This is a genomic window from Candidatus Viridilinea mediisalina, assembly GCF_002532535.1.
Taxonomy (GTDB): domain Bacteria; phylum Chloroflexota; class Chloroflexia; order Chloroflexales; family Chloroflexaceae; genus Viridilinea; species Viridilinea mediisalina.
In genome coordinates this window covers 1-41,550 of record NZ_NQWI01000038.1, presented here as the reverse complement: position 1 = coordinate 41,550, position 41,550 = coordinate 1, and the positions used below count along the sequence as shown (strand labels likewise).

Here is a 41,550-nt window from a genome sequence, read left to right as displayed (position 1 = left end):
TTGCCATGGGATGCCGACTAAAGTCGGCACTCCAACTGTAAAGCTGAAAGGCCGTTTCTGAAACCATGTCTTAGCGCAAAAAAGTTCTGGGCTGCGACGTTGGCTCGGTGGCTTCGACAAGCTCAGCCAACGTCGCGGTGGCTTCGACAAGCTCAGCCAACGCGACGCCCCTCTACGAGCCCAGAGCTTCTTCGCGCTAACGATTTTTTTGCTGAGGGCTTCCCAAAGCTCTGAAAGACGATACTTCCTCCTTCATGGAAAAACTCTACCGCTACATTTTTGACCGCTTTCCGCTTGAGGTGCGTAAGCAGACGAGTGGCTTGCACACACTTGATCGGCAAGAGCAGGACGAACTGCATTCCTTGCGCCGCGTCGTGATGATCGTTGGCTTCTCTATCTCCATCATCAGCAACTCATTGCTCTTTCTGGTCTACTACATCTTTCCGCAGTTGTTTCCGGTGGTGAGTGTCACCTTGCCCTTCTTTGAGCAACCCATCAGCCTTGAGCCAGTCTTTTGGGCCTGGATTGGCATCATTGTGGTCATCGAGTTGCTGCTGTTGATCATCCTGAACCTCTACAGCGTGCATCGTGTGGCGGTGGTGACCGGCTTTATCCATGCCAACAGCCGTGCAACCCGGCGTGATGCGGTCATGGAGGTGGCGCTTCAGACCCCGGCGCGCGAATTGGCTAACTATGGGATCGATCCCTACCAAGGGGTGAATCGGCTGGGCCTCTGGATCTTCAATAGCATGTTGAAGCTCAAAGGAACGATTACCCACCGCATTGTGCGCATGCTGCTCTTGCGTATCTTGGGCCGTTCGGCTTTGCGCTTAGTACTTGATTTTAGTGGCGTCCCAGTGTATGGCACCATCAACGCCCTTGCGGCCCGCCGTATCCAGCGTGAAGCGCAGGTGCTGATCATGGGCCGGGCCATTCTCAACCAGATCAAGCCACGCCTGCCCGCTGGCCCACTTGATCGCGCCGGCGAAGATCTGCTGTACGACACGCTTCAATACATTGCGATCAGCAAACGCGACTACCATCACAACCATTTGTTGCTGACCCAGATGTTCTTGGAACACTACGGCATCGCTGCACGCGAACGCCACCTGCTCGAACCTGGTTTTGAGCAACGTTTGCAAGCCGCCCCTCACGAATTACGTCAACTCACAACCCTCATCATCCTCTTAGGCTTCATCTTCGACGGCTACATCTCGTGGCGCGAACGCATAAAATTAGCGGCCCTGCAAGGGGCCGCGTTGGTCGAAGAGGAGGCCGCAGAACTTCAGCGCTATACCCGTGATTTCTTAGCCGGTCAAGGCTTAGACGACCTGATCGCTAGATATTTGCCAAGCGATCCATCAGGCTAGGCACATCAGGACAGACCTCGAAGAGATCAAAGTGGGAGGGCTGAATAAACTGGGTGCGGTTCACATGGTGAAAGAAGGCGAAGAGCGGTTCATAGAAGGCGCCCACATTGAGGAAGTAGATCGGCTTGTTGTGGTAACGCAACTGGCGCAAGGTGAGCGTTTCGAGTACCTCTTCAAGCGTGCCAAAGCCACCCGGTAGGGCCACAAAAGCATCGCTACGCTCAAACATGATCGCCTTACGCTCACGCAGTGTTTCGGTAACCACCAACTCGGTGACTGTCGCAAGACCCTGTTCACGCTCCACAAGATTACGGGGAATGACGCCAACCACCTCGCCGCCATGCTCAAGCGCCGCGCGCGCCGCATCCCCCATCAAGCCAATACTCCCCCCGCCATAGACGAGCCGCCAGCCCCGGCTGGCAAGGGCAATCCCGAGTTCCTCGGCTGCCGCAGTGTACATGGGGTCGGCACCGTGGCGCGCCCCGCAATAGAGACAGATGGTACGCATGTTTAGGATATAGGATATAGGATATAGGATATAGGATGTAGCGCAAAAGGGTAGAAGCACGGTACACCGTACTTCTACCCTCTTTTAGCTATCGGCCTTTCGGCTATCGGCCTTTCGGCTATCGGCCTTTCGCCTATCGGCCTTTCGCCTATCGGCCTTTCGCCTATCGGCCTTTCGCCTATCGGCCTTTCGCCTATGCCTTTCGCCTATCGGCCTTTCGCCTATCGGCCTTTCGCCTATCGGCCTTTCGCCTATCGGCCTTTCGCCTATCGGCCTTTCGCCTATCGGCCTTTCGCCTATCGGCCTTTCGCCTATCGGCCTTTCGCCTATCGGCCTTTCGCCTATCGGCCTTTCGCCTATCGGCCTTTCGCCTATCGGCCTTTCGCCTATCGGCCTTTCGCCTATCGCCTATCGCCTTTCGCCTTTCGCCTATCGCCTATCGGCTATCGCCTATCGCCTATCGGCCTTTCGGCTATCGCCTATCGGCCTTTCGCCTATCGCCTATCGGCCTTTCGGCTATCGCCTATCGCCTATCGGCCTTTCGGCTATCGCCTATCGCCTTTCGGCTATCGGCCTTTCGGCTGGGGCGAACCACAAAGAAGCCGATCAGCATCAGCACGAGGCCCGCCATGGTCAAGGGCAGCAACCCAACACCATTGCCACCAGTCTGGGGCAGGGTGATGGGCACAACCACTTCGGGTGGCAGCTCAGGCATGGGCTCAGGCATGGGGATGGGCTCAGGTTCAGGCATGGGCATCGGTTCGGGCATCGGGGCCGGTTCGAGCGCAGGGCCCATGATGTAGAGGTGAACCACAACTACGTCATTGCCCCACACGCGCACGTTCTGCGGCGCGGTTGCCGCTTCACCCTGCTCCGCACGGACGTGCAGTGCCACATTGTAGACTCCCGCACGCACCCAGAGATCGTAGTTGCCATAGGCATCGCTGGCGACCGTTTGGCCCCCAATCACCACCTCAATCCCTGGCTGGGGCGCGCCAGTGCGTAGATCAATCACAGTGCCGGTAATCCGTCCCCAGGCAGCCGGTGCCGGCGCAGGCGCAGGCGCACTCGGCTCAGACGCGGGCGGCGGGGCAGGATCGGGCTCCGGCTGGGGCTCCGGCTGGGGCTCCGGCTGGGGCTCCGGCTGGGGCTCCGGCTGGGGCTCCGGCTGGGGCTGCTCCACCGGGGGCCGATCAGGGGGGGCATCTTGGGCAAAAGCCGCAACCGGAGCAAAGGCGAAGACCATGGCCATTGCGATCATCACACCGACGATCCATGCGAACTTCGTGCGTTGTCGTTGCATAGGTGGCTTCTTTCTTTACAAGAACAGAAGAACGGAAGAACAGGGGAACAGAAGAACAGAGGAACGGAAGAACAGGGGAACAGAAGGAGACTACGCTACCTGCGCCCCCTCTCCCACAACGTGGGAGAGGCGGTGCCCTGAGCTTGCCGAAGGGGGAAGGGGGGTGAGGGCCATCTAGGGCATTCCCAAACCCTCTCTGTGCTCTCTGTGCCTCTGTGGTGAATTCTCTGTACCTCTCCAAAACCTCTGTGCGCTGGCTTCGACAAGCTCAGCCAGCGCACTCTCCGTGCCTAGCGCATCGGGATCGAACTGGGGTCAACCGTGGGCAGATCGGCGGGGGCCGTGCCCGGGATGACGTTGATGTCGCGCTCGAAGCGGTTGTTCTCTTCGTTGCTCTCGCGTACCGCTCCGTTCGGATCAACCTCACCAGTATCCACGTCACGGTTCCAACTATCTACGAAGGCGTAGAGCTTGTTGGCACCGTTGGCGAAGTAGCCAGGCCAGATGCTGACGCTGGGGGCGAAGCCGTTCGGAACGTCTTCGCTACGCGGCTCACTCACCAGCACGCGCTCCTCACCGGGCTGCAGCGGGGTGACAACGTCCCAGGCAATGCCGTAGAAGTGTTCCGGCACCGCTAGGTCGTTCCAGCGCTGGTTGACGTTCGGCGCCGCACTGGGGTTGACGTAGAGGTCTACCCAGAAGCCGCTCGCCGGGGCGTCGCCGTCGTTGCGGATGGTGACTTCCACCCGCGCTGCCGTGTAGCCCTGCGGTTCGCCGGGGATGACGTTAATCGCCGTCACCACCAGGTCGGGCAAGCGCTCCGGCTCCGGCTGTGTTTCCGGTGCCTTAGCAACCAGCGGTAGGTAGACGTAGAAGGTGGGGTCTTCTTCCGTGATCTGGACGAAGCCCTGGTTCACGTCAACCACAGTCTGGCCCGCCGTCAGCGTGATGTTCCGCACGAGACCAGCCGTACCCGTCGCCTCGTAGCCTTCCGGCGTCACGAAGGTCAAGGTCGCCGCGCCCGCAGGCAGGTTGGTGAAGCTGTAGCTTCCATCATCACCAGTGATTGCCTCAGGCGTAAGCCCGCCGATGCTCAACCGCACCACCACACCAGCCAACGGAGCCTCACCTGCGTCACAGGTGCCGTTGCGGTTCGTATCCACACAGGTGCGGCCAGCGATACCCGCAGGCTCTGCAAGCAACTCGGCGAAGCCCTGGTTCACGTCGGTAACCGCCTGGCCCACCGCCAGCGTGATGTTCCGCACAAGCCCTTCAGTCCCCGTCGCCTCGTAGCCTTCCGGCGTCACGAAGGTCAAGGTGGCCGCGCCCGCAGGCAGGTTGGCGAAGCGGTAGCTGCCGTCCTCACCCGTGGTGGCGTTGGCGGTAAAGGCGTCGCCACCTTCCACCGCAATGCTCAACTGTACCTGCACGCCAGCGAGGCCAGCCTCACCCGCGTCACAGACACCGTTGCGGTTCACGTCTACACAGGTCGTACCAGCGATGCTGGCAGTCTGCGGCACCAGGGCGACAAAGCTGCGGTTCACGTTCTCCACAGCCTGACCCACCGCCAAGGCGAAGGGGGCAGGGGCTGTGCCGGTGGGCTCATAGCCCGCCGGCGTGGTGAAGTTCACCGTAGCCGTGCCAGGAGGCAGGTTGACGAAGCTGTAGCGTCCGTCGTTGCCCGTAGCGGTGCTGGCGGTGAAGGTGGTGCCATCCTCAAGCGCAATGCTCAACTGGACAGCCACCCCAGCCAGACCCGCCTCACCTGCGTCACAGGTGCCGTTGTCGTTCGCGTCCACACAGGCCAAACCAGCGATGCTGGCGGTCAACTCAACCGCAAAGCCCTGGTCCACGTCGTCCACTGCTGCACCCGCCGTCAGATCAAAGGCTGCTGGCGCATCGTGCGTGGGCACGTAGCCCGCCGGCGTGGTGAAGCTCACCGTGGCAAGACCCGGAGGCAGGTTGCTAAAGCTGTAGCTGCCATCATCACCCGTGGTCGTGTTGGCAACGAAGGGCTCAGTTGCCCCCACCACCGCGATGCTCAACTGCACCGCCACGCCACCCAGTGCCGCCTCGCCCGCATCGCGGACACCGTCGCGGTTCGCGTCCACCCAGGTCTCACCAGCAATGCTGGCCGTCCCACGCAGGGCCACGTCAACCCGCTGCGGCGGATCCTCAGCACTCAGGATGGTGACAGCAGCACTGGTGAAGCTGTTCGTCCCGTTGCTGATGAAGACATAGCCAGTCGGCGCCGTGAAGCGCAGCGTGTAGGTGCCCGGATCAATGTTGTTGAAGCGGTAGTTAATCGCGTTGGCCGTAGCCGCCGTCGCGGTCGTACTCACTACGGTGCCATTGCGTAGCAACTCAACCGTCACATCAACCACACCGGGCTCACCCGCAAACTCACCATCCTCATTGAGGTCGAGCCAAGCGAAGCCACCAACCGAAGAGACCTGGAAGAAGCCAATGTCAGCGAGCGTAGCCGGAACACTCGTACCCGCTGCGGGCAGCGGCGTCGAGCGCATATAGCCCAAGGGCGGCTCGGCACTCACAACGTGGTAGGCATTGGCAGCCGGCACACCAGTAATGGTGTAGGCGCCCGTCGCATCCGAGGTCGCGCTCATCGTCGCCACCGTCGGGGTGAGCGTGCTGGTCGCAGTGACCATCACCGTCACCACCACACCCTCAAGGCCGGGCTCACCATCATCGCGGATACCATCAGCATTCAAGTCTTCCCAGACCATACCGCTAATGGTGTTGTTACCAACGAAGCCTGCATCGATGTGGAGGATAGCGCGGCTGGGGGCCACGGTGAAGTTATCGGTGCAGAAGTCGGCATTGATGTCGCTATTACCCTCAGCCGACAGCGGGCCAACCCGTTCGGCAGCCACAAAGCCAGTGGGCACGCCCACGAAGCAGATGCGGTACTGCGTGTAGGGCAAGGGGGCCGGGCCGGTCGGCACGAGGCCGGAGAAACTGAAGCCACCCTCAAGGTCAGTTGCGGGCCAGGTCTGCACCAGCTCGTCACTGGCACCATCAATTCCGATCAACTGCACCTCAAGCCCCTGCATCAACGGCTCACCCAACTGATAGAGACCATCACGGTTGCTGTCGAACCAGGCCCGTCCGGCGATGCTACTCGGTCGGTAGAAGCCGAAGTTCAACAGTTCAATGATATCGCCACTGGAAACATTGGCAATCTCACGAATCTCCTCATTGCCCGGTGAGCGGCTGTAGGTGTCTGGCGTGGGTACACGCAGCGTGTAGCTGACAACCGCCGGACGCACGGTGAAGGTCACGTAACCATCGGCATCGCTCAACGGAATGGTACCCACCGCCGCCGGGCTGAGCGTCGCCTGAATCCCTGCCAAGCCCACCTCACCAGCGTCGAAGCTGTTGTTGACCGTTACCTCCTCATCGAAGAGGCGCAGCGTGATCGTGGCGTTCTGGTAGTAGCCCTGGTAGTAGTTTGCACCATCAACGGCTACGAAGGTTGTGTCATCAGCATCCACCAAATTGCTATGCGTCGCGTTGTAGGTCGTCGGATTCCAAGGCGGCGTTGCCGTCGGCGGCGTGAAGGTCAGCGTCGTGATCGTACCATTTGGTAGACCATCGAAACCGTAGTTGCTCGCATCGCTCAACGTGCGCGTGATGGTCGTCGAGGCGAGGTAGGGCGACACAGTGGTCTGGAAGGTCAACTCAAAGGTCATGCCATCCAGCGTAGTTTCACCGCCTGCACGCACGCCATCAGCATTGGGGTCAATCCAGGCGTCACCGCTGATCATCCCCCTACCCTCCATCGCCGCGTTGCGCGTCTCGGGGGTACCCGACTCGACAACGATGTTGGCGGTGCGGCCATTGCCGAAGGCGTCAACAAGCGTTGTATCCACCGCATTGTCGTTTTCTGCCGTTGCCCTGAACTGGAAGTTGGTGGCATCGGGGTTGACGAACTCAACGACGTAGGTGTTGGGTGCGACATTGAACTCGTACAAGCCACTTGCGTTGGTTGTGTCGGTCAGGATGGGCGTATTCACATCACTGGCCAAGCGCAGGGTCACCGTGACACCGGACATCCCTGGGTTGCCAGCCAGCCAATCGTTCTGGTTGCGGTCGAAGAAGACCGTACCAGTAATGCGCGCCTGCTCGTAGTAGCCCTGGTTGATGGGTTGCGGGGTGGCATCGTTCAGGGTACCCGTGACGACCGGGCCATTGCTCGCGGTTGTTGCCGTGCTAGAGATGGTCGGTTGCCAAGTCAGATCAGGCGGCGAGAAAGTCACCGTGAAGGTACCGGTGCCAGAGCCAGGCAGGTTCGGAATGGTGTAGTTTGGATCAGCAGCAGCCGTACCATCACTGGTAACTTCGCGGTTGATCGTGGTCACCAAGGTAATCCCGGAAGTGTTTTCGAAGCGCACATCGTGGATGAGATCAACCGTAGCACCAGACAACGCAGGCTTGGTGCCCACAGTGCCATCACCATCAGTATCCACAAAGACGCGACCAATGATGCTGCGCACCCCAGTGAGGCCCGTCACCACATCCTCAGTACCACCCGAGTTCACAGTGAATGGTTCACTACTCGCCCAGTCCACCACAGTGGTATCACTCAGAATGCTATCGCCAGCAAGGACGAAGGTGAACTCAGAAGGAATCGGGTTCTGCACACGTACCACAAACTCACCGGGCGGCAGCGCTGTGGTCGTCGTGAAGCGGCCCGAGGCGTCGGTGGTCAACGTCTCGTCCTCATTATGAGTAACGTTTCGCACCTCAACCGTGACACCCTCAACCACACCTTCACCAACCTGGCGTTCCGTGTCGTTGTCGTTATCAAACCAGACCACACCCTGAACCGTGACCGACTGGACGTAGCCCTGGTTGATGGGCGGCGTCGTGTCGTCAATGGTAATGTCGGTAGCAAGCGGCCCGGCGCTATTGGTGGCCGTGGCTGGCGTCCCTTGCAGGGTTGGCAGCCAAGCGGGCGTCACAGCAGGCGCGGTGAAGCTCACCACCGCCGTTTCTGTACCCGATGCGGGCAGGTTACCAATGGAGTAAAGGCCAGAGGCATTACTCGTTGCCGTGCGCGTGATCACGGTGTCGAGTACCACCCCACCCGTATTCAGGTTGACGGTATGGGTCAAGTTGACCGTCGTGCCATTCACCCGATCCGTCTCGGTGGCTTCCAAGATGCCATCACCATTGGTATCCACAAAGACCGTACCAGTAAGCGTGCGCACACCGGTCAATCCAGCATTGCGTTCAAGCGTCCCGCCCGAAGGCACTGCCAACTGCGACGTCGAAGCGACATTGGCGCTAACAGCATTCAAATGGCTCTCTGCATTGTTGAGCGTCAAGAAGTTGTAGTCATCCACACTCGGGTTGGGCACACGGATCATGATCTGGCCAGGTGGAATCTGGCCGGTGCTGGTGTAGAAACCATTCACCGTCGTGACCGTATGGCTAATCTCCGGGCTGCTCGATACGTTGACAACGTGTACCGTAGCGTTGTCGAAGAGACCCTCGCCAACCTCGTAGGTGTTGTTGGCGTTGTTATCGAACCAGACGCGACCCGTGACCGTAATCGGGCTGGCGTAGCCCTGGTTGAAGGTGGCGTCGCCAGTTAGCGTGCCGTTCACGACCGGGCCGTTGCTGCGAGCGGGATCGTTGGGCGTCGCCACCGTCGGGACAAGCAGCGTCGTGGTCGGAGGGGCGGTGAAGGTCAGGGTGAAGCCACCTGTGCCAGAGCCAGGCAGGTTGGGGATGGTGTAGTTGGTTAGCGCCGTGGTGGTTGGCGTGAACTCACGGTTGATCGTGGTGGTCAGCGTGACTTGGCCAGCGGCAACGATGTTGACCGTGTGGGTCAGATTGACCGTAGCGTTGTCCAGCCGCTCCTTCGTACCCACCAAGCCATTGCCATTGTCATCAAGGAAGACGGCACCGCTCATGGTGAAGGTACCACGGAGACCCACGTTACGCGTCTCAGCAGCACCCGAAGCGAGCGCGAACTGCGGCGTGAGACCACGATTCAGGCCGTCCGTGCCAGTAATCTGACTCTCAGCATTGCCCAACTCAAGGAAGGCGAAGTCGTCAGTGCTGGGGTTGGGCACGCGCACTTGAAGCTCACCAGGGGCCAAGGTAGCCTCGTACTCTCCGTTGGCATCAGTGCGTACCGTCGTCGTCAGATTGCTCGTCAGGTTGACGACATGCACCTCGGCGTTCTCGAAGAGACCCTCGCCGCCTTGGTAGGTATTGTTGTCGTTGTTATCGAACCAGACCCGCCCGGTCACCGTGACAAGCTGGACGTAGCCCTGATTGTAGGAGATCGGCGTTGTCGCGGCGGTAAAGGGAACCGGAGTGGAAGGCGCATTGCTAGCATTGGGGTCATTAACAAAAACGGTCTCCACCCAACCAGCAGGCGCGGTGAAGATGAGGTCTTCAATGTCGCCACTAGGCAGGCCGGTGAAGGAGTATATCCCCGTCCCACCAACCGGATTTGCCACCCGCGTAACCGTAATCGGCGCATTGTTTGTGCCAATGGTGCCCGTGAGGGTCAGCGCCACCGTCGCACCAGGTAGCGCAGGCTCGCCGCCTTCAATGAGGCCGTTGCCGTTGCTATCCTCCCAGGCAAAGCCAACCACACTGCCGATACCAACCACGGCAGCGTTGAACTGCTCTTCATCACCCGAATTCACGGTGAAGGTAGCGGTACGGCCAGCGGCACCATCCAGCGTGTCAACATCGTTGTTGCCGCTCACGGTATCGCTGTAGGCGAAGGTGGCACCGGGGCTGTAGAACTGCACCGTGTAGGTAAGCGGCAGAACGTTGTTGAAGATGTAGATACCACTCGCATTGGTCGTCGTCGTCACAACAGGCGCGAGCGGAGCGCCAGCCTCGCTGCGTAGCTCGACCGTCACGCCAGCAAAGCCGACCTCTAGCGCATCCAACACATTGTCTTGATCACTATCGAACCAGACGGTGCCGGTAATGATCGCAGCGCGGGCATAGCCAAAGACATTGGTTGTACCTGGCTCAGCGAGCTCAGTCTGGCCATCCGTGCTACCGCTCGCCAGGGTGAAGGTACCGGAGATGATCGGGTTGCCTGGCACGGCGAGGTAGTTGGTGGGGGTCACCACTTCGAGGGTGTAGCCACCGGGGGGCAGGTTGGCGAAGGTCGCAATACCACCCACACCAGCAGAGGTTGTCGTCAGCGGATCGGTGGTGAAGATGCTGGGCCAGTTGGCAGCATTCAATGTGCCACTACCATCATAGCTCAGACGTACTTCAGCAGCCGGGTTCGTCGCTGGTTCAGTATCCTGCCAGACATTATCGGGCGGCATGGACTGGTCTTCAAAAACCCGCGCTGTGATGGTGATCGGCTGGTAGTAGCCGTGGTTGAGGATTGCACCAGTATTCGCAACGAAATTAGTCGTTGTAAGAGGCGCAACACTATTGCCACCAGCGATACCAAGCGCCGTGGGTGTCCATGCACCCGCTGGAGGCGCGGAAGTGTTGCTTAGATTCCCTCCCGGTAGGCCGGTGAAGGTGTAGAAACCCGAAGATGTGATGGGGTAAGAACTAGTCACTGTTGGCGCACCAAGGGGGAAGAGTGAGGAAGAAGGCAAGGTGAGGGTCACCGTCACCTGCGCCCCATCCAAACCAGGCTCACCAGCAGATTCACCATCACCATTCTCATCATGCCAGACTAAGCCGACAACCTCACCCGTGCCCTCCATCGCCGCATTGCGCGTCACCGTGACGCCCGAAGCAACGGGGAAGGGATCGGTACGGCCATAGTCAGCCAAACCAATGGTAGTCGTATCGGTGACGCTGTTTTGCGACAGAGCGCCCTCGCGGAACGCGAAGTTGGTTTCATCCGGGTTGATGAAGTAGACCGTATAGGTGTAGGGCAGCAGGCCAGTGAAGGTGTAGACACCCAAGTTATCGGTCTGTGTAAGCACGTTGGATGGACGGAAGGGATCGCCAAGCGTAAACGCATCGCCATTCTCATCGCGCAACTCAACTGTCACGCCACTCATCCCTGGCTCACCCGGATCAAGGCTGTCATCCTGATCAATGTCGAACCAGATCGTACCGGTGATGGCGGCTGCCTCGACATAGCCAAAGACATTGGTGGTACCAGTCGTCGCCGGGGCAACCTCGGTCAACGAACCTTGGCCACTCTCAATCAGGCCGGTATTCGTAAAGCCTTGATTACCAGGCACCGGCAGGTAGCCCGTCACCGTGTCGGGGTCAACACTGATCCGATACTCGCCCGGAGGCAGGTTGGTAAAGGTAACAAGGCCAGTAGAGACCACGCTGTTTTGGCTGAGCGTCGCACCAGCCAGCACGGAGGCCCAATCGTTCAAGAGGGCACCAGTGTAGGTGAGGTTGACAGTGGCCGCAGGATCAACCCCTGCTTCCCCATCGTCCCACTGGTTGGCGGGCGGCACACTCGCGTCCACAAAGACACGCGCCGTCACCGAGATGGGCTGGTAGTAGCCGTGGTTGAGCGTGCCGGTGTTGGGCGCAGTGAAGGAGATGTTGGTGCGGCTCGGCGCAGCACTGTTCGTTGTACCCAAACTCACCGTCGGTGCCCAACCAGGGGGTGCAACAGAGGTGGTGTCGTAGTTGCCACTGGGCAGGCCGGTGAAGGTGTAGAGGCCCGTGGCATCAACAGTCTCAGTGCGGGTAACCGTTACTGACGAAGCAAGGAACAGCGAATCGACCGTAAGGGTCACCGTCACCGCAGCACCATCCACACCAAGCTCACCAACATCAAGCTGGCCATCGCCATCCAAGTCTTCCCAGACGGTACCAGTAATCGCGCCGGTACCTCGCAGGGCGGCGTTAAGTTCGGCACCGTCACCCGAAGCGACCGTGAAGGCTTCGGTGTAGCCAAGGGCCACCGTGGTGGTGGTTACACTGTTGTCACCAGCGGCACCCAGACGGAAGGCGAAGTTGGTGGTATCCGGGTTCTCGAATTCGATCGTATAGGTGAAGGGCTGGACATTGGTGAAGGTGTAGAGGCCCGAAGAGTTGGTCGTAGTGACGAACGAGGTCGGGCTGAAGGTAGCGCCAGCGACAGCACGCAGCGTCACGGTCACACCCTGCACGCCGGGATCATTGTCCAGCAGATCGTTCTCATCGCGGTCGAAGAAGACCGTACCGGTAATCGTTGCCGGGCGAACGTGGCCAAAGACGTTGGTGGTACCGGGCTCAGTCGTCTCCGTAGCCAAGAAGCTACCACTGGTAATCAACTCGGTCGTAGTAATGCCCGTATTAGCCGGCACGCGCATGTAGCCAGCCGGGACACCTGTTCCTACCTGATAGGTACCAGGCGGGAGGCGCAGGGAGGTTGCAAAGGTTACAATGCCACTCTCAGCAAGCGTGCCATCACCAACCGTGTTGGCTGTCGCCGTGGTGGTCAAAGGCGAACCAGCCCAATTCAGCGAACCGGTGTAGGTAACGAGAACAAGATGACTATCAATCCCCGGATCACCCAACTCCCACTCATTGAGCGGCGGCATGCCGCGATCTTCAAAGACGCGGGCGGTGAGCGTAATAGGCTGCACGTAGCCCTGATTGAGGACGGTGGGCGAGACGGGATCGGTAAGCACCAGCGCCGACCCATTAATGGGGCCATGGCTAGCAGTTATGCTTGTCGTCGCCCCAGGCACCGTGGGGAAGAAATTGGTGGAATCAGACGGCTCAAACTGGAGCGCATAGGTCACACCATCACCAAAGACCAAGTTGGTCAGGGTGTAGTTAGGTGTTCCCCAAGGGCCAGTATCCAGTGCAGTAGTGGTGGTGGTGTAATCGGCAACCAAACTCGGCAAGTTGACGTTGACCGTCACCGTGGCCGTACCCTCATGGAGGAGGTCATTCAGACCAGGCCCTGCTTGGTTGAGTGTCCCGGAGCCATCCACGTCCTCAAAGATGAGGCCAGTGACGCTACCGAGGGCACGGAAGCCGGCGTTAACGCCATGATTAGTTGTCCCCGAACGCAGCGTAAAGGTAGTCTCCCCCGTAGAGGTGAGCACATCACTCACTTCAAGGCTATTGGTCAGGGGCAACGTCGGACTAACCGTATCCTGAGCAACAAACTCAAAGATCGTGTCGTTAGGATTGATCACCGTAACGGTATAGGGGCCGGGAGGTACCTGGGTAAAGGTGTAGAAGCCCGATCCATCAAGTAGCGTTGCCACTTCAGCGTTGAAAGATGTCAAGCCACTCTGCAGCGTCACCGTCACGCCGCGCATACCGGGCTCATTACGACCATCATCACGTGCATTATCATTGGTATCAAAGAAGACCTTACCCCCAACCTCGGTAAGGGCGAAGAAGCCGGCGTCTACGCCATTGTTGGTCGGCAACTGAACGTCAGGAGTAAAGACAGGCGTATACCAAAGGTGAGTTGTATCAGTAAAGGGCGTGGCAAGGACATCGCTATAGTCAACAGTGCCACCTTCCTCTGCCGGATCGACCGGATTGCTAACGGGAAGATCAGGGCGAGTAAGGTCAATCGGACTCGGCCTAAAATCCTGCCAATCACTCGGCAAACCGGTAGCACTACTCAACGCAAAGGTGGCATAGTACTGCACTGCAAGCAACGTCTCGGGCAGGGTATAGACGCCAGAGGCATCAGTGGTCGTCGTATAGACCAGTGAGCCAGTGGCAGCGCGATAGAGGCTGACGGTCACGCTCTGAATGCCCGTTTCGCCAAGAGCTGGAGTGAAAATGCCATTACCATCATCATCAATGAAGACCTGGTTACCGACGCGGGTACGGATGATGGGGAAGTTCGCGTCATCAACAACGGCACTACTACCAGGAGCGTTAAGCACTGCTGTGGAGGTGTAGAACGAATTCGTACCGCTCAACACAACTGTGTCGGTCAATACACCATGACCCTCTAGCCTACCACCGGGAGCAAAATTGTCTTGGTGGAGGGTGATGGTATATGCTTGGCCCAAGGTCAGATTGTCAAAGAGGTAGCGACCAGATGAATTAGAAGCAAAATCGAACCTCGTCGTGGTTGTTATCTCACCTGAATCACAGATACCATTACTATTGGCATCAACACAGAGAATGATATCATCGAGGCCCAAACCTGTCTCTGTGGCGATATCAATGGCATTGTTGCGATTCAGATCGTACCAGATCACGCCACCAACCGAGCCACGGTAGAAGCCAAACCAAGCATCGTCGGCAACATGGGAGCCACCAGCAATATCGGTATTGGTAAGGGAGACACTTGCAGTGACAACACTACCTGGGCTCATCACGCTATTAGCGGGATTGCCCTGACTACCGCTAACCGTAATTGGCGAAGTAGCCGTACCATCAAGTGGAGCATCTCCCGCAAACATCGTGCTCGAAATACGCACGGTATAGTCGCCAAAAGGCACACCGCGGAACTCATAGAAGCCTCCGCGTTCACCTGGACCAACGATGGATCGGGTTTGTGTGACAAGCGTAGTCCCCCCACCTACAGGAACCAACTCAACCCTAACAGATTCATCCCAGTCAGTTTCAGCGGAGTCAAGCAGACCATTGGCATTACTATCACGCCAGACATAGCCACGCACGGCCCCACGCGTGAAGCCGATGCCAATCTCTTCAGTATTTCCACCAGTACCGCCATCAGGAACAGATGCCCTCAGATTACCATCAACGATGGTGCCATTGGAGTTAAGATTTTGCGGCCTTTCGAAGACAACTAAGTCCGGGGGGAAATCGGGATTGGGAATACTGCTAACATTAAGAGGCGAGAGCGCATAGCCTAATGGCAGACCATCATCAACCCGCACAAACAGATTGGGGGTTGTCGGCGCTGCGGGGAAGTGGTAGAACCCATTACCAAGGTAATCAGCTTGGGCAACGCTCGGAACCAAAGTATTATCGCCAGTCACCAAGCGCAGGGTCAAGCCCTCACGTCCCGGCTCGTCCGCATCCTGGATACCATTGCCATTCAAGTCGTCCCAGACGCGCACCACGATGCTGCGGGTATTGGCAGGGGCAGTGGTAGTGTGTCCAGTCTCAACCGGAGGCGAGCCAGTCACATTACGCAGACCCATATCGATCTGCACAGGCGCACCCGATATTTGCACAAAGCGCACCAGCGTATTGCGCTGACCGCCAGCGTCAGGGCCAGGCACAGAGATCACACGACCAGCAGGCGGCACATACTGGAGGCGGTAGAAACCATTAGGAAGGGTAGTCACCGTCTCACTAGTTGAGACCGGACCAAGGCTTACAAGCTGGTTATCGATAGTGCGGATAACCAGAGTACCACCCGTCAAGAGTGTTTCACCACTCTGGTAAGCACCATCGCGATTCTCATCAAGATAGAGGCGGAAGTTAATCCCACCCGCCGACTGCGCATACGCCACACTGGCCGGCCCGAGCAGAGCCATGGGAGTAGCGCCAAGAACAAGGAGCAGAACAGCCATAAACGTCAAGAACGGACGAACGAGGTGGGCAGTTGCGCGGCGGGTGAAGCTGCGCAGTCGTTGAGCAGAACTTCGGCTCGATGACATACTGGACTCCTTAGTACCTAGCGGATACTCGTGGCTTGTGGACGGGGGGAGGCGGGGAGGCGTGAGGCGATGAAGCGATGAAGCGTGAGGAGATGAAGCGTGAGGCGCAGCACCGAAACTTTCTTATGTTACCTTGCGTTCTTTTGCGGCAATGAATCCGTTCTCTGCCAGCCCACGAGGGGCGGGGGCGAAGAGTGTGGGATGACTACCGCCTATTGTAACAGAAAAATCCGCAACACGCACTGACTCTCACTTAGGGAGTAGAGCGGCTGCGTACAACGGTGGTACGCCTATGAACAGCTTGATTTGGGAATGGTTTGGGGGTATGGGGTGTAATTCGGCATACAAATGAAGGCCATGAAAAAAAGTTTGGATTCAAACCTTCTGCCAACCTAACGATAGTCTAATTGAGGCGAAGGCTCAATAGGCCGTTAGTCCTATTGGGTACTAGTACTCTGAGGGGGGGTTGCGGGCTATAGGCATGGTGGTTAGACAGCCGCCCGGCAACTGGCTTTGGGGGGAGGTTTCAAAAACCTCTTGTTGTTGCGTGTTGGCGGCTGCACCGCCAACACGCAACAATGAAGAGGTTTTGTTCGCACGGGCGGTGCGCCTGCATGCGGGCCGGAGGCCCGCGCACCCAGGTTGGGCCCAGGGCTTGTTCGTGCTAACAAAAATTTCTGCTTCCCTTACCAAAACCGTATCTTTTTGCCCTTTTCTGCGGTATTACCCATGAGGGCTATTTTTTTACAGGAGTACGGACACTATGCGCCTTGACCATGACGGCATCTTTAAGCAACTGTTGAGCGCCTTTCTCAGCGAGTTTCTCGAACTCTTTGCGCCCGATCTGCTGGAACTGTTCGACCCTCAAGCGATCAGTCTGTTGCCCACGGAATCCTTTGTCAATCTACTCGATCCTGATCGGCGTAACGCAGACCTCTTGGTACAGATCAAGAGCAAAGCTAGTCCAGGGGCGATCTTGATCCACCTTGAGCATCAAGCGCAACACGATGACATCCTCGATCGGCGTATGTTTCGCTACTTTGCTCGCTTCTATGATCACTACGACTCCCCCATTTGTCCAATGGTTCTCTGCTCCTATCCATCGCCACGACGTGCAGCGGCACAGCGCCACCACTTGAGCATTGGTAAGCGCACCATTCTCAACTTTGAATACCAAGTGGTACAATTGAATCACTTGGATTGGCGCGACTATCTAGGCCATGCCAACCCGCTCGCAACCGCTCTGATGGCACGTATGCGCATCGCCCGCAACGAGCGGTGGTTCGTCAAAGCTGCTGCGCTCAAGCAGTTGATGGGGATGACACTCGATAGCGAAGAACGACGCATGCTCGCTACTTTTATCAGCATCTACCTGCCTCTCAATGCCCGTGAGACCGCACAATTTAATGCGGACGTGGCTACGTGGCAGGATCAAAACAAGGAGCCTGGAGTGGAATTCATTTCTGAATGGGAACAGCAGGGAAGGAAAGAGGGAAGGAAAGAGGGGCGCTGCGATCTGCTCCTCTACCAACTCGAACACCGCTTTGGGCCTGTGCCCGCAGCATTGCGCCAGCAGCTTATGGCTATGCCATCTAAACGATTGCTGGCCTTGAGTACTGCGCTGTTTGAACTGACTAGTCTGGATGCGGTGCAGACGTGGGTCGACCAAGACGGGTGCGTTGATGGTGGGGCGGCGTAGCAACCGATAGGGCTTTGGGATGCCCAGGATGGCCCTCACCCCCTACCCCTCTCCCACGTTGTGGGAGAGGGGCGAAGGCACCGCAGTTTTGTTGCGTTCCTTTGCGCTCTTTTGCGGCAATGAACACGTTTTCTGTCCGCCCTTAAACCCACAAGTGGGAGCGGGGCGAAGGACTCATCATGCATTGAGTTCCGCATTTTGCCTGGCCGACCATCGGCAGACCCAAAGCCCCGCCGTGGCCATGGAGGGGCGTAGCAGCGGCCTGTGCTTCTCGATGCAACGCGATGCCCTGGGGGGCCGCTGCTACGCCCCTACGGGGTGCTGTTCCTCTGTTCTCTGTTCTCCTGTTCTCCTGTTCCCCTACCCCCCTGTTCTCAGATCAGCGCAAAGACCAATAGCACGCATACGATCACCAGCAGAAACAGGATGATACAGGCCATAACTACGCGCTCCCAGTTGAAGAAGCGCCAGTCGGGGGGGATGAGGTTCTCGAAGCCGTAGATGGTGAGGCGGTAGAGGTCGCTGTCGTTGGTTTGGCCGAGGTCGAAGACGATGTCGGTGATGGGGATGAGGCTGATGGAGAGTTCGCTGAGGGTGATGCGGGTGTGGCTGTCGAGGGGGGCTTCGGCTTGTTTGATTAGCTCGGCGATGGCGGGGATGAGTTGCCATTCGGGGCGGGTGCCGCCGACTTGCCGTTCGCGGTAGACCAGTTCGGCGCGGCATGTGCGGGCGAGCCAGTCTTCGTCGAGGAAGGGTAGGTCGTCTTGGGTGTTGAAGGCGTCGCTGTGGCGGTGCCAGCGTACGACTTTGCGCTGTACTAGGCGTCCGATGCCGGTGCAGCGCTTGCAGATGATGCCGCCGCGTCCACTACATTCGGGGCAGGGGATGAGGGAGGAAGGATGAGGGATGAGGGATGAGGGATGAGGGGTGGGGGAAGAGGGATGAGGGATGAGGGATGAGGGATGAGGGGTGGGGGAAGAGGGATGAGGGATGAGGGATGAGGGATGAGGGGATGACGCGGGGGAGGCGGGTGGCGAGGACGCGGGTGGCGAGGCAGGGGGTTGGGTTTGGAGCAGATCTTCCAGTTCGCGGGCGTAGTCGGCGGGGGAGGGGGGAGGCGAAGACGCGGGGATGCGCGAGGCGGGAGGGCGCGAGGCGGATGCGGGGGGGCGCGAGGCGGGGGCGCGAGCGGGCTGAGGCGAGGAGGGGGAGGGGCTGGGGGAGGGCGCGGGGATGCGTTGGCGGCCTTGGCAGCGGGGGCAGATGGCGAAGCCTTTGCCGGCACAGGGTTGACATGCGACGACGCGGGTGGAGCCGGGGAGGTGGACACGTCCGCCGGGGTTGTCGGTGAAGGATTCGGCGCTGGGGAGCGGAACATCCCAGGGGGCGAGTTCGCGTTCGACGGGGAAGACTTCGGCCTCGCGGTCGGGTTCTTCGTCGTCTTCGGGGGGTTCGCGCCGCTCGTAGAGGACGCGCAGGCGGTAGAAGTAGACGTTGCGGCTGACGATTTTGTGCAGACGGGCGAGGCGGCCCAAGAGTGGTGTGCGCCGCCAGCGATCCTCGGCGGCCCATTGGTCGAGGAGGGCGGCCAGCGAAGCGGGATCGCGGAGTTCCTCGGCGCGGCGGTGGGTGCGCTCCATGGTGGCTTGGGCGAGATCGGGCGCGAGGATGCGTTCGATGGGGTTTGGTTCGACGCCGCTGGCCTGTAGTTCTACTGGGCGGGTGATGATTGGCACCGCTCCAATCCGCTGGGTCTTGGTCTGGTGGCGGGCTATGATCTGGCGCAGTTCGGCAGCCGGGAGCGCAGCGGTGGGGTAGCGGTCGTTGGGGTCGAGGGCGAGCATGGTGCGCAGGACGCGATCCACTTCGGGGGGAACGCCTTCAACCCCGCGTTCGGCGAGGGGCACCGGGGGCGAGAACTCGTCCTTGTCGGTGAGGCTGGGTACGTTGTGCCAGGGCAGTTGGCCACTGAGCATGTGGTAGAGTACCACGCCGAGGCTGAAGATGTCGGAGAGGTGGGTAACACTGGCGGCGGATTGGGCATGCTCCGGCGAGTGGTAGCCACTGGTGCCCATAATCGCATCGGCCTGGGTGATCGGCTGCGAAGCGTCACGTGCGATTCCAAAGTCAGAGAGCAAAGCCCGGCGGGTCTGGTCTTCAATCAGGATATTGGCGGGCGACACATCGCGGTGTACAATCCCGTGGGTATGGGCATACTCAAGCGCCTCGGCAATCTGCGTGAAGATCGCCGTAGCATCGGTGAGGCTCAGGTGATCACGGGCGGCCAGGATGTCGCGCAGTGATTGGCCCTCGATCAACTCCATCACGGCATAAAAGAAGGGGTCGCACTGGCCATAATCGAGGAGTTGGACAATGTTGGGATGGTGCAGACGGGCCGCAATCGCCGCCTCACGCTTAAAGCGGCGGACCGCCTCACGCTCCTGGCTCATCAGTACCTTAATGGCGACCGTGTGGTCACCCAAGTAGGAGTGGCGGGCGAGCCAAACCTCACTACTGGCACCGCGGCCAAGTTCGCGTTCGAGGCGGTAGTTGCCAATTTGGGCGGGGAGGGGCATGAGGGTAAGGAGTTATGCCAAATCCGATAGCCGATAGCCGATAGCTGAAAGCCGAGCATGGCATCTCAATACGCTAGATGGTCATTGGGCATGGCGTTGGAGTGCCGGCTTCAGCCGGCTAAAGCCGGCACTCCAACGCCATGCCCCCGGCGCTTCAGACAGCTTCTGAGAGACAGGATGTAGATAGGTATTATAATGCACAAGTTGGAAGCTGGCGGGCTGAGGTTCGGTGCATGGATGATGGGTAGGGCTAGTGCCGCCCAACCCATCAGAAACATATTGAGGAGCAATTATGCAAGCGGCGGAGCCTGGTGTATTAGACGTGCAGGCGCGGCGTGGGGTGATGACGGTTTTGTTTGTGGGTGTCTTTATGGCGGCGTTGGATTCGGCGGTGATTGCACCAGCGGTGCCGGCGTTGAAAGAGACTTTTGAGGTTGGGAATAGTCAGATTGGGATGCTGACGATTATTTTTAGTATCTTTACGCTGATGAGTACGACGCTGATGGCGAGTCTGGGCGATCGCTATGGGCGGCGTCCGGTCTTTTTAGCCAATATTTTGGGCTTTGGCTTGGGTTCGTTGCTGATTGCGCTCGCTCCCAATTATTGGTGGCTTTTGGTGGGGCGGGCGGTGCAGGGGTTTAGTTCGGGTGGGGTGACGCCGATTGCGAGTGCGATGATTGGTGATGCCTTTCCGCCGGAGGAGCGGGGCAAAGCCTTGGGCTTGTTTGGGGCTACTTTTGGGATGGCGTTTTTGTTGGGGCCGTTTGTTGCCGCGCTCATTTTGGTCTTTCTGAGTTGGCATTGGATCTTTTTGTTGAACATCCCGGTGGCGGTGTTGGTCTTTTGGATGGGCTTGAGCCGCTTGCCCGCCAAGCAGCGTGTGGAGAACGTGGCCCCCTTGGATTGGGGCGGGATTATCTTGGTGACGCTGGTGTTGACCGGGTTGGTCTTGGGGATCAATCGGGTGCTGGATGAGGCGTTGGGGCTGCTGCTCTGGCCCTGGTTGCTGCTAGTGGCGGGAGGGGGCTTGGTGGGCCTGATTGCGGTCGAGCGGCAGGCGGTGATGCCGGTGGTGCCGCTGAATCTCTTTGCGGAACGGCAGTTGGCCTTGACCTACACGCTCTGCGCGGGGTCGGGCTTTGGCATGGGGAGCGTGCTCTTTATTGCGACGGTCGCGGTGGAGGGGGTAGGCGCACCGGCGGATCGGGCGGGGCTGCTGCTGATCCCGTTGGTCTTGGCTTCCACGGCGGGTTCGGTGATCTTTGGGCAGTTGTTGAACCGCTTGGGGGCGCGTCTGGTGATGCTGATTGGCTTTGGTACCTTGAGTATTGGCTCGGCCTTGTTGGCGCTGACGGGCATGGGGCCGGGTTTGTGGATCTTTATGCCGGCAAGCATGCTGATTGGCTTGGGCGTGGGCATTGTGGTGGGGGGCACCCTGCGGACGATTGTATTGAATAGGGTTGCACCAGAGCAGCGCGGGACGGCCCAGGGTTTGGTGAATGTGGGGATTAGTGTGGGCAACCTGTTGGTAGTGGCTGTCTTGGGGGCCTTGGCCGATGCCTGGGGCGGGGGCATGCAGGGCCTCATGGTGGCCTATTTGGCCTCGGCGTTGATGATGGCGGGGATGTTTGTGTTGAGTTTAGGCTTGGAGAGGGAGGGAGAGGTACAGAGGGAGAGAGAGGGAGAGGTACAGAGGGTTTGAACCACAGAGGCACAGAGGACACAGAGAGGGAGGGAGAGGTACAGAGGGTTTGAACCACAGAGGACACAGAGAGGGAGGGAGAGGTACAGAGGGTTTGAACCACAGAGGCACAGAGGACACAGAGAGGGAGATGGAGAGGATTTTGTTAGGGGGAATTTGGGGGAATGCAGCACATCCTGTTGCTGGTACCGCAAACCTATTTTCGCAATAGCGCAAAAGCCGTGCCCCTCATCAAAACCCTCTGTGTCCTCTGTGCCTCTGTGGTTCAAATTCTCTGTATCTCTGCAAACCCTCACTCCTTAGGCAGGTCTATATCACTCAACCGCACGGTTTTGCGCCCTTGGAACTTGATGGTCTTTTGGCCTTCGCTGGAGAGTTGGCCGCTCTGTTCGAGGTTGGCGATCTCTTGCTGCATGGTTTCGGCTAACTCTAGTTCGCCTTGGCTGAGGAGCCGGGTGACGGCGCTTTGGAGTTTTTGGGTGGCACCGTGGACGTTGCCTTCGGCGGCATCTTGGAGGGCGCGGGTCTGGAGTTTGAAGGCGCTCACCTTTTCGACGATGTTCATGACGTTGGGGTTGACCTGGCTGAGTTGGGCTGGATCGGCGGTAAAGGTGAGCAATAGGTCTTGCCTGGTCTTCTCTTGGCGTAGGCCCAGGGCGGGAACGTCGTAGACTGCTTCAACTTGACCGACACGGTAGGTACCGGCGGCACGGGGGTCAACGAGCAGCTCAAAGAGGACGGTACGGCCTTGGCCGGTCTCGACTTCGCCGAGGGGGACGCTCACATCGCGGTCGGAGATGGGGCGGTAGCCGAGGTTGTTGATCAGGGGAATGACCTGCCAGACGGCGCGGGGGCTTACGCCTTGAACGAGGCGTAGGTTGAGGGTGGCGTTGTGGATGGCGGTATTCTGGGCCTGTTGGACGGTATTTTGGAAATAGCTCTCAATTGCATCGGGACGGCTGATAAAATCAGCGGTGCCACCGGAGCGATTGGCCATTTCGATCAGCAGGTCTTCGTTCCAATCGCGGCCAACCCCAAGAGCGGTAATGGGCACGCCCAGGCGTCCGGCGTCATCAGCACGCAGGATGCACTCCTTTTCATGCTCCGTCTGGCCATCGGTCAGCAGCACCATGCGGCGAATCGCGCCACTCTGGTCCTTGGCAATCTCGCGCAGGCCGAGGTCAACGGCGGGGGCAATGCGCGTACCACCGGCATCGCGGATGCGACCAATGCGCCGCTTGATCGCCGTAGGGTCATGCACGGGGCCAAAGGGCACAATAACTTCGGTGCGGTGGTCGAAGATCACCACTGCGACAAAATCTTGGGCATTGAGGCGGTCAATGGCCATACTGGTAGCTTGGCGCACGCGTTCCATCTTTTCACCGCGCATGGAGCCGCTACGGTCAAGCACAAAACAGACATTCACCGGCATACGCACCTGGGCCACGACCTGTGAGGGCTGCACCTCGATCAGGGCGTAGATCACCTGGGGAGTGGTGGTAGCAGCAAGAAAGGGGCGGGCCAGGGTAGCCCGAAGGGTAACTTCACCGGACATAGGCAATTCCTTGGAATAGTGGCGGCGCTGCCGCATGAGGAATACGACGATCTATGTATTGGTGACAGTATAGCATGGGGGGATGGGGCGTGCTTTCAGATTGTAGATTGCAGATTGTAGATTGCAGATTGCAGATTGCAGATTGCAGATTGCAGATTGCAGATTGCCGAACATAGTGTCCCAATGAGTTTGAGTGTTCTTGATGATACGGTATGCTCAAGGGTAATTGGGATGACACCACAGAGGCACAGAGAACACAGAGAGGTTTTATGGCATGTTGGCCCGCGCGGCGGGCCCGGCGCTTGCGACGGTGATTAGGGGCGTGCTATACTTGACACAATCCGCTACGCCGTGAAAGCTTCGCGGCCCATGGGCGCGAAGCGTGGAGCAGCCATGAAAGCTGTCGTCATGGCCGGTGGCGAGGGCACCCGCCTCAGACCGCTCACGATTAATCGTCCGAAACCGATGGTCTCCCTCGTAGATCGTCCGGTGATTCAACATATTATTGAGCTCCTGAAGGTTCATGGGATCACCGATATTATTGTTACTGTCCAGTATCTTGCGAATGCAATCCAGGACTATTATGGCGATGGTAGTGCGTATGGTGTGAATATTACCTATTCGCTCGAAGAGGTGCCGTTGGGTACCGCTGGGAGCGTGAAGAATGCTGAACATCTGCTCGATGAACCCTTTTTGGTGATTTCGGGCGATGCGTTGACCGATTTTAATCTGACTGAGATTATCAACCACCACCAAAACTCGGACGCGAAGGCAACCATTACGCTCTATCGGGTGGCGAATCCGCTCGATTATGGCGTGATTATTACCGATGAAGATGGTATGGTGCGCCAGTTCCTTGAGAAACCGAGTTGGGGCGAGGTCTTTTCGGATACGGTCAATACGGGTATCTATGTGCTCGATCCGACCGTCCTTGAGTATGTCGAGCGCGGCAAGCTCACCGATTGGTCGAAGGATGTCTTCCCCTACATGCTTGAAGAGGGCCACCGCATCCAGGGTTTTGTGGCCCAGGGCTACTGGACGGATGTGGGCACGATTGAAGAGTATATGCGCGCCTGTAGTGACTACTTGCAGGGGCGGGTCAATCTGCCGCGTTTGGGCCACCATATCGGCGGAGATATTTGGGTTAATGGTGATGCTGAGATTGCGCCTGATGCCCAACTGCACGGGCCGATTTACCTTGGCCATGGGGCGAAGATCAAGGGTGGGGTGATTGTTCACGGCCCTTCGGTTATCCGCGACTATACGATCATTGATACGCGAGCCAATATTGATCGCTCGGTAATCTGGCGCAACTCCTACATTGGCGAACGGGCCGAGTTGCGCGGGGCGATTGTGCTGCGCCAGTCCAATATTCGCCAGCGCGCCATGCTCTTTGAGGGGGTCGTGATCGGCGACGGCGTTCAGGTCGGAGCCGGGGCGGTGATCCAGCCCAATGTGAAGATCTGGCCGAGCAAAGAGGTTGATGAGGGGGCCACGGTTACCAGTAGTATCATTTGGGGCAGCCAGGGCCGTCGTGTCCTCTTTGGACGCTACGGGGTGAAGGGGATGGTCAATATTGAGATTACTCCCGAGCTTTGTGCTAAACTAGGCGCAGCCTTTGGCGCTACGCTGCCGCGTGGCGCGATGGTTACGATCAACCGCGATGCTCACTATACGCCGCGCATGCTCAAGCGTGCCATTGTGGCGGGGCTGCCCTCGGCGGGCATTAATGTGAGCGATTTGCAGAATGTACCCATTCCGGTGGCACGCTACTACACGCGGGCCACGGCTGCGGCTGGAGGCATTCATGTGCGCCTCTCGCCCTACGATAATCGGGTGGTGGAGGTCAAATTCTTTGACGAACAGGGGCTCGACATCTCGACGCAGGTGGAACGTAAGGTGGAGAATACCTTCTTCCGCGAAGATTTTCGCCGCGCTTACCTAGAAGAGATTGGGCGCATCTTTTATGGGCACAATGTCGAAAAGACCTACACCGAGGCTTTTTTGCGCGCCCTGCGGCCTGATGCGTTCGACCTGATTCGGCGTAACTTTCACCTCGTGATTGACTATGCCAACACCAGTACCAGCGCGATTCTCTCGCCGGTGCTGCGGCGCTACCGGGTTGATGCGGTTGAACTGAATGTGAATCCTGATGAAGAGATGGCCTTTCAGACGCCGATACAATTTGAAGAGGCGGTGCAGCGCCTGACCCAGATCACGCCGGTGGTGGGGGCTAATCTGGGGGTGCGGCTGGATAGCAGTGGGGAACGCATCTACCTTGTGGATGATCGCGGGGTACGGCTGCATCCGCTGCGAGCCATGGCGGCGCTGACAGCCTTGGCCATGCGCGCCCACGGCGGCGGCACCGTCGCGGTGCCGGTTACTGCGCCGCGTGCCTTCGAGCAGATTGCCGAACAGTATGGGGGGCGGATCATTCGTACCCGCGCCACCCTGAGTGCGCTCATGCAGATTGCAGCCCAACAACGCGACCTGCTGATGCTCGGTGATGGTGGGGGAGCCTATATCTTCCCGGCCTTCTGCCCGGTGGCCGATGGCATGTTTACCACCGTCAAGCTCATGGAGTTGCTCACTGTCAACGAGATGAGCCTAAGTGCAACCCTGGCAGAGTTGCCCACCTACTACCTCGCCCAGAGCCGTGTGCCCTGCCGTTGGGAAGCCAAAGGCAAGGTGATGCGCATCCTGAACGAGCAGTACGCCGAACGGCGCGTTGATCAGGTAGATGGGATTAAAATAGACCTGGGCAACGAGTGGGTGCTGATCCTGCCCGACCCTGATAGCCCCTTCTTCCATGTCTTCGCCGAAGGCTACAACGAAGAACAGGCCCGCATCCTCGTGGAGAAGTATAGCGGCCTGGTGATTAGCCTTCAATAAGGCCCGTAACGGACGCTACCAGGATGGCCTGGTGCGCCCTGGGAATATACAGATACAAAGGAGTAGTGACATGTCTCAAGAAACCCCTAAGCCCCCGCGTCAGCAGACTAACCCGCTTATCGGCACTATCGAGTCCGCTGCTGTTGGTGTCGGTCGCTTTGGCTATGGTCTGCTCTCGCTCGGCCTGGGGCTGCTGCCGTTGCCGCAACAGACACGCACGCAGGTAGATAAAGCGGTGCGCGAATTGAGCTACGGCGTTGTTACCCTCCCCCGTGATTTTGCGGACATCGCTGCGGCTGAGGTTGATCGCTGGGATAGCGAGGCAACTACTGCCCCGCAAGCCCATGCAGGTGCCGCGCCAGCGGCCCCCAAGCCCGCTGCGGAGGCCAAGCCTGCGCCGCCGCCCCCGGCGCCCAAGCCCGCCACGCCGCCCCCGGCGCCCAAGCCCGCTGCGGAGGCCAAGCCGGCGCCGCCGCCCCCGGCCCCCAAGCCCGCCGCTGAGGCCAAGCCCACGCCCCCACCTCCGGCTCCGCAGCCCGCTACGCCGCCCCCGGCGCCCAAGCCCGCTGCGGAGGCCAAGCCTACGCCCCCGCCGCCAGCCCCCAAGCCTGCTGCTGAGGCCAAGCCCGCTACGCCGCCCCCGGCGCCCAAGCCCGCTGCGGAGGCCAAGCCTGCTACGCCGCCCCCGGCGCCCAAGCCCGCTGCTGAGACCAAGCCCGCAGCAGCAACGCCAGAGCCAGCCAATATCACCATTGGTCATCTGGAGTACAGCCCCTCGGGACGCCACCGCGACAGCGAGTATGTCCTGATGCGCAACAGTGGGAACGCCCCCGTAGACATGACCGGCTGGACACTCAGTGATGGCACATCACGCAATACCTTCACCTTCCCTCCGCGCTTTACCCTCGCCGCTGGTGCAGAAGTGAAGCTCTGGACCCGTTCGGGTAACGCCAATGCAGGCAACCTCTACTGGGCCAACCGTAGCGCAATCTGGAGCAACTCCGGTGACACCGCAACTCTACGTGATGCTCAGGGTAACGTGATAGCGCGCTACACCTACCAGGGCAAGCCCAAGGGGCGGAGGTAGTTACTGCGGCTAAAGCTTTTGTTAGCGCGAAAAAGTTCTGGGCCGCGACGTTGGCTCGGTGGCTGAGCCTGTCGAAGCCAGCCTGTCGAAGCCAGCGCGACGTTGGCTTCGACAGGCTCAGCCACCGAGCCAACGCGACGCATCCCACGAGCCCAAGGCTTCTTCGCACTAACAAGCTTTTTCGCGCTAAGGGATGGTTTCAGAAACGGCCTTTCAGCTTTACATTCGTAGTGCCGACGTTAGTCGGCATCCAGGGGTTGTCAGCGACCTCAGCCGACTAAAGTCGGCACTACCTAATGGCGCAAACGGTAAAGTGGCCTGAAACCATCCCTAACACCTATTTTCTCGTTTCTATTTTCTCGTTTCTGTATCCTTATGAGCCAACGCAACCTAATCGGAACAACGCTGGGCCGCTTTGAGATTGGGCGTGAATTGGGGCGCGGTGGGATGGCGGTGGTCTATGAGGCACGCCAGACCGACCTCGACCGCACGGTAGCGCTCAAGGTGCTTTCGCCGGCTCTGACCCACGATGCGAGCTATGTGGCGCGCTTTCAGCAGGAGGCGCGGAGTGTGGCCAAGCTTGAGCATCCCCACATTATGCCAATCTATGAGATTGGTGAGGCTGAGGGGGTACACTACATCGCAATGAAGTATATCGCTGGGCGCACGGTGAAGGAACTGATCCAAAGCCGAGGGGTGCTGACGCTCCCCCACGCGGCCCGGATTCTGATCCAGGTTGCTGCGGCCCTTGATCATGCCCATCGCCAAGGGGTGATCCACCGCGATATTAAGCCCTCCAACATGATGATCACCGATGATGGGTGGCTCTACCTGACCGACTTTGGTTTGGCGCGGGGCACTGGGGCTGATGCGCGTAGTGGCCTAACGCTGGCTGGAACGGTGATGGGTACACCGGAATATATGTCGCCCGAACAGGCCCAGGGCTCAAGTAGTGTTGGCCCCTCGACTGACATTTATGCGCTGGGGGTGGTGCTCTATGAGTTGATTACGGGCACATTTCCCTTCACGGGCGATACACCGATGGCGATGTTGTCGGCGCGGCTGATGGAGCAACCGATACCGCTACGTGCGGTGCGTAGTGATATGACGCCCGATGTGGAAGATGTGGTGATGCGGGCCTTGGCGCGCAACCCTGATGCGCGCTACCCTAATGCGATGGCTTTGGTTGAGGCGCTGCGCAGCGCCGCTGGCATCGGTACCGACGAGCTTCCGCGTGGTGCAACCCCAGCAACTGGCTCGGCGATGGTTGACGCGACGATCAAGATACCTGCGCCGACGCCGCCTCCCACGCCCCCCTATGTGCGCCCGAGTCCGCCCCCGCCAGCAGCAGCCCCACAACAAGCAGTGCGGCCAGCACCCTATCCACAGCCGCCAACTCCACCACCTGCCCCGCCCCCCACCACCCGACCCCGCAACCTGGCGGTGATCGTAGGGGTGCTTGGCGTCATCTGTTTGGGCTTGATCGGCATCATTGCGGCATTCTTCTTCTGGCCCGCTGAAGTGGCACCGCCGCAAACTGCGCTGGTGAACGGTGCCGACCCACGCATGCTTGAGGTGTTGAAGAGCGCTGATCAACTGCTCGGCGATCCTAATGATGGGCTCAGTGCGGCCTATCGCAGCTACCAGAATCTTGCGGCTGAATTTGATGATCACCCGCAGATTCTTGAACGCTGGGCGATGGCGGCAGCCGCTCGCGGCGATTGGGCGACGACCCAAGGCTTGAGCGAACGGATCAGCACGATGGCCGAGAGTAGTGATGAACAGGCAGCCCTTGGCTATGCGCTGCTTGCGACCGCTTTCACCAACCAGGGCAACCTGACGCACGCCGAAGAAGAGGCGGAGCAAGCCCTTGCCTATGGCGAAAACCTAGCCCTCACCTATGCGGTCTGGGCCCGGCTGCGTTCGGAACGGGCCCTCATGTTGGGCGATACGGAGATACTGGAGCAGGCCTTGGTGCGCCTCGATCAAGCAGTGGATCTGTTGGGCAATGAACACCCGTTACAGCGTGCGCTCACCCATAGTGCCCTTGCGGCAACCTTCGCCAATGCGTATCGCATCGGTAGCGATGTGAGCTACTTTGAGCAGAGTGCCGAACAGTATGAAGCGGCGATGGATCTTCTGCCTAGTGCGGGCTTCTTCCAGCTTGAACTGGCCCAACTCTATGTTGATGCCAGTGAGCCCGACGAGGCCCGTGCGCTCTATGAGGATGCGCGGCGCCGTGATGCTGAGGTGAGCCATCATGCGCTTGTGGGGCTTGGGTGGCTGGCCTTTTCTGCGGGTGAGGATGACCGTGCAGCAGACTATTTTGCCCAGGCGATTGCGGCCAACCCTGCTTGGTACGAGGGCTATTTTGGCCAAGCGCGTTTACATGTTGTACATAACAACATTGATGCGGCGATTGAACACCTGAACGCAGCACTCGAACGCAACCCCTACTCCAGTTTGGTCTATGCTTGGCGCGGCGAAGCCTACTTCTGGAAGGGTTTCGACAGCGAAGGGGCGCAAGCCAACCAGTATTTTGAACGCTCAGTGGAAGATTTCACCCAAGCCCTTGAGCATGACCCCCTGAACAGCTTTGCCGCCGCAGGCTTAGGTTGGTCGCTACAATCCCTCGAACGCTACGAGGCATCGGTGGCAGCCTTCGATCAGGCATTGGCGCTGGCCTCATGGCGCGACGACGCCCACAGCGGACGCGGCTGGAGCCTCTACAACCTGGGGCGCTACCAAGAGGCCGAAGCAGCCTTCCGTGAGGCTCTTGCGCTCTACGATGGCGAGGCGCAATACCAGATCAATTTGGGCCTCACCCTTGAGCAACTTGGGCGCCGCGATGAGGCGCGGAGTGCCTACGCAGCCGCGCTTGAGCTTGATGCCAACAATGCGGAAGCTCAGGAGTTGTTGGCTGCGCTCGGGGAGTAGAGTTATTTACACCCCCAACGCATCCGCCTCGGCCACAAGCCGCAGCATGGTTGCCTCATCGTTGGGGGCATGGGCCATGCGCGCCAAGAGATCGGCGGCCTGGCGGGCGAGGGCCGGGCGGGTTTCGGCAAGCGCGGCAACGAGGGCGCCGTCGTCCAGATCGGGGCTGAGTCCGTGGGCGCGGGCGAGGCGGCGGCGCATATGGGTGCGGTAGTGTTCGAGGGCATAGCCGCGTTTGCCCCCGCGCCGCAGCAAGCCCGCCATGCTACTCAGATACTCTGCGCTACTGCGGCGATCCGCTTCGGCCCGCAGCGGCACCGCACGGCCAAAGCGACGACTGGTGAGTAGCAGGTAGAGCATGGCGACGATGCTGGCATAGAGGACGGCCCAGCCCCAGGTGGTAGTGAAGAGGAGGGCGCGGAGGTTGGCCTCGTTCTGCCCCACAAAACCGTGGTGTACTTCATCGAAGAGAATCACGCCACCCGCAGGAATGCGGCGCAACAGGTTCAACACAAGCGCCCCGTTGTTGGCATTACGTAAACCTTGGTTGGTGAAGGGTTCTACCGTGGCGCTGGCATAGACATAGCCCTCTCCATGCTGCATGCCGATGATGGTCGGGGCGCGGTTGCTGCCGACAAGTGGCGCGATGCGCCCCGGCTCTTCACTGGTAATGATGGCCCGATGGGGAACGCTGAGGCGCTCGATGGGCGGATCGCCCAAAGCCGGTTGCAGCACCAACCCCTGCACAAAGGGCTGATCCTCTGGTAGCGGTGCAACCCCTAAGCCAAAGGCTTCCAATAGCGGCGTCGCGCCCGCATTGGCCCGCGACTCCGCGATCAGGACGGTGCCCCCCGCCGCGACCCAATCGCGCACCAAGGCGGCATGCTCGGCACTGTAGCGCGCCCGTGGGGCCAAGACTACCAGCAGATCAACGCTGGGGTTGAGGGCAAATTCACGGTAGGCCAAGCGATCCACACGATAGCCAAGTTTCTCCCACCAGCGAAAGAGCGCCAACGCCCCGCCCGGACGGCTGGCAAAGCTACTCGCGCCACCGATACTCTCATCATCCTGCTGGGGCGTCAAGCCCACCACGATGGTGAGGAGCAACAGGGTGAGGATGATCACGATGGTATCGCGTCGCTTCATGGTTGCTTCTCCCTCTCCTGCACATGGCGCAGTGCGGCAACTTGCTGCTCTATGGCGGCGTAGCCGTTGGCATCGAGGGGCATGCCGCCGTACCAGACGCGGTCGGTGGTTTCGACCACGGGCGCAAGCCCGTCGCGCAGGGCCGGACGCTCGCGCAGGCGTTGTAGATGTTCGCGGTTGGTCTGGTGCGGATTGTAGTTGAGCGTGCCCCGTTCATCCAGCCAGAGCAGGGCCGCTAAGGTGAGCATGCGCGTGGCGCTGCGGAAGTCGCCCTTGCGCGCAAAGGTGGTCGCTTGGGCATGGGCATCGGCGGTATCGCGGGCGGCCAACTCAGCCGGGCTGGTGAGGGTCTTTTCGGCACGGGTGGCCCGCCTTAAGCCTTGCAGCCAGGGTAGCAGCACGGCGAGGGCAAGCGCAATAGCGATGCCGGTGAGCAACCATGAAGCGAGGGTGCCGGGCGTGCCGCCCGCTGCATCGGCAACAGGTTGGACCACAGGTTCAATCTGCCGGAAGAACCACTCGAAGAAATTCTGGATCTGCTGCATGATCCAACTTGGCTCTTGGGAACGTTCGCTGAAGGGCGGGCTAGCTATGATCTGCTCACGTTCAGCCTGAGCAGCAGCAGGATTGGGCGGAACGCCTACGGCCAGCGCATCGAGCAAAGCGCCCAGCCGCAGCGCAATGAAGGCCAGATCGGGCTCGTTGGCCGCCATTTCCAAAGCCAACCAGTTGTTATCCACCGGCACCGTGGCCCCATCGGGCATCAGGATGCGCCTAGCGTCAATCAGGCTGCGGGCACTGCTCTCAAGATCCAGGCGGTCGCCACGCAGCGCCGCCGCCCGCGCCGCCCGCAACTGCTGATCATACTCGCCTAAGGTGAGTGTCTGCCCTTGGGCTGCAACTGGGCTAATACCAAATCCGATAGCCGATAGCCGATAGCTGAAAGCCGGACATGGCGTCTCAATGCGCTTGAATGTCATGAGGCATGCGGCCTGTTCAAGGGTAATTGGTATAATACCAAATCCGATAGCCGATAGCCGATAGCTGAAAGCCGGACATGGCGTCTCAATGCGCTTGAATGTCATGAGGCATGCGGCCTGTTCAAGGGTAATTGGTATAAGCCAAAGGCACAGCCCGCAGAGCAAACGTAGGAACAGGGCTCTCCAGTGCAACCTAACCTCCTAACGCTCAAGCTTATAGGGCACACTAATCACCGTTTTGCCCTTGCGGAACATGAGGGCGGTACGCAGCAGAATGCCGGTCTGGTTGTGCAACAGATGTTGCCACCAGCGCGAAGGAATAAATTCGGGCAACACAATCAGCATATGGTCATCGCGGTAGCGCCCTTCGATCTCGTCAACATACTTGAGCAATGGTGTAATCAGTGAGCGATAGGGGGAATCGAGAATCACGAGTGGCACATCGCAGCCCCATTCATGCCAACGGGCCCGCACGCGCTCGCCCTGCTCTGGGTCTAAGTTGACGTAGACAGCGGTAACATTATCGGGGGAGAGCGACTTGGCCAATTCGAGGGCGGGCAGGGTACCTTTATGGATACCGCTGACGAGCACAATGGCGGTGATGCGGCGCACCGGGCGCGGACGGGCGGCGGTGGTGAGCGAAAGCTGCTCGGCGACACGCAGATAGTGGCCCTGGATGGTCTTGAAGCCGAGAACCATCAGCGGAATCAGCACCATCACTGCCCACGCACCATGGACAAACTTGGTGGTAGCGAGTACCAGTACAACGGTCGCAGTAAGCAGCGCCCCGATGCCACTAATCAGCAGCCCCCGCTGCCAGCCTTCGGGCTGAAGGCGCAGGTAGCGACGCACCATGCCCGTCTGCGAGAGCGTGAAGGAGGTAAAGACGCCAATAGCGTAGAGCGGCAGCAAGATAATCGCATTGGCTTGAAAGATTACCACCAAGAGCGCCGAACTGATACCCAAGACAAGGATGCCATTCGAGAAGACCAGCCGGTCGCCCCGCGACGCAAACTGGCGTGGCAAAAAGCGATCACGCGAGAGGAACGAAGCGAGGCGGGGAAAATCGGCGTAGGCGGTATTGGCCGCAATGATCAGGATCAGCGCCGTTGCCACCTGCACAAAGGTATAGGCCGGGCCAACCCCAAAGACCGTGCGCGCCACTTGGGAGATGATCGTCTCTTGGGTATTAGGATTGGGCATTGCTTCATGCAGATAGGCCAGATAGGTAATCCCCAAGAACATCGTCACCAGCAGAATCACCATCGCGGTCATGGTGGTAGCCGCATTCTTGGCTTCGGGCGGCCTAAAGGCTTGCACGCCATCGCTAATGGCTTCAATCCCAGTCAGGGCAATGCAGCCTGCCGCAAAGGCGCGCAGCAGCAGCCAGAGGCCCAAGACCTGCTCTGGGGGCAGATCGGGCGGAATAGCATGCACAACCGGATCGGCTCCCACAATGGAGTCATGGATCAGGGCGTAGCCAATCAACCCCATAATGCCGATAATAAAGGCATAGGTAGGAACCGCAAAAAGGATGCCACTCTCCTTGGTACCCCGCAGGTTAATCAGGGTTACCACGGCAATAAAGAGCAACGCCAGCGGCACCGTAGCGCCACGTATCTCCGGGTAGCCCCAACTACTCATGAGCGACGTAATCGCCGCAACGCCCGCCGAGATACTCACCGCCACCGTAAGCACATAGTCAATCATCAGCGCCCCGGCGGCCACCAGGCCTGGCATCTCACCCAGATTCTCACGCGAGACAATATAAGCCCCGCCGCCCTGCGGATAGGCGCGGATGGTCTGGCGATACGAGAGCCCCACCATAACCAGCAGGAATGCCACCGCAAAGCCAATTGGCAACGAAAAACCGAGTGCCAGGGCACCACCCAAAATCAGCACCGTCAGGATCGCTTCGGTAGCATACGAAACCGACGAGAGCGCATCAGCCGAAAAGACCGCCAACGCGGTTCTGCGCCCCAACCGCTCTTGTTGCTGCCGTTCGGTAGCCAGCGGTTTACCAATTAATAAACGTTTTAGCGACGACGCCATGAAAAGCCTTATACCATCGGCGGGGGTTTGGGGGAGGCTTCGCCTCCCCCAAAAAAACTCTTTGTTAGCGCGAAGAAGCCTTGGGTTCGCAGCCACCGCGACGCTGGCTCGGTGGTTGAGCCTGCCGAAACCAGCCTGTCGAAGCCAAGCGGCGCGGCCCAGAACTTCTTCGCGCTAACAACTCTTGTTGTTCCGTGTTTGGTGGCTTCGCCGCCAATACGGAACAACAAACGGGGTTTGGGGCGTAGCCCCAAGCACCAGCCCTCGCAGGTCTGCTAGACCTGTGAGAGGCTGTCTGAAAAGCTCGTGGGTATACGTTGGAGTGCCGGCTTTAGCCGGCTGAAGCCGGCACTCCAACGCCAGTTCATAGACTTTTCAGAGAGCCTCTGAGGGCTCATCCTTACCATAGCCAAGCCGATAGGCGCGTGACTTGGTGATCTTATAGACCCGATGCTCCCGCGAGAGCGGGACGCGCAGGCTACGCACGAGGCCATACAAAGGCATCACGAACTGCTGCAAGCCAATGGCGGTCTTTTGCCAACTTCTCCATTTGATTAGACCGGAGAGCACTTGCCGTAGCCCTTGGTTCAACACCCATTCAATCAGCAATACGAGGCCGCCCAGATCACCATAGCGCAGATACTTGCCTGCGGTTGCCCCGGTTCCAATCCCATAGTTCCGAAAAGCACGCCAAACGGCGGGCCAATTACGCCACTGATTATGGTAGACCAAGGCATCGGGGGTGTAGACAATCTGGCCCCCCTCGGCCAAAATGCGGTAGCCAATGTCACGATCAGCCCCAGAGCGCAGCACCGCCCCTGGCCCCAGCGCCTCATCGAAACCACCGAGGCGTTGCCAGGCATCGCGGCGCAAGCTCATGTTGGCCCCGTGGCCAAAACCTAGATTGAAGCGATTATCACGATAGACCGCTCGCTCGGTGCTCATTTTGACCGCCAAGCGCAAGCCGGGGGTAACATCGTCGGAGGCGGACTGTTCTGTCGTTTCATCGAGAATACGCCCAAAAGCGCCCCATGTCTGCTGATCCGCCAAGCTTGAGGCGAGCGCTGCCGCCCAGCCGGGATCAACACGACAATCATCATCGGTGAAGAGCAGATAGGGTGCTTGACCCAAACTGGCACCAATGTTATGGGCGGTACTCCACCCTTTGACCTCAATGCGGACATAGTTGATGCGTGGGTCGGCTTGGGCAAGCCGTTGCACTACCTCCGCTGTGGCGTCATTATCACTCTGGTCCATAATCCAGACCCTCAGATCAACCCCGGTAGAGTTACGCAGACTCTCTACAATCGGTGTAATCAATTGGGCACGGTTACAGGTGGCAACCATCACGTCTACTGCGAAGTCAGGCTGTGTCTGCATGGGTATTACTCGATTTCTTGGATAGGTGAGGAACGAAAGCAGTGCAGGTTTTTGTCTTCCCCCCCATTATACATAGACTACCATGTACTGGCTAAACCTGACGCCAGCCAGCCTCGTACCATAGTTTGCACATGGGATGCAACAACTACCCTTTTTCGGGTTTTTACGCTAATATAGTGCGTATCTGACCAAGCAGTTCAGCGTGGGATGAGTTGGGTGCTAGTAGCTCAGAAGCTGTCTGAAAAGCTAGTGGGCACGCGTTGGAGTGCCGGCTTTAGCCGGCTGAAGCCGGCACTCCAACGCCAGTTCATAGATTTTTCAGACAGCCTCTCATAGCACACCAGTTCTCCAACGCTACGACAAGAGTTCTAGGGGGGTGCAATGGCGCGCAAAGTTGAGTTTGTGCTCGTGCTGGGCTTGCAACGCTACAGCCAGGGGCTGTTTAACCAGGCAGAAGCGGAGGTCCGCAAGGATGTGCCCGGTTTTCGCCTCCATATCTTCGAGGATCGTGATCTGCAACAGCGCCCGGCTGAGGTAGAAGCAGCCTTGGGCCGCGCTGCATGTGTGATCATTTCGCTCATTTCGCTGGCCGAGAGTGCCGAGTGGTTGGTGCCTGCGGTTGAACGCACGACCCCGCCCGTCGTCTTTGCCTTCGAGAGTCTGCCGGAGGTGATGCGCCTGACGAAGGTTGGTGGCTATGCCATGGGCGGCAAGGGTGGCGGGGGCGGTATGCCCAAGCCGGTGCAGAATGTGGCGAAGTTGCTCGTCGGTAACCGTGAAGAAGATGCGCTTTATGGGTATGTCAAGCTGCAAAAGATTACCAGTAAGTTGATCAACTTTCTGCCTGGTAAGCGGCTGAACGATTTCCGCAACTGGGTCAATGTGAGTACCTACTGGAGTACGCGCAATGTGGCCAATACGGCTGCGATGTTTAAGCTGATTATGCGCGAGTATTGCGGCATGCCTAAGTTGCAGGTGCCGCCGCCAGTGGTGGTGCCCGATATGGGCTTTGCCCACCCTGAAGCGCCTAAGTATTTTGCCAAGCCCGATGAGTATGTGCGCTGGGAGAAGGATTATCGGAAACAGCGGGCCAAAGCGACCAAACGGGGCATGCCTAAGCCGCCTGAACCACTCGGTACTGTGGCGCTGCTTTCGTTCCGTAGCCATATCTTGGGCGGCACGAGTTACCATAATGATGTTGTCCACGCCCTAGAAGCGGCCAATCTGCGTGTGCTGCCCATCTTTGTGCAGGGCATCGAGAGCCATGTGGTGGTGCGTGAGTGGCTCGGTAAGCTCGGTGTGGATGCGGTGGTCAATACGATGGGCTTTCCGCTCGTCGGTGGCCCCGCTGGCTCTAGTAAGGCTGGCTTGACCGTTGCGGTTGCGCGTGAACTGCTCTCGAAGCTCGATGTGCCCTATGTGGTTGCTTCGCCTCTCTTTGTGCAAGATGAGGAGAATTGGCGCGAGCATGGGGTGGGGCCGCTGCAGGCGACGATGATCTATTCGCTGCCTGAGATGGATGGCGCGATTGCGCCCGTGGTGTTGGGGGGCATGCGCGGCAGTGAGATCCATACCGTGCCCGACCGCCTCGCGCGCCTTGGCAAGCAACTCTATGGCTATACCAAGCTGCGCAAGACCGCCAACCGCGACAAGAAGGTTGCGCTGGTGGTCTATAACTACCCGCCCAACCAGGGCAATACGGCCACTGCGGCGCTGCTCGATGTGCCCGCCAGTCTGATTGCGCTGCTCGACCAGCTCAAAGCGGCGGGCTACACGGTAGGCGAGTATCCACGCGATCCCGCGACGCTTACGCGCTGCCTTGAGGGTTCGCTGCGCGCCGATTTGAATGATGTGCCGCCAAACCATCCGCCGATCAATCTGCCCACGGTTGATCAGCATGCCTTCAATACTTGGGTATGCCCCGACGATCAGGAGCGCGTTGGCTCCCGTTGGGGGGCCTTCCCCGGTGATATTGCCCCCGCCGGGCGCGACCGTGTGCGCTTGGGCGGCATGCGGATCGGCAATGTCTATATTGGTGTCCAGCCGATCATTGGTATGCCGGGCGACCCCATGCGCCTGCTCTTTGACCGCGAGAATACGCCCCACCACCAGTATATCCTCTTCTACAAGTATCTGAGCGAGGAGTTTGGGGCCGATGCGGTGATCCATATGGGCATGCACGGCACCGCTGAGTGGATGCCTGGGGTGCAGTTGGGCATGACCGGCAACTGTTGGTCCGATGTGCTGCTTGGTGACCGCCCGCAGTTCTATGTCTACCCGATTAACAACCCTGCCGAGGCGAATATTGCCAAGCGGCGCGGCTATGCGACGATCATTGGCCACGCCATTCCGCCCTATGGCCGCGCTGGTCTCTACAAGGAGTTGCAAGGGCTGAAGGATCTGCTGGAGGAGTATCGCGGCGTTGGTGGCCCCGGACGTGAGGATCGCGCCGCCGATAGCGATGTGGAGACGGCGATTCTGCAGAAGATTGACCTGCTCAACCTTGAGGTGGAGTTGGCCCGCCGTCCCGATGAGCCCTTTGGCGACTTTGTGGGCCGCGCCTATGCCTACATGCGTGAGTTGGAGGGCACGCTGATCACGGGCACGCTGCATATCTTGGGGAGTGCGCCTGAAGCGGATGAGCAGCTCACCCTGATTGTTGAGGCGCTCAAGGTGCCGCGTGATGGCAATCAGGGCTTGGGCGATCTGGCGCTCAATGCACTGCGGCAGCGCCCCGATCTGAGTAGTCTCATGCAGCCCTTCGATAGCTATGGTGCCCTGCTCCACGCGGCGCGGCGTGGCGACCAAGCGGCCCTGCAGGTGCGCGATCAGCTTGAGGCGGCCTGTAATGACTGGGTGCGCCGGGCTATCTTGGGCAGCGAGAAGCCCGATGCGGCGTGGCGCGCTACCTTCAATGTCTCTGAGGTGGTGCCCTGGGCGATGGCGCTCAATCCGCTGGCCGAACACGGGCGCGGCATGTTGGCGGCGCTCAAGGATAATACCCAGGAGTTGGACTACCTGCTGCATGGCTTGGAGGGCAAGTATATCCCTGCCGCCCCCGGTGGCGACCTGATCCGCGATGGTTTGGCCGTGCTGCCGACGGGGCGCAATATCCATAGCCTTGACCCCTTCCGCGTACCCTCGGATAGCGCCTACCAGCGTGGGGTACGGATTGCCGAGGCGCTGATCCAGGCCCACATAGCCGAACACGACGGCGAGTTCCCCGAGACCATCGCCCAGGTGCTCTGGGGCTTGGACGCGATCAAGACCAAGGGTGAGTCGATTGGTGTCATCCTGGGGCTGATCGGCGCCCGCCCGCTCAAGGATGGCCAGGGGAAGATTGGACGCTACGAGTTGATTCCCTTGGAAGAGTTGGGGCGTCCCCGTGTAGACGTGCTCATGACCGCCTCGGGCATCTTCCGCGATACCTTTGCGGGCACGATTGACCTGCTTGATCGCCTGGTGCGCGAGGCGGCTGCTGCCGATGAGCCGGAGGATCAGAACTTCATCCGTAAGCATGTCAACGCCATGCTGGCTGAGGGCAAAGAGTGGGAGCAGGCGACGGCGCGGGTCTTCACCCAGGCCGAGGGTACCTATGGCACCGATGTGGACGAGGCGATTGACGGCGGAGCTTGGGAGGAGCGCCAAGACCTAGAGGAGCTCTTCATCAAGCGCAACGCCTTTGCCTTTGGCGGCGAGAAGGCGGGCCAGGCCCAGCCCGAAGTGCTACGCTCGTTGCTCAAGACGGTAGGCCGGGTGGCGCAGGAGATTGACAGCGTTGAGTACGGCCTAACCGACATGCAGCACTACTACGGCTACTCCGGAGCGCTCAAGGCTGCCGCCGAACGGGCCACCGGCAAGAGCGTAGCCCTCAACTATGTCGAGAGCTTTACGGCTGAGACCAAAGTGCAGAGTCTCGACCAGGTGCTGCGCGTAGAGTATCGCACCAAGCTGCTCAACCCCAAGTGGTACGAAGGCATGCTCAAACACGGCCACAACGGGGCCGCCGAGATTGCCAACCGCTTTACCTACATGCTCGGCTGGAGCGCGACCACCGAAGCGGTAGACAAGTGGGTCTACGACGAAGCGGCCAACACCTTCGTCCTCGACGATGCCATGCGCCAGCGCCTCGAAGCGGCCAACCCGGAGGCAACGCGCAACGCCGTAGGCCGTCTGCTCGAGGCCAACAGCCGAGGCATCTGGCAGACCGACGACGAGACACTCGATAAGCTACGCGAACTCTATGCCGACCTGGAAGATCGGCTGGAGGGCGTGAGCTAGAGGTTTTGAAGAGGTACCGAGGATTGAACCACAGATGCACCGAGGACACAGAGGTTGGAATGGAGCGTGCCCCAAAAAACCTCTCTGTGTTCTCGGTGTCTCTGTGGTGCATAATACCAATTACCCTTGAACATGCCGCATGATCAAGAACGCTAAAGCCCATTGGAATGCCATGTTCGGCAATCTGCAATCTGCAATCTACAATCGTAAATGGTATAACTCTGCATCTCTTCAAAAACTCTCACTGTACCTCACACCCCCACAAGCTCCTCAATCGGCACCGGGGTAAAGACCAGCACAAAGACGATGATCCCCAGGATGGCGAGGGCACGCCAGCGCCGATCAAGCGGCGTGATTTCGTTGAGCAGCGGGCTGCGTGATTGGCCTAACAAGGCGATAATGATCGCCCAGAGGAACCAGCCGCTCCAGATGAAGCCCATGGCAAGTAGGCCCACCGCCACCGCCATGCTCATGAATTGGGCCGCCTTGGGGCCAAAGAGGGCATAGAAGATATGCCCGCCGTCGAGTTGCCCGGCGGGCAAGAGGTTGAGGCCGGTGACGAGCAGCCCGGCCCAGCCCGCCAGAGCCACGGGGTGCAGGTAGACATCTTCATTGCCGTCGGGCAGAAAGCGCCCAAAGACGAGCAATTTGAGGGCCGCATAGAGGATAGAGTTGCCCTCGGTGAAGAAGACCGTATCGGGAAGGGCCGCCTGCATCTCGACGACGTTGTGAACCGGCGAGAGTGCGAGGCCGATGATCAGCACCGGAATAGCAACGACAAGCCCAGCGAGCGGGCCAGCAATCGCAATTGCCAAGAGCGCACGACGGTTGGGCACCGGCTCTTTGATCGAAATGAACGCGCCCATGGTACCCAGAAGAAAGAGCGGCATAGGAATGAAAAAGGGGTAACTGACCGCGACCCCTTCGCGCCGGGCGACAATATAATGGCCCAGTTCGTGGGCCAAGAGAATGCCCAGGATCGCTGCGCTAAAGGCGATCCCCTTGCCGATATTCCACCCGGCGGTGCCTGTTTCCACATCGAAATGGGCGCTGCCCACGAGGATCGTTGAAGCCACGGTGAGGAAGAAGAGCAACAATGCCAACCAGAGCCGCGAGGGTGGCGGGGGCGCGAGGGCAGGCAACACCACCAGTGCGGCGCGGTCGCCCTCCTCTTGGAGCAGCCCCAGCAGGCCCATAGCCTGCAAACGCGGACTCACCTGGTCGTAGGCCGCCTGGGCTTCCAACCTGAGCCGCCCGACAAAACGGGGCGCTTCCAGTTCGCCACGGCGCACCGTCTCAATCGCATCAATCAGCATCACCTCCGCCACAACGGTGCGGAGCATCTCGGCTACCGGGTGGTCGGAGTAGGGATCGTGAATCATAGTACCTCATTGCTTCGTCTCATCTGCACATCATACCACGCCGACACCGATGCACCCTAAGGACTAATCCAACGCTTGTGCCTTTGTTGTTCCATGACATGTTATACTTGCATCCAATAGTCCTTCAGATAAAGCATCGTAAACGGGAGGGGTTCGGGGAGGGCTTC

Annotated in this window: 18 protein-coding genes; 7 read left to right on the top strand and 11 right to left on the bottom strand. The window is 59.3% G+C overall.

Annotated features, from left to right (window positions below):
- Positions 1 to 254 precede the first annotated feature (254 nt).
- Positions 255 to 1,370, top strand: coding sequence for an LBF_2804 family protein (locus tag CJ255_RS10235; protein ID WP_097644006.1), 1,116 nt, complete (start codon positions 255 to 257; stop codon positions 1,368 to 1,370).
- Here CJ255_RS10235 and CJ255_RS10230 read toward each other — a convergent pair.
- From CJ255_RS10230 to CJ255_RS10210, 3 genes are all read right to left on the bottom strand, one after another.
- Entirely contained in the window at positions 1,339 to 1,878 is a 540-nt protein-coding gene (locus CJ255_RS10230) for an LOG family protein (protein WP_097644005.1), read from the bottom strand. The genes CJ255_RS10235 and CJ255_RS10230 overlap by 32 nt on opposite strands.
- 523 nt (positions 1,879 to 2,401) lie before the next feature.
- Positions 2,402 to 3,181 carry an LPXTG cell wall anchor domain-containing protein gene (locus CJ255_RS23510; RefSeq protein WP_165774658.1) on the bottom strand — a complete coding sequence of 260 codons (780 nt, stop codon included), beginning with the start codon at positions 3,179 to 3,181 and terminating at the stop codon, positions 2,402 to 2,404.
- 290 nt (positions 3,182 to 3,471) lie between these two features.
- Positions 3,472 to 15,714: an SdrD B-like domain-containing protein gene (locus CJ255_RS10210; RefSeq protein WP_097644002.1), complete on the bottom strand. Its 12,243-nt coding sequence runs from the start codon at positions 15,712 to 15,714 to the stop codon at positions 3,472 to 3,474.
- A gap of 763 nt (positions 15,715 to 16,477) precedes the next feature.
- Between CJ255_RS10210 and CJ255_RS10205 the strand changes: the two genes are divergently transcribed.
- Complete coding sequence (locus tag CJ255_RS10205; RefSeq protein WP_097644001.1) at positions 16,478 to 17,413, top strand: DUF4351 domain-containing protein; 936 nt, start codon at positions 16,478 to 16,480, stop codon at positions 17,411 to 17,413.
- Positions 17,414 to 17,787: 374 nt separating this feature from the next.
- Here the strand turns inward: CJ255_RS10205 and CJ255_RS10200 are convergent, their stop codons facing one another.
- Positions 17,788 to 19,989, bottom strand: coding sequence for a serine/threonine-protein kinase (locus CJ255_RS10200; RefSeq protein ID WP_097644000.1), 2,202 nt, complete (start codon positions 19,987 to 19,989; stop codon positions 17,788 to 17,790).
- Between the two features lie 292 nt (positions 19,990 to 20,281).
- Here CJ255_RS10200 and CJ255_RS10195 point away from each other — a divergent pair, with 292 nt between their 5' ends.
- Positions 20,282 to 21,691, top strand: coding sequence for an MFS transporter (locus CJ255_RS10195; protein ID WP_097643999.1), 1,410 nt, complete (start codon positions 20,282 to 20,284; stop codon positions 21,689 to 21,691).
- Between the two features lie 292 nt (positions 21,692 to 21,983).
- Here the strand turns inward: CJ255_RS10195 and CJ255_RS10190 are convergent, their stop codons facing one another.
- Both CJ255_RS10190 and CJ255_RS24670 read right to left on the bottom strand, forming a co-directional pair.
- Entirely contained in the window at positions 21,984 to 23,246 is a 1,263-nt protein-coding gene (locus CJ255_RS10190; protein ID WP_097643998.1) for a vWA domain-containing protein, read from the bottom strand.
- Between the two features lie 51 nt (positions 23,247 to 23,297).
- On the bottom strand, positions 23,298 to 23,420 hold the full coding sequence (locus CJ255_RS24670) for a hypothetical protein (RefSeq protein ID WP_281257204.1): 123 nt from the start codon (positions 23,418 to 23,420) through the stop codon (positions 23,298 to 23,300).
- Between the two features lie 219 nt (positions 23,421 to 23,639).
- Between CJ255_RS24670 and CJ255_RS10185 the strand changes: the two genes are divergently transcribed.
- The 3 genes from CJ255_RS10185 (at position 23,640) to CJ255_RS10175 (ending at position 30,162) form a co-directional block, all read left to right on the top strand.
- Complete coding sequence (locus tag CJ255_RS10185) at positions 23,640 to 26,138, top strand: mannose-1-phosphate guanyltransferase (RefSeq protein ID WP_097643997.1); 2,499 nt, start codon at positions 23,640 to 23,642, stop codon at positions 26,136 to 26,138.
- Positions 26,139 to 26,208: 70 nt separating this feature from the next.
- Positions 26,209 to 27,225: a lamin tail domain-containing protein gene (locus CJ255_RS10180; protein ID WP_097643996.1), complete on the top strand. Its 1,017-nt coding sequence runs from the start codon at positions 26,209 to 26,211 to the stop codon at positions 27,223 to 27,225.
- Between the two features lie 375 nt (positions 27,226 to 27,600).
- On the top strand, positions 27,601 to 30,162 hold the full coding sequence (locus CJ255_RS10175; RefSeq protein ID WP_097643995.1) for a serine/threonine-protein kinase: 2,562 nt from the start codon (positions 27,601 to 27,603) through the stop codon (positions 30,160 to 30,162).
- 6 nt (positions 30,163 to 30,168) lie between these two features.
- Here CJ255_RS10175 and CJ255_RS10170 read toward each other — a convergent pair whose 3' ends face one another.
- The 4 genes from CJ255_RS10170 to CJ255_RS10155 form a co-directional block, all read right to left on the bottom strand.
- Entirely contained in the window at positions 30,169 to 31,308 is a 1,140-nt protein-coding gene (locus CJ255_RS10170) for a DUF4350 domain-containing protein (RefSeq protein ID WP_097643994.1), read from the bottom strand.
- Positions 31,305 to 32,393 (bottom strand): DUF4129 domain-containing protein, encoded by a 1,089-nt coding sequence (locus tag CJ255_RS10165; protein ID WP_097643993.1) that lies wholly within the window; start codon positions 32,391 to 32,393, stop codon positions 31,305 to 31,307. The genes CJ255_RS10170 and CJ255_RS10165 overlap by 4 nt, the downstream gene beginning before the upstream one ends.
- Before the next feature lie 96 nt (positions 32,394 to 32,489).
- Positions 32,490 to 34,340, bottom strand: a complete 1,851-nt coding sequence (locus tag CJ255_RS10160) for an APC family permease (protein WP_097643992.1) — start codon at positions 34,338 to 34,340, stop codon at positions 32,490 to 32,492.
- Positions 34,341 to 34,715: 375 nt separating this feature from the next.
- Positions 34,716 to 35,720, bottom strand: a complete 1,005-nt coding sequence (locus tag CJ255_RS10155) for a glycosyltransferase family 2 protein (protein WP_097643991.1) — start codon at positions 35,718 to 35,720, stop codon at positions 34,716 to 34,718.
- A gap of 381 nt (positions 35,721 to 36,101) precedes the next feature.
- Here CJ255_RS10155 and bchH point away from each other — a divergent pair, with 381 nt between their 5' ends.
- Positions 36,102 to 40,001, top strand: a complete 3,900-nt coding sequence (gene bchH, locus CJ255_RS10150) for a magnesium chelatase subunit H (RefSeq protein ID WP_097643990.1) — start codon at positions 36,102 to 36,104, stop codon at positions 39,999 to 40,001.
- A 251-nt stretch (positions 40,002 to 40,252) separates the two neighbouring features.
- Here the strand turns inward: bchH and CJ255_RS10145 are convergent, their stop codons facing one another.
- Positions 40,253 to 41,383, bottom strand: coding sequence for a site-2 protease family protein (locus tag CJ255_RS10145; RefSeq protein WP_245863310.1), 1,131 nt, complete (start codon positions 41,381 to 41,383; stop codon positions 40,253 to 40,255).
- Positions 41,384 to 41,550 lie beyond the last annotated feature (167 nt).

Excerpts from the sequence above, each read along its gene's own strand:
- CJ255_RS10165 (WP_097643993.1), bottom strand. The coding sequence starts at position 32,393 with ATGACATTCAAGCGCATTGAGACGCCATGTCCGGCTTTCAGCTATCGG.
- CJ255_RS23510 (WP_165774658.1), bottom strand. The coding sequence starts at position 3,181 with ATGCAACGACAACGCACGAAGTTCGCATGGATCGTCGGTGTGATGATC.
- CJ255_RS10155 (WP_097643991.1), bottom strand. The coding sequence starts at position 35,720 with ATGCAGACACAGCCTGACTTCGCAGTAGACGTGATGGTTGCCACCTGT.
- CJ255_RS10235 (WP_097644006.1), top strand. The coding sequence starts at position 255 with ATGGAAAAACTCTACCGCTACATTTTTGACCGCTTTCCGCTTGAGGTG.
- CJ255_RS10170 (WP_097643994.1), bottom strand. The coding sequence starts at position 31,308 with ATGAAGCGACGCGATACCATCGTGATCATCCTCACCCTGTTGCTCCTC.
- CJ255_RS10145 (WP_245863310.1), bottom strand. The coding sequence starts at position 41,383 with ATGATTCACGATCCCTACTCCGACCACCCGGTAGCCGAGATGCTCCGC.
- CJ255_RS24670 (WP_281257204.1), bottom strand. The coding sequence starts at position 23,420 with ATGTTCGGCAATCTGCAATCTGCAATCTGCAATCTGCAATCTGCAATC.
- CJ255_RS10180 (WP_097643996.1), top strand. The coding sequence starts at position 26,209 with ATGTCTCAAGAAACCCCTAAGCCCCCGCGTCAGCAGACTAACCCGCTT.
- CJ255_RS10205 (WP_097644001.1), top strand. The coding sequence starts at position 16,478 with ATGCGCCTTGACCATGACGGCATCTTTAAGCAACTGTTGAGCGCCTTT.
- CJ255_RS10195 (WP_097643999.1), top strand. The coding sequence starts at position 20,282 with ATGCAAGCGGCGGAGCCTGGTGTATTAGACGTGCAGGCGCGGCGTGGG.
- CJ255_RS10185 (WP_097643997.1), top strand. The coding sequence starts at position 23,640 with ATGAAAGCTGTCGTCATGGCCGGTGGCGAGGGCACCCGCCTCAGACCG.
- bchH (WP_097643990.1), top strand. The coding sequence starts at position 36,102 with ATGGCGCGCAAAGTTGAGTTTGTGCTCGTGCTGGGCTTGCAACGCTAC.
- CJ255_RS10190 (WP_097643998.1), bottom strand. The coding sequence starts at position 23,246 with ATGTCCGGTGAAGTTACCCTTCGGGCTACCCTGGCCCGCCCCTTTCTT.
- CJ255_RS10160 (WP_097643992.1), bottom strand. The coding sequence starts at position 34,340 with ATGGCGTCGTCGCTAAAACGTTTATTAATTGGTAAACCGCTGGCTACC.
- CJ255_RS10230 (WP_097644005.1), bottom strand. The coding sequence starts at position 1,878 with ATGCGTACCATCTGTCTCTATTGCGGGGCGCGCCACGGTGCCGACCCC.
- CJ255_RS10175 (WP_097643995.1), top strand. The coding sequence starts at position 27,601 with ATGAGCCAACGCAACCTAATCGGAACAACGCTGGGCCGCTTTGAGATT.
- CJ255_RS10210 (WP_097644002.1), bottom strand. The coding sequence starts at position 15,714 with ATGTCATCGAGCCGAAGTTCTGCTCAACGACTGCGCAGCTTCACCCGC.
- CJ255_RS10200 (WP_097644000.1), bottom strand. The coding sequence starts at position 19,989 with ATGCCCCTCCCCGCCCAAATTGGCAACTACCGCCTCGAACGCGAACTT.